Origin of the sequence: Celeribacter sp. (genome assembly GCF_048259695.1) — a bacterium.
In the GTDB taxonomy this organism is placed as follows: domain Bacteria; phylum Pseudomonadota; class Alphaproteobacteria; order Rhodobacterales; family Rhodobacteraceae; genus Celeribacter.
The window spans coordinates 1-55179 of sequence record NZ_JBLXHL010000001.1 but is presented as its reverse complement, the minus strand read 5'-3'; the positions used below and the strand labels follow the sequence as shown (position 1 = coordinate 55179).

Here is a 55179-nt window from a genome sequence, read left to right as displayed (position 1 = left end):
CGTGACGCCAAAAGAGGAAATTGACAAACTTGTCAAAGGCTTGTTGGATCATCCCCATGTCGCACTATTGTCCGACGAAATCTATTCACAGATGCTCTATGGCGGACGTGAACATGTCTCGCTCCTGCAATATCCCGAAATTCGCGACCGTCTCATCATGTTGGACGGGTGGTCCAAAACCTATGCGATGACGGGGTGGCGATTGGGCTATGCGGTGTGGCCCGATGCGGCGGTCGATCACGTGACGCGCCTGTGCATCAATGATCATTCCTGTGTCAATGCGTCGGCGCAATATGCGGGCCTTGCGGCTCTGACGGGGCCACAAGATGCGGTGACGTCGATGGTGGCCCAGTTCGACAAGCGGCGCGAGGCGATCGTCTCCATGCTCAACGCCCTTCCCGGTGTGCGGTGCGCCGATGCGGGCGGGGCGTTTTATGCCTTTCCCAATATCGAGGGGACGGGTCTGTCGGCGATGGAGGCGCAAAACAGGTTCCTCGACGAGGCGGGTGTCGCGACCGTGGCGGGAACCTCCTTTGGTGCATGGGGGGAGGGTTATTTGCGGTTCTCCTATGCCAACTCCCTCGACAATATCGAAGAGGCTATTTCACGCATCCGAAAGCTGCTTTGAGTGTGAATCCGGCCTTATAATTGTACAAATCGAACATCTTTTCCGAAAGGACGACTTATGACTGATACGCCTCTCCTGATCGTCGGCGCCCCCGTGACTGACGAGGAACGCGCCCGCCTAGAGGCCGCATACCCATCGGTTTACGCGGCTACAAATGCTGACATGGCCGCCCTTGATGCGGCGACCCGCGCGGGTATCAGGGTCATGGCCTATAAGGGGCACGACCCGCTTGGCAGCGCGCAGATGGACCTGTTCGAGAACCTTGGCGTGATTGCAAACTTTGGCGTTGGCTATGATGCCATCGACGTCGAGGCGGCCAGCGCGCGCGGTATCAAAGTCACCAATACCCCCGATGTCCTCAACGATGATGTGGCCGATTTGACCGTTGGCATGATGCTTGCCTATGCACGTGATTTGGTGCGTGGCGATGCGTGGGTGCGCGGCGGGACATGGGCCACGGGCAAGGCGCTTCCGCTGAACCGTAAAATGTCGGGTGCAAAGGTTGGCGTGGTCGGCATGGGCCGGATCGGGCGCGATATTGCCGACCGTTTGGCCGCGTTCAAAATGGATATCCACTATCACGCGCGGTCGGAAAAAGAGACGCCGGGCTGGACCTATCACGCCGATGTCGTAGAGATGGCCAAGGCGGTGGATTGGCTCGTGATTGCGATTGTGGGTGGCGAATCCACCCGTAATTATGTCTCCAAAGCGTGCCTTGAGGCGCTTGGCCCGCGTGGCGTTGTGGTCAACATCTCGCGCGGTACGACCGTGGACGAGGGGGCTCTTCTGGACGCTCTGGAACAAGGCACAATCGAGGGCGCGGCCTTGGATGTGTTCCTTGGGGAGCCTAAAATTGACGAGCGTTTTCTGGCACTTGATAATGTTCTTTTGCAACCGCACCAAGGTTCCGCCACGGTGGAAACCCGCCGTGCAATGGCCGAAGTCCAGTTGTCGAATGTGGTGGCCTACCTCGAAGGGCGTGACCTCGTTACGCCTGTAAATTAAGGAACGTTCCCATGTCGATGGATCTGATCGCCAACCCGTTCAAACGCGCTATTCTGGCGGGGCATCAACAGATCGGGATGTGGAACACAATCCGCGACCCCTATATCGGTGAGATGCTTGCGGGGACGGGGTATGATTGGATCCTGATCGACTGTGAACACACGCCGCGCGACCTCGATAACGTGCTGCAGATGATCCAGGCCATGGGGCGGCACGATGTCGCCCCTGTGGTCCGTGTGACCCATATGGATGCCGCCGAGATCAAGCGCGTGCTCGATATCGGGGCGCAAAATATCCTTGTGCCATACGTGCGTGATGTGGCGGAGGCCGAGGCGGCCGCACAGGCCGTGGCCTATCCGCCACGGGGCATTCGTGGCATGGGCGGGGCGACCCGCGCCAATATGTTCGGGGAAGTGGACGGCTATTTCGCCCGCGCCCGTGACGAGATTTGCCTCATGGTACAGGTTGAAACCAAAGGGGCGCTTGATGATTTGGAGGCGATCGCCGCCGTGGACGGCATCGATGCGATTTTCATCGGTCCGGCGGATCTGGCGGCCTCGCTTGGCTATCCCGGGCAGCTCGATCATCCTGTGGTGATCGAGGCGGTCACAAGCGGGTTGCGGCGCATCCGCGCGGCGGGGAAACCGGCGGGATTCTTGTCGGTGGATCAAGGGATGCTTGATCTCGCCGTGGAGGCGGGCAGCCTGTTTACCGCGATCGACATCGACAGCCTGTTGTTGAAACGGGCGGTGAAATCGCGCCTTTCAGATGTTCGAAAATGGCAAAAGGGCTAAGGCGTTTCCACCCTAGCCCTTTGAAATTCCATACGAATGATTGAGCAAAGCCGCGTGCGTCAGGACGCGGCTTTGTCGTCCTCGAGAAAGTAACGGATGTTGTCCTCAAAGCTCTCGTCGGCCTCAAGGCCAAGCGACAGTGCCTTGTCCGCGTGAATGTCGAACCGCCATCCTTTGACGATCTCCCAGACCTCTGGCTGCTCTTCGAACTTGATGCGCTTTTCCGCCTCCGGGCCGGTCACGGCGGTCATGGCGTCGATCATCTGGCCGATGGTCCATGTGCGACCGGGCATGGTCATGGCGCGGTTCTGGCCAAGACGTTCGGCGGGAATTTCCGCACCTTTGATCAGGTTCTCGATGCATTTGCGCGGGCTGAGGTAGTAATGGGGAAAGTCACGTGACACGGGACAGGTGGCCTCTTGTCCCTGTAACGGCTCGCGGAAAATCGACGACATGAACCCGCTTGCGGCGCGGTTCGGTTTACCGGGGCGCACCGAGATGGTGGGCAGGCGCAGCGCACGGCCATCGACAAAGCCTTTGCGCGAATAGTCGTTGATCATCAACTCGCCCGCGGCCTTTTGCCCGCCATAGGAGGTCTGCGGGTTGAGGTAGGAATTGTCGGTGATCGGGTCGGGGACATCACCGCCGAATACCGCGATGGAGGAGGTAAAGACCACGGTGGCTTTGGTGCCCAATTCGCGCACGCGCTCAAGCACGTTCATGGTGCCGAACATGTTGATGGCATAGCCGAGGTCGAACTCTTCTTCGGCCTGACCTGATACGATGGCGGCGAGCAGGTAAATCACATCGGTGTCGGCGTCGACCACGGTGGCGATGGAGGCGCGGTCGGTGATGTCGCAGGTGACGCGCTCGACGGTGAACGGCGCCTCGACGGGGGCGGGGTCAACCACATCGGCCAGGACGAGCGAGTCGATGCTCTGGCCTTTGAGGGTGCCGCGTTTGGCCAGAGCTTTGGCCAGTTTCTGGCCGACGAGACCGCCGCCGCCGATGATACAGATTTTCATGTGAATACTCCTTGGGTGTGCCGAATATGGGGGTGTTCCGGATATGGTGTCTCGGGGTGTGGGGGCGTGGCATGTCGCGCCACAGACCCGCGTGTTAAATGAGGCCGCGTGCCGCGAGGTTGCGCATCAGCGCACTGGCGCCAAAGGTCCATGGCGGACAGTCGGGCGACAGGCGCACGGTGTTGGTCAACGTGCCTAAATTCGGCTCTGAAATCTCGACGACATCGCCGATGTGGTGGGTGAACCCCTGTCCCTTTGCATCGCGGTCTTTGACGGGGGCAAAGAGGGTCCCGAGAAAGAGGAAAAACCCGTCGGGGTACTGGTGATGTGCGCCACAGGTTTGGGCCGCGAGATCCGCAGGGGCGCGCGAGATTTTGGTCATGGAGGAATGGCCATCAAGGACAAACCCGTCGGTCCCTGTCACCGTCAAGGTCAACTCGGCACTCTCGACGTCGGGCAATGCATATGTTTCGTCAAACAGGCGCACAAACGGGCCGATGGAGCAGGAGGCATTGTTGTCCTTTGCCTTGCCGAGCAACAGCGCCGAACGGCCCTCGACATCGCGCAGGTTCACATCATTGCCAAGGGTCGCGCCCTTGATCTGCCCGCGTGAATTGACGGCCAGAACGATCTCGGGTTCGGGGTTGTTCCACTTCGATACGGGGTGCAGGCCCACGGCGGCGCCATAGCCCACGGAGGAGAGCGGCTGTCCTTTGGTGAACACTTCGGCGTCGGGGCCGATGCCCACTTCGAGGTACTGCGACCACAGGCCCTCGGCCTGTAGCACCGCCTTGACCTCCATTGCCTTGTCCGAACCGGGAATAATGCCCGAAAGACTATCGCCGATCTTGTCCTTGACGCGGGCGCGAATGGCCTCGGCGGCGGCAAAATCACCGGCGGCCTGTTCTTCGATCACGCGTTCGACCATGCTTTCGGCAAAGGTCACGCCACAGGCTTTGACCGCTTGCAAATCGCACGGGGCCAACAGGCGCAGTGCATCGGCGGCGGCGTCGGGTGTGGAGTGGTGCGCAAGCTCGCCCAGTGTCCCGATCTGTGCGCCCTTGGCGGCTTTGACATAGCCCGCAGGATCGTCCATTTCCATCAGGTCGCGCAGGGTCGGCGCGTCTTTGGAGGTGATGTCGACAAGCGTGTCACCGCGCAGGGTGACAAGGCAAGGGCCGATGCCCTCGCGCCAGATACGACCGACAAAAGTGCCCTCGGGGGCGTGGTTGGAATGGGGAAGCATGAGCGGCTCCTATACCGTTTTAAAGGTCGCGATCACGGCCAAAACCACCACGGTGAGCATCGCGCCCGCCATAGCATAATTGATCCGCCGCTGTGCGACATGAGACAGGTTGAGTTTGTGCAAGGACGCGCCGGCATAGGCCCACCCGAGGTGGATCGGCAGCCAGATCACATACATGACGAGCAATTTTATCACGACCTCAAAGGTGTAGTTGTCGGGCGCAAAGGAAAAGCCCGAAAACAGGGCGGTGTTCACGGCGTAGGCCTTTGGGTTGATGACCTGAAGCAAAACGCCCGCGCCGACACCCGGCCCGCGTTTGCTTTCGACAAAGGCGATTTTGGCCCCCGCAAAGGCGATTTTGGCAGCCAGATAGACGAGATAGGCAAGCGAGGCGACCATGAGAATGGTGCGGATTGCGGGGTTGGCGAGGATGACGGCGGCCAGTCCCGAAATGACGGCGGCGCCGACGATGTTGGAACCGATGAACAGCCCGATCAGATAGCGCAGTGCCTGGCGAAAGCCAAAGGCAGAGCCGACCCCCGCCGCCGACAAAACGCCGGGACCGGGGGTGATGATCAAAAACAGGACGGCCGCCGCGTAGGTGAGCATTAGCCAAACACCAATTGGACTTTCATCGCCTTTTCGCGATCCGTGGCGGTGTCAAACGCCTCTTGGAACTGCGCAAGCGGGAAGCTGTGGGTGATGAGCGGGGTCACATCGATCAGCTTTTGCTGCATTAGGGAAATCGCGGTTGCAAATTCGGGGTGAAAGCGGAACGAGCCTTTGAGGTGCAGCTCTTTGACGGTGATTTGTTGCATCGGCAGGGTCATATCGCCGGACATGCCGACCTGAACGATGACGCCTTTGGGACGGATCGCGGGGATCGCACCGGCCAATGCCACCTGCGCGCCCGAACATTCGAACAGCGCATCAAGGGTGCCTTTTCCCGTGGCGTAGACGGCAAGCCCGTCCGTATTTGTGAGGGTGTTGATCGTGATGTTGGCACCGGCGTTGCGGGCAAACTCAAGCCCGCGATCAGAGATGTCGGTGGCGATAATGTCGGCGGCTCCAGCGCGGCGGGCGGCAAGGATGGTGAGCAACCCGATGGGGCCGCATCCCGTGACCAAAACACGCTTGCCCAACAGATCGCCCGCCTGATGCAGGGCGTGCAGGACAACGGCGAGCGGTTCGGCGGTGGCGGCCTCGGCGGGGGTCAGCCCCCCGGCTTTGACGCATTGGCTGTGCATCACGGTGAGTTCGTCGCGAAACGCGCCCTGAATATGGGGAAACGGCATGGCGGAGCCGTAGAATCGCATATTGGCGCAGTGGTTGGGATTGCCGCGTGCGCATTCGGGGCAATTGCCGCAGGGACGCGAGGGCGAGATGGCGACCAGATCGCCCACGGCCAATCCGTCGACACCCGCGCCCAGAGCGGTCACATACCCCGACACTTCATGTCCCAAAACCATCGGTTCGCGCAGGCGTACGGTGCCAAATCCGCCATGCAGGTAGTAGTGCAGGTCCGAGCCGCAGATGCCACCGCGTGCCATTTTGACGCGAACTTCGCCCGCCTGTGGGGCGAGGGTTTCGCAGTCGCCAAGTTGCAAATCGCGCGGTCCGTGGGCGTAAAGCGCCGTCATCGTGGTGTCCTCCAAGACAGTCCTCATCGTTGCTATTTGCAACGGGGCAAAAATGGTATACCAAAATTATGAACGCGATTTCGGCCCTGATTGTCAATGGCCGGCGCAGTGCATTTTTGGAGGACCCATGCAGCTATTCGATCTCACAGGCAAACGCGCACTCATCACAGGCTCATCGATGGGCATCGGCTATGCCCTCGCCAAAGGACTGGCCGAGGCAGGGGCGCATTTGGTGCTGAACGCACGCAATGCTGCGCGACTTGAAGAGGCCGCAGAGACGTTGCGCGGGGACGGGTTCAGTGTTGATACGCTCGCCTTTGACGTCACAGACGCCGATGCGGCATTGACCGCGGTGGATGCCTATGAGGCCGAACACGGTGCGATCGATATCCTTGTCAATAACGCAGGGATGCAGCACCGCGCCGCCCTTGAGGAATTCCCCGCCGAGGCCTTTGACACGCTGATGCGCACCAATGTGAATTCGGTGTTTTACGTGTCCAAAGCCGTGGCGCGTCACATGATCAAGCGCGGGACGGGGCGCATCATCAACATCGCCTCGGTGCAGTCCGCACTCGCACGTCCCTCCATCGCGCCCTACACCGCGTCCAAGGGCGCCGTGACCAACCTGACAAAGGGCATGGCGACCGATTGGGCCAAGCACGGGTTGAACTGTAACGCCATTGCGCCGGGCTATTTCGACACGCCGCTCAACGCCGCGCTCGTGGCGGATGCGGATTTCTCGGCATGGCTCGAAAAACGCACACCCGCTGGTCGCTGGGGACGGGTGGAGGAACTCGTCGGCGCTGCTATCTTCTTGTCGTCTGCGGCGTCGTCTTTTGTGAATGGCCATACGCTGTTCGTCGACGGTGGAATCACCGCAAGTCTTTAAATTCGTCTTTGGGAGGAGATCAAAATGACTACGAAACCAACCGTTGGTTTTATCGGCGTCGGCTTTATGGGCCACGGCATGGCCAAGAATATCTTGCAGGGCGGCTATCCGCTTTGGGTGAAGGGCAATCGCAACCGCACCCCTGTCGAGAGCCTTGTGGGCATGGGCGCGACCGAAGCCGCAACGCCGCGTGAGATGGCGGAAAACTGCGATGTGATCCACATCTGCCTGTCCAACTCGCCGCAGGTCGAGGCGGTGTTTCACGGTCCTGACGGCATCCTTGCGGGGATGCGTGAGGGCTTGATTGTGGTTGATACCACCACCGCCGATCCGACCTCCACCGAGGCGCTTGCAGCGGCTTTGGCTGAGAAGGGCGGTGTGATGGTTGACGCGCCTTTGGGGCGCACCCCGAAAGAGGCCGAAGCCGGCACGCTCGACGCGATGGTCGGTGCAGATGATGCTGTTTTCAAACAGGTTTTGCCGATTATCGAATGTTGGGCGGGGACCATCAATCACGTCGGTCCGACGGGTGCGGGCCACAAGATGAAGTTGCTGATGAACTTCACATCGATGGGCATGGCCTCCCTCTATGCCGAGGCGCTTGTCGTGGCGACCAAAGCGGGATTGACCCCACAGGTCTACGCCAAGGTGATCGGCGACAGCCGCCTGTCGAACGGGTTCTTTGACACGTTCATGGCCTATGCCATCGGGCGCGATGCGGAAATCCACAAATTCTCCATCACCAACGCGACCAAGGACCTGCGCTATTTCAACACGATGGCCTCAGAGGCCGGTGCGGTGAACGTCATGGCCTCGGCGTCCAAACACTATTTCACCCATGCCGAGGCGATTGGCAAAGGCGAGGATTTCATCATCACGCTGTCGGATATTGTGGGCGATCTCAACGGTCTCAATATGGCCGACGAAGTGGCCAAGGGCAAAGCGTAACCCCGTGTCACCGGCCAAAGTGGCCTGATCGGGTTTTGCGTTGAAATCATTGGAAAAAACCGCGTCTGCTCTGTGTCGGACATGTGTCGGACCCCTGTCGGGCAAAATCCGGTAGACGGACAGGCAGTACCGCCATCGCGATGGCCGCAAAAACGGGCCGCAGGATCATCTCCTTGCGGCCCGTTCTCTTGTCTGGAGAGGCCTGTTAGTCGGCAAAGACCGCGCGGCCATCCGCGAGCATGGCGTCAAGGTCGAGAAAGCTCGATTGCGCCCCTGATTGTACCTGCTCCTCAAATTCGGCCTCGGCGGCTTTGACCGCGTGGGCGGCCTCGGCCACGGCGTCGATTTTGTCAAACGGGACGACCACGACACCGTTGCTGTCACAGACCAAAAGATCGCCGGTTTCGATCCGCACACCACCCACAACAGCGCCCGCGCCCACGGTTCCGGGGCCATTGGCATAGGGCGAATTGGCGTTCAGGCCGGTGCAATAGGCGGGCAGACCCACGGCCACGATCCCCTCGTAATCGCGCATCGGCCCGTCCGTGACAAAGCCCGCAGCACCTGCGTTTTTCATCATCCCCATGACCAGATCCCCCGCCGCCGCGCAGCCTTGGTAGCCATCAAAGGCCGCCACCACGATGTCGCCTTTTTGAAGGATGTTGAGCGCCGCCCCCGTGGCGAGGAGATCGGCGGGGCTGTTGTCGGCCACAAGGGCGGGACCGACCACGTTGCACGGGTAATCGCGCCCGCCACCAATCGGGCCGATGGGGGTGGCAAGGCATCCGCGACCGGACATGGCATCCGCGACAAAGGCGCTTGGCAGATCCTTGAACCGTGCGATTTGCGCCGCTGTCGGGCGGCGGGTCTTGCGGTGGATGGTCAACAGGGCGGGGGCTTCGATCATGGTGTGATCCTTTGGGGTTGGGGGTGTTCCGGTCGCGGCTTTATGGCAATTGCCGCGAACGCCACGCCAGTTTGGTATAGGCAAGCCCGCTTGCGGTTGCGGTACAGGCGGTTTTCTGGCGCAGAATCTCCTCGGCGGTGGCCTCCTCGCGCAGGCCGTTCAGCTCCTCCATACGGTCGCATTGGACCAGTGCGGACAAGAGGTCGTATTTGACTTCGATGCCTGCGATTTTGGCGATTTGCGGTGGGGCGGTCGCGGTAATATCGTCCAGTTTTGCGCTGATCCCGTCCGTCCACATCTCGCGCGCTTGGGTAAAGCACAGCGCCGCGGAGGCCTGCATGTCCTCGGGAAATTCAAGGCACTCTTTGTGCGCGTTATCAACACAGGCGGTTGGGAGGGTGCCATTTTCGGCGGCGGTGTCCATACAGGCGTCGACGTCCGCAATGGTGGTTCCGGCCCAAAGGGGCAGGGCGGGCAGGGTGGTGGCCATTGCAAAGGCGATGCCTGTGGCGAGGCGCGTGATCTGTCTCATGACGGTCTCCAGTTGGCCGCGTTGTGCAGGCAAAACGGCGAAAATAATTTTGGTATACCAAAATCTGCTTGTCTTGGTATACCAAATCAGACCATCTTTAAGCGTGCAGGTAAATACAAGAATCGCCGCGCCTTGCACTCTGGAACTCTCATGCCTTCGGGGAGGAACGCATGTCTCACGATACCCGCGCCAACAAACAATTCCGCAGCCAGGAGTGGTTCGACAACCCCAACAACCCGGGCATGACCGCGCTCTATCTCGAGCGTTACCTCAATCAGGCGTTCACCCGCGAGGAGTTGCAGGCGGGCAAGCCGATCATCGGCATCGCCAACTCCGGCTCGGACCTCAGCCCGTGTAACAAGATCCACGTGTTCCTCATGGACCGGATCAAGGCGGGCATCCGTGACGCGGGCGGTATTCCGATGGAATTTCCCGTGCATCCGATCTTTGAGAATGCCAAGCGCCCCACGGCGGCACTTGATCGCAATCTGGCCTATCTGGGCCTTGTGGAATTGCTGTACGGCTATCCGATTGATGCGGTGGTGATGACCACGGGCTGTGACAAAACCACGCCCTCGCAACTGATGGCGGCCTGTACGATGGACATCCCCGCGATTGGTCTCAATGGCGGTCCGATGCTCGATGGCCATTGGAAGGGCAAGCTTGTCGGGTCTGGCACGGTGATCTGGGAAAGCCGCCGTTTGTTGGCGGATGGTAAAATCGGTTGGGACGAGTTTATGGACCGCGCCTGTGCCTCTGCGCCCTCGCTTGGCCATTGCAATTCGATGGGCACGGCCTCGACGATGAACGCGATGGCGGAGGCGTTGGGCATGACGCTTACGGGCAACTCCGCGATCCCTGCGCCGTTTCAGGAGCGCATGGGCATGGCCTACAAGACGGGTCAGCGCATTGTGGAAATGGCCTATGAGGATCTCAAGCCGTCGGACATTTTGACCCGCGAAAGCTTCGAGAACGCAATCCGCGTGTGTTCGGCCATCGGCGGGTCCACCAACGCGCCGCCGCACCTACAGGCGATTGCGCGTCACGCGGGTATCGAGTTCGACGTCAAAGACTGGGAAACCGTCGGCTACGACATTCCGTTGATCGTCAATATGCAGCCCGCGGGTGAATATCTGGGCGAGGCATTCTACCGTGCGGGCGGCGTGCCTGCGGTGATGGCGGAACTCAACGGTGCGGGCAAATTGCATAGCGGTGCCATGAGCGCCACGGGCAAAACCATGGGCGAGAACCTTGACGGTGTCGAGGTTACAGACCGCCGCGTGATCTTTGCCTATGACAAACCGATGCGCGAAAAGGCGGGGTTCCTTGTGCTTTCGGGCAACCTGTTCGACAGCGCCTTGATGAAATCCTCGGTGATCTCCGAGGACTTCCGCGAGCGATTTCTCAAGGACGGAATTTATGAGGCCCGCGCGATCGTGTTCGAGGGGCCGGAGGACTACCACGAGCGGATCAACGATCCCGCACTCGAGATCGACGAGACCTGTATGCTGTTCATCCGCAATGTCGGCTGTGTCGGATATCCCGGCTCTGCCGAGGTGGTCAACATGCAGCCGCCCGATGCGATGATCCGCGCCGGCATCAACCATATGCCAACCGTGGGCGATGGCCGCCAGTCCGGCACATCCGAAAGTCCCTCCGTGCTCAACGCCTCGCCCGAGGCGGTTGTGGGGGGCGGATTGGCCTATCTCAACACGGGCGACATGGTGCGGCTCGACATCAACACCTCGTCGATGAACGCGCTCGTGGACGAGGCCGAATGGGAGGCCCGCAAAGCCGCGTGGTCGCCCCCCGATATCGTAAGCCACACCCCGTGGCAGGAAATCTACCGCCAACATGTGGGTCAACTGGCCCAAGGCGGCTGTCTGGAACTCGCCACCGCCTATCAGCGTGTGGCCAAGACCCTACCGAGAGATAATCACTAATGACAAAATCAATCATCATCACCGGCGGTGCGCGTGGCATCGGCAAAGCCACGGCAAATGTGTTTCTGGACGCAGGGTGGCGCGTTGGCATCGTCGGGCGCACCGCCGCGTCCGTCCAAGAGATGGCCGACAGCCACGAAAATGCGCTCGCTATTCCTGCGGATGTGACCGACGAGGCACAGGTCGAGGCGGCGTTCGAGACCGCCTATCAGACATGGGGCCGTGTCGACGCGCTGTTCAATAACGCGGGCGTCTCGATGAAAGGCGGCATGATCGACGAGGCCGATGTGGATGCGATCCGCAATCTGATGAACATCAACGTTATCGGATCCTTCATCGCCGCACGCGCGGCCTTTGGCATCATGCGCCGTCAGGATCCGCAAGGCGGCCGTATCATCAACAACGGGTCGGTGTCGGCCTATGTGCCGCGCTGGGGCTCTGCGCCCTATACCGCGTCCAAACACGCGATCACGGGGCTGACGCGCTCTTTGTCGCTCGACGGGCGGGCGTTCAACATCGCCTGTGGCCAGATCGACATCGGCAACGCCATGTCCGACATGGCCGTTCAGATGACCGCGGGCGTGCCGCAGGCGGACGGGTCCATCGCGATCGAGCCGGTGATGGATGTGAACAATGTCGCCAATTCCGTGCTGCATATGGCGTCTCTGCCGCTTGAGGCCAACGTGCAATTCATGACGGTGATGGCGTCCAACATGCCCTACATCGGACGCGGCTAACGTCGCGCGCGTTCCCTCAGTTACCTCCCGAGAAAGGGGCGGGCCTTGCTGTCGGGTCCGTCCCTTTTTTGGTGGCGTGGTCTTGAATGCGGTGTTTTGCTCCGGCCGCGTTCGGGGAGGGGGGGCGCATCAGGTGGGCGTGACACCCTGTGTGACGCGCTCGCGGTTCCAGATATACAGACCCGAGCCGATGATGATGGTGGCCCCGATCAGGGTCCACCACGTCGGCAAGCTGCCAAACACGATATAGCCCACGATGGTGGCGGAAATCAGTTGGGTGTAGATCATCGGGGACAGCACCGAAGCATCGGCAAACCGGTTCGCCGTGGTCACAAAGACATGCCCCAACATCCCGAATGTGCCGATCAGCCCCATAACGATCCATCCCGCACTATCATGCGGCCAGACCCAGTTTTGCGCGGCCAACGGGAACAGGGCGAGGGTCGCCAGACCGCTTGACCAGAGCTGCATGGTCGAATTGGCTTCTTCGCCCGCAATCATCCGTGTCATCACGTAGTAAAACGAGGCAAAGACCAATGTGTGCAAGGACAGGATCACGGCCCAGTGAAAGCCCACGCCCCAGGGTTGAACCACGATCAACACGCCGACAAATCCGGTGATAACGGCCGCAATCCGGCGCAACCCGACCTTTTCCCCCAAGAGCGGGATCGCAAGCAAGGTCACGACCATGGGCGTGGCAAAGGCGATGGAGATGGTCAGCGACAAGGGCAGGTAGCTCAAGGCCCAAAAGTTCATAAACGTGCTCAACATCAGCGCCGCCGAGCGCAGCAACTGCTTTTTCGGGACGTTGGATCTGAACGCGGACAGGCCTTCGCGCGGAACAAAAAAGGCAACCGACAATGCGAAATGCATGGCATAGCGCACGAATACGATTTGCATCACGGGCAGGCCGTAGAGGGACAACCATTTGGCCGAGGTATCGATCCCTGTGAAACAGGTCACAGCGGCGATCATAATGAGCACACCTGCGGTCAGGCGCTCCTCTCTCGGACGAATGGTTCCCATGGTGCTGCGCCCCTTACATCACTGCGCCGACCTGCCATGGCACGAACTCGTAGTCGCCAAGGCCGATGGCTTCGGATTTGGTGGTCTCGCCCGAGGCAATGCGCAGCCACATCTCGTAGATTTCGCGACCGACCTCCTCGACGGATTTGCCGTCCGAAATGATCGTGCCGGCGTTGATGTCCATATCCTCGTGCAGGCGGGTGTACATCTCGGTGTTGGTGGCGACCTTCATCGACGGAGACGGCTTTGCACCGAATGCCGATCCGCGTCCGGTGGTGAAACACACAAGCGTGCAGCCCGAGGCGATTTGCCCCGTTACGGACGCCGGATCATAGCCGGGGCTGTCCATAAAGGTGAAGCCCTTGGCGGTGACTTGCTCGGCGTATTTGTACACGCCGTTGAGCGGTGTTGTGCCGCCCTTTGACGCCGCACCGAGTGATTTTTCGAGGATGGTGGTCAGCCCGCCCGCCTTGTTGCCCGGCGAGGGGTTGTTGTCCATCGAGCCACGGTTGCGGGCGGTGTAATCCTCCCACCATTTGATCAGGTCGATGAGTTTGTCGCCGATCTCGCGCGATGCGGCCCGTGCGGTCAACAGGTGCTCGGCGCCATAGATCTCGGGCGTTTCAGCCAGAACCCCTGTGCCGCCCTGCGCCACGAGCAGGTCACAGGCATAGCCCACGGCGGGGTTGGCGGTGATGCCCGACCACGCGTCCGAGCCGCCACATTGCAGTGCCACCATCAGTTCCGATGCGGGGGCCTCTTCGCGGGTGGCCTTGTTGACCTCGGGCAGCATGGCCTCGATCTTTTTGATGCCGAGCGCCACGGTTTTGCGCAAGCCGCCGACGTCCTGGATGTTCATGGTCTGGAATGTCGGGCCGGATTTGAGGCCATAGGCCTCGATCAGCCAGTCGATCTGCATCATCTCACAGCCCAGACCGGCCAGAAGCACACCGCCGACGTTGGGGTTTTTGGCATAGCCCCACAGGGTGCGTTGCAGGAATTCGAACCCCGTGCCGTCGCCGCCCATGGCACAGCCTGTGCCGTGGACAAAGGCCACAACGCCGTCGACGTTGGGGTAGGCGGCAAGGATCTCGGGGGTGAAGTGTTGTGCGATCATCCGCGCGGCGGTGGCCGAGCAGTTCACGGAGGTGAGCACGGCGATGTAGTTGCGGGTGCCGACGCGGCCGTTTTCGCGTTTGTAGCCCATGAATGTGTCGATGGTGGTGGCCGGCGCCGCAGGGCGCAGGTTGGTGCCGAATTCGTAGCCGGCGCCCTCGACGTTGCGAAATTCGAGGTTATGGGTGTGGATATGGGCGCCCTTGGCGATGTCGTCCGCCGCATAGCCGATGATTTGCGCGTATTTGAACACGGGCGCGCCCTTGGCGATGTCCACGGTGGCCATTTTGTGGCCGCGCGGGATGATGTCGATTGCGCCTTCGTCACCGATGGCGAGTTGGGTTTTGGCGGTAACAACGTTGTCGACGTCGGACAGGCGTACGGTGGTCATGGTGGTCCTCTAAATCTGGGCGCGTGAAGGTCAGCTGCGTTGAAGGTCGGGCGCCTGCAAGGTCAGGTGCGCGGTGTGTTTCGATCGCCGATACCGCGCAAGGGCGGGCGTGGCATGGGGGAGGGAAACGGCACGGTGTGCGGATGTGTGGTGGAGAACGAGGTGGGGCGGCGAAAGTTCCGCCGCCCCGATGTGTGTGGATGTCGCGATAATCCCTAGAGGAAGATCGAGACGATCGGAGGCCAGATCAGCAGAACCGACAGCGCGATCAACTGGATGGCGATAAAGGGCAGGAAGCCTTTAAAGATATCCGTGAGCGAGATGTGTGCCGGAGCAACCGATTTGAGGTAGAAGGCCGCAGGGCCAAAGGGCGGCGACAGGAACGAAACCTGCATGTTCATACAGAACACAACGCCGAACCAGACCGCAACGTGGCGTGGATCCAGTTCCCCGAGAAGGCCGATTTCCTCGACGGGCAAACGCAGAACGATGGGCAGGAACACAGGCATGATCAGCAACACGATGCCAACCCAGTCCATGAACATCCCCATGATCAGGAAGATGAACATCATCACAAGGATAATCCCCATCGTCGGCAGGTCCGCCGCCATGATCATGTTGGCCACATAGGTCGGACCACCCGCGAGGGTATAGGCTGCCGCAAGTGCGGCCGCACCGATGGTCACCCAGATGATCGTTCCGGTGGAGCGCAGGGTGCGCATAAGGCTGTCCCAAACGATGTCGAAGGTCATCTCGCCGCGGGCCAGACTGATGATGAACACGGCCACAACGCCCATGCCCGCCGCCTCGGTGATGCCCGTGATGCCGCCATAGATGGAGCCGAGAACAACGCCGATCACAACGGTCGGAGCGATCAGGCCCTTGCCCATTTCCCACCCTTTTGCGGTGCGCTCTTTCCCGACGACAAAGACCATCGTCACGGTAAACAGGATGAATGCACCGATGAGGTAGGGGATGTCCGCGACCATGCCGAGCATGATCGGCTCGACGCCTTCGACAATCCTGTTCATGCCAAACGCGGTCAGGAACAGGTTGCGCACCAGAAGCACGGCCACAACCCACATGCCGAAGCGCGACAGGAAGCCAAGGAACATCAGGCCCTTTTCGGAGCCGCGCGGATCATCGGGGTTCTCTTCGGGCAGCGGGGCCATTTCGGGGCTGATCCGTGTGCGGATGAAGATATAGACGATGAAAAACGACGCCAACATAAAGCCGGGCAGGAACGATGCCGTGAACAGCGCCTTGATCGAGGTCTCGGTCACGAGGCCGTAGAAAATCAGGACGATGGACGGCGGGATCATTGTGCCAAGCGAGCCGGAGGCACAGATCGTGCCGATCGCGAGGTTCTGGTTATAGCCGAGGCGCAACATCTGAGGCAGGGCGATAAGGCCCAAAAGAACCACTTCGCCGCCGATGATCCCCGACATCGCAGCCATGATAACGGCCATGATGGAGGTGACGAAAGCAATCCCGCCACGGGTGCGCGACAGCCACAGGTTGAGCGACGAATACATGTCTTTGGCGATGCCCGTCCTCTCCAGTAGAGAGGCCATAAATATGAAGAGGGGCACCGAGATGAGCACGTAGTTGACCATCTGTCGGTAGACGGCCTGACCCAACACGGCAAAGGGGCCGCGGCCAAAGGTGTTGAACAAAATGTCCACGTCGAATTTGAGGACAAGGGTGACAACGGCGAGAAAGGCCGAGGCAAAGCCCAAGGGCATACCGATTGCAAGCAGGGCAAACATCGCCAGCAAGAGGATGAGGGAAAGGGTGCCGATATCGACCATTTAGAGATCCTCCCCGAGTGTTTTACGCAGCATTGCAATTTCTTCTTCGTCGATTTCGTCCGCTGGCGAGTGATGTTCGGGGTCTTTGTGCCAATCTGCGATGAGGTTGGACAGCGACTGAACCGCGACGAGGACGATGATAAACAGGATGGCCGGCTTGATCGTGCCCGGAATGGGTGGATCCCACGCGGTGCCAAAGGTCTCCATGCGCAACATCCGTGTCCACGCATCATTGAACCCGCCCCACACGAGGGCAAAGCAGAACACCCAGATCAGGAAAACGGAGATCACGTCGGCGGTTTTTTTCATCCACCGCGGCATGAGGTCGTAGATCACATAGATGCGGATGTGGGAGCGTTGCTGCATGGCGTACTGGCCCGCGAGCAAGAACACAAAGGCCGCAATCCATAGCGACAGTTCGTTGGCCCACAAGGTGGGTTTGTTGAACGCATAGCGCGAGACAACTTCGTAGAACATCACGACCACGATCATCACGATTGCGATCATGGCAATGCGCGATGTGACCAACGACAGGTAGTCGAAAAAGCCGTGAGGTTTGTCTTCGATGGCGCCAATGGTGTCCGACAAATAGATCGAGGCGAACAGTATGGAGCCTGCGAGCGAGCCGAGCATCAGTTTGCCCCAAATGCCGCCGGTAGAGCGGATCAGTTCGTGCATACCGATTGCGTCAGCCGAGAATATTTTATTGATGGCGAGCCATGCGAAAACCGCGAGCGCAAGCGCGGTAAAGCCGATGGCCAATTTCTTGACCGGACCTCGCAAGGAGCCGAGCCAGACACTGTCGTTCGTCATCCTGGCCTCCCTTTTGGTGTTGTGGGGTTGGTGCCGTTTTACGACGGCCGCACTGTTGAAAAAGGCGGGCCCAACGTGGGCCCGCCGAGGCTATAAACCCCTGCGCAACTGCGCAGTTTCGCTTATTTGGAGATCAGGCCGAGTTTGCCCAGATACTCACGGTGCGATGCAACGAGTGCTGCTGCTTCGGGTGTTTTAGCGGCCCAACCGTCCCATGCTTTTTGAGCACCGGCGCGGAATTTCGCTTTGTCTTCGTCGGACCATGCGTAGAGGCTGACACCTTGCTCGCGCAGGGCTGCGGCCGCTTCGTTGTTGGCTTTCTCGTTGGAGATCGCGGTGTGCAGGGACAGTTTCTGCATTGCGGTGTCCATGATGCGCTGTTCTGCAGCGGTCAGGCCATCCCAAACGCCCTTGTTACACGCAAGGTGGTCGGATGGCATCGAGTGGAAGCCGGGGTAGTTGGCGTGCTTGGCAATGTCGTAAAGGCCAAGACCGACGTTGTTGGCGAGACCGGAGGCGTCGGCGCCGTCGATGATGCCGGTTTCGAGTGCGGTAAAGATCTCGGTGAAATCCATAACGATCGGGGTTGCGCCCAGTTCGGTGAAGATTTCGGTTTCAAGACCTGGAGGCGAACGGAATTTCCAGCCTTTGAGGTCCTCGAAGCCTGCGAGTGGCTTGGTCGAGGCAAAGGATTCCTGACCGTAGATCCACCACCCGACGAGCTGCATGCCGTACTCGTTATAGAGCGACTGTGCTGCTTCGTAGCCGCCGCCGTAATAGAGCCATGACAGCTGTTGGTAGGGGGTGTCGTAGCCGCCCATGATGTCGCCCACGAACTGGAACGCGGGGTTCTTACCGGTCTGGTATGCGCCGCCGGTCATGTCGCAATCGAGGATGCCGTTCACGGCTGCGTCCCATGTCTCGGTCGTGGCAACCACGGACGAGGAGTAGAACATTTCGATGTCGATCGAGCCGCCGGACATTGTTTCAACGTCGTCTGCGAATTGTGCGGCAAGTTTGCCCGAGGGGTGCTCGGTTGCGTAGTGTGTCTGAATGCGCAGGGTTGTTGTGTCCTGTGCGATCGCCGGAACGGCAATCACCGCACCAAGTGCTGCGGTTTTAAGAGCTGAAGTCAGTTTCATAAGTATCCTCCCTAGGATGGCTGCGTGACCGCAGCCGAAGACATGGTTGTCCTTCGTTTTAGATCCCGCATCACCCCTCCCGGGTGAAAACATTCCCTTACGGGAACGCCGCGAAACCAGATGGTATACCATCACAGTCACAACGCTAAACCGAACCCGTATCGACAATCAACAACTTTTGGTATACCAAATTGAAAAAGACGCTAAGGTCACTGCTGACGGGGGGAGAAAGTAGATGCCTTATGATGATGTGGAAGTGATAAAATGAATGAATTGAATGCTTTGGGGGAGGATTTTCACGGGGATAACCTGCCCGAGAAAATTGCATATTCATTGCGGCGGGACATCCTGCGCGGGCGGTTAAACCCCGGAGATGCGATCAAAGAACGCGATAACGCCGAGGAGCTCGGTGTGAGCCGCACACCTATGCGCGAAGCCATCCGAATCCTTGCCCAGGAGGGCTTGGTGATTCTCCGGCGCGCCCGCTCGCCCATCGTCGCCCAACCCAGCTTCAAGACCCTCGCAGATCAGGTCGAAGTGCTGTTGAATCTCGAAAAACTGTCTGCCGAAATTGCCTGTCGTGCCGCGACCGATGCCGAGATTGACGAGATCTGTGACCTGACCCGCCTGATGTCGGAGACCTTTGACGGCAGTGATCCGCTCGATATGTTCGAACTCGATATGAAGTTTCACGCGATGATCGCACGGATGTCGCACAATGAAACGCTCGCGGATATGCACACGGCGTTGTTGCAACGCCTGTGGCGGGCGCGGTATTTGACGGCAATGGAAAAACGCAATCGCGAACGGGTGATCACACAGCACACGGCGATTATCGACGCTCTGCGCGCCCGTGATCCACAACGGGCCGCCGCCGCGCTGCAAACCCATTTGGGCCATTTGGGCGAGGACCTCAAAGACGTGATGGAGCATGACGCCAGACTGGAGGCTCAGGCCAGATTGCGCGGCGATACGGCCGAATCGAGCGAGTGATCTGACCCCGTATGGCCCGCGGCAATAACCTCAACGCGATTTTACATTTCGAAGCGGTCGCGCGTCGCGGGTCGCTGACGGTTGCCGCCGAAGAATTGTCGGTGTCCCCCTCCGCCGTGAGCCAACAGGTCAAACTGTTGGAGCAGCAACTCGGCATCAAACTGTTTCGCCGCAAGGGGCGCAATCTGGTTTTGACCCTGGAGGGCGAGCAGTTGTTCCAAACCTCGGCCACTGCGCTGCGGATGCTGTCGGAGGCGCGCAAAAACCTTGGGAAAACCCGCGAAACCCGCCGCCTCAATCTGCGCGTGACGCCAAGCTTTGGCGTGCGGTGGCTTGGCCCGCGCCTGTCGGAGTTTATCGATAGATGTCCCGACTTTGATCTGCGCGTTGATGCCGCGCCCGATCCCACTGATTTCGAACGCGAATTGATGGATCTCGATATTCGCTACGGCTCTGGAAACTGGCCTGCATTCCACTGTGTGCCGGTGCTTGAGGATCAGGTGCTGCCCTTGGCCAGCCCTGAATATCTCGCCTCTCTTGGCGGGGATGAGGCGGGTCCGGCCACGCGGTTGAACGCGGCCCGTTTGATCGACAGTGCGCGCGCCATGTGCCAGTGGGATTTCTGGCTGTGGCGCAACGGGTTGGAGGTCACGTCAAACACCAAATCCGTTCTGATGGATCGCTCGTCCCTGGCGTTGCAACTGGCGCTCGACGGGCGGGGCGTGGTGTTGGAAAGTCTGGCCATCGCCGCACCCGAAGTGGCCTCGGGGCGGCTTGTCCCCGTGACGCCGGATCTGCCGGTGTTCACCTTTCCGGCCTATTGGCTTGTCTGTCCGCCGCGCCACCTCAACCGCCGCGCGGTGCGTCTGTTCACAGACTGGATTGCGGGCCACGCGGAGGATCACGTTGCCACGGTGGCGGCGCTCAAGGCACGGTTCGGGTTGCGTGATCTTGCTATCGATGCGGCGACCGAACTGGCCCATGGTGCGCCGGAGTGAGGGTGCGCCGGAGTGAGGGTGCGCCGGAGTGAGGGTGCGCCGGATTGAGGGTGCGCCGGAGTGAGGGTGCGCCGGAGTGAACCGAGAAATCCGCATTGAAAAAGGCACGACCCGTGGGGGGCGTGCCTTTCTTTTGTCCGGTGGTTGATGTCCTGTGCGAGGTGTGGACGGGAACGCGGGGCGGGATCAGTGGATGAGCGAGCCGCCGTTCACATCGACTTCCGATCCTGTGACATAGGCCGCAAGGTCCGAGGCCAGAAACAGCGCACAGCCCGCAACATCTGACGCTTCGCCCGCGCGGCCCATCGGGATGCCGGCGAGCACTTGCTCTTTCATCGCGGGGGTCAGTTTGCCTGCGGTGATGTCGGTGGCGATAAAGCCCGGGCAAATGGCGTTGGAGCGCACGCCATCGGGGGCCAGTTCGCGGGCCATCGCCTTGGTCAGGCCCAGAACGCCCGCCTTTGCCGCCGAATAATGCGGCCCGCCAAAAATGCCGCCGCCGCGCTGTGCCGACACCGATGACATATTGACGATGGAGCCGGATTTTTGCGCCCGCATGGCGGGGATGGCCGCCTGAGACATGTAAAGCGTACCGCGCAGGGAGACATCGGTGACGGCCTCGTAGTGTTCGGCCTCGATGTCCATCAGTTTGAGCGGTTGGGTTATGCCCGCATTGTTGACGAGGATGTCGATGCGGCCCAATGCGGCGATCACGGCCTCTGCGGCGGCGATGCAATCGTCCTTGTTGGTCACGTCACAGGCCAATCCGATGTGACCCGCGCCCAGATCGGCCGCGGCGGCCGCGGCCTGATCCGCGTCGAGGTCAAGAATGGCCACGGTTGCGCCATGTTCGGCAAACAGTCGGGCGGTGGCTTTGCCAAGGCCGCGCGGGGAGGCCGCGCCGGTGATGATCGCGATTTTTCCGTCGAGTAGTTTCATGGGGTGTCTCACATCCAGGATTTGATTTTGGCGACCACAGCATCAACGCTGAGGCCGTATTGATCGTGCAGCGTGGGCAGCGCGCCCGCGTCGAGAAATTCGTCGGGCAGGGCGATGGATTTGAACGGCACGAACACGCCCGCACGCATCAGTTCGGCCGCCACCGCCTCGCCCAATCCGCCCACAATGGTGTGGTTTTCTGCCGTTACAACGAGGCGGCCGGTTTTTGCCGCTTCCGCTGTGATCGTCGCCACGTCAAGCGGTTTGATGGTCGGGCAATGCAGCACGGCGCAATCGATCCCGTCCGCTTTGAGCCGTTTGGCGGCGTCGAGCGCGCGCATGGTCATCAGGCCCGTGGAGATGAACAGGACGTCATTGCCGCCATGGATCATCTGCGCTTTGCCGAGTTTGAATTTATAGCCGTAGTCGCCCAATACATTCGCCACATTGCCGCGCGGCAGGCGCATGTAAACGGGGCCGTTGTGATCGGCAATCGCATGGGTGGCCTGTGCCGTGTCCACCGCGTCGCACGGATCAACGATGGTCAGGTTCGGCAGTCCGCGAAAGATGGCGAGGTCTTCGGTGGCTTGGTGGCTCGGGCCGTACCCCGTGGTCAATCCGGGCAGGGCGCAGACGATTTTGACGGGGAGGTTTTCCTCGGCAATTGCCATGCAAATGAAATCATAGGCGCGGCGCGAGGCGAACACGGCGTAGGTGGTGGCAAAGGGGGTGAACCCCTCGCGTGCCAGACCCGCCGCCGCCGAGATCATCACCTGTTCGGCCATGCCCATCTGGTAAAAGCGATCGGGGTATTTTTCTGCAAAAACATGCATATCCGTGTATTTGCTCAGGTCCGCTGACAGGCCCACAATGTCGTCGCGTGTGGCGGCGAGATCGCAGAGCGCGTGACCAAAGGGGGCCGGTACCGTGTCGCGCCCCTCGGCGTCGAGGGAGGCAATCATGGCGGAGGTGGCGCGGCGCTCGGTCGGGGCCGTGCGGGGCGCATATTTGGAGACGCGGCGGGATGCGGCTCCGAACGGCACATCGCCGCAATGGGCGCGGATGTGGTCGGTCATGCGGGCATCTCCGTCTCCAGATGGGCGAGGGCCTTGGCCCATTCACCGGCTTCCACGCGGATGAAATGCGTGCTTTCGCGTTCTTCCAGAAACGGGATGCCCTTGCACATCCGGGTGTTGCAAATGATGACGCGGGGCTTGGCATCGGGCAGGGCGCGGGCGGTGTCGAACGCGGTGACAAGCGCGGTCAGGTCATTGCCGTCGACCTCTTGGGCGTGCCATCCGAACGCCTCCCATTTGGGGGCTTGCGTGTAGCGCGGGGTGGCCAGTGCCCTGGTGCTTGGCCCGTCCGCTTGTTGGTCGTTGAAATCGACGATGCAGATGAGGTTGTTCAACTGCCATTGGGCCGCCGACATCACCGCCTCCCATGTCGATCCTTCGCCCAATTCGCCGTCCGACATCAGGTTGTAGACAAAAGCGTCCGAGGATTTGCGTTTGAGGCCCAGACAGGCGCCAACGGCGATGCCAAGGCCGTGGCCGAGCGAGCCGCCCGTGATCTCCATCCCCGGTGTGTAGGAGGCCATGCCCGACATCGGCAGGCGGCTGTCGTCCATGCCGTAGGTGTCCAGTTCGGCCTCGGGCAGGATGCCCGCCTCGATCATCGCGGCATAGGCGGCAATCGCGTAGTGGCCGATCGAGAGATAGAACCTGTCGCGCCCCTCCCATTCGGGGTCGGCGGCGCGGTAGGTCATGGCGTGAAAATGGGTGACGGCAAGCACGTCCGCGACGCCAAGCGCCTGACCGATGTAGCCCTGTCCCTGTACCTCGCCCATGCGCAGTGCTGTGTGGCGGATGTTCCATGCGCGCCGCGCCAGTGAGGTGTTCGAGGGGGCATGTGTGCCGCCTGATATGTCGATGTGGGCCGGTGTCATCTTTGCCTTCCGCGCTTGGTGTGTGCAGGCAGGGTTTCATGTGCGGCAGGGATCAACAATTAAGTTCTACTAAGGGAATGTGAAGCGTTTATCTAAACATCTTCGGGGTGGGGGGTGACGTTTTGTCACTTACTAACTGACTGGTCACTTATTAGTATGGTGACGACTCGCAGACCGATCAGGGACATGTGCCAATGCCACAGGCCGAAACACAAACGGGTGCGCCCACAGACTGCGACGTGCCGAAATTCCGCCGCCGCAAGGACGAGCGCCCTGACGAGTTGCTCGACGCGGCGATTGACCTGTTCACCGAGAACGGGTTCGATCGCACGCGTGTGGCCGATATTGCCGCCCGCGCAGGCCTGTCCAAGGGGGCGGTGTATCTGTATTTTTCGTCCAAAACCGCCATCATAGAGGCACTTGTCGAGCGGGCCGTGGGCGGTATGGCCGACGAGATGGCCGCGACATTTGCCGCCTATCATGGTGATCCGCGTTCACTATTGGCGCGGGCGGCGACGCATATCGAGGCCAGACTCAGCGATCCGCGCACCTTGGCTGTTCCCAAACTGGTGATGCGCGAGGCCGCGACCCATCCGCAATTGGCCGCGCTCTACCGCGCCCGTGTTCTGGATCGTGTGTTGCCCGCCGCCACGGCGATGTTGGCCCGCGCGATGGATGCGGGGTTTATCCGGCGGACCGATCCGGAGATGTTGGTCCGTTGTGTGGCCGGGCCTGTTGTGATGCACATTCTGCTCGACGAGGTGTTCGCCGTTACGCCGCCGCAAGGGCGTGATTTGCGCGGCCTGATCGACACCCATCTGGCGTTGCTTGATGCGGGTCTTGCGCCTCATCCCTCCACAGACTTAACGCCTTCAAAGGAGCCGTTCCATGGCTGATTTTTCCACTTGGCTCGTCTCGGTCATTGCCACCGTGTATCCCGGGATCAATCCGCCGCCGCCCTATATTTATGACGGCTATGTCGAGGCCGATTTCGTCTATGCGGCGCCTGCTGCCACGGGGCGGATCGTGACAATGGAGGCGGTCGAGGGCGCACAGGTCGCCGCGGGGGCGTTGCTGTTTGCCCTTGATGACGGCAAGCAACAGGCAACCCTGCGCAGCGCTCGGGCGGGGCTGGCACAGGCGCGTGCCCAGTTGGAAAACCTCGCCACGGGGGCGCGCGAGGCCGAAGCCGAAGTGCTCCGCGCGGCCTTGGAACAAGCGCGGGTGGCGTTGGGGATCGCGCAGACCCGATTGGAGCGCTCCGAGGCGCTGCTCAAACGCGGCTCGGTCGCCGAGGCCACGGTGGAGGATCAACGCGCGACCGTGGATGAGGCGACGGCCAATGTGACCCGCCTTGAGGCCGAATTGCGCGTGGCGGAACTGCCCGCGCGTGAGGCCCAACGTCTTGCCGCCGAAGCGGCTGTGGATGCGGCCGCCGCACAGGTCGATCTGGCGCAATCCACCCTGGATGACCGTCGCGTGTATGCGCCCGTCAGCGGTCAGGTGGAGCGGGTCTATTATGATGCGGGCGAGGTCGCGGGGGCGGCGGCGCCTGTGGTGTCGGTGTTGCAGGTGGATGCGATGACGGCGCTGTTTTTCGTGCCCGAGGCCGACCGTGCGGACCTGTCGGCGGGCGACGTGGTCGCGGTGTCGTGCGAGGGCTGTGGGGCGGGGCTGACGGCCACCATCACGCGCCTTGCCTCCGATCCGCAGTACACGCCGCCGATCCTGTATACGGCCGAGCAACGCGGGCGGCTTGTCTACCGTGTCGAGGCGCGGATCGCCACGGGCGCGACCCTGCGCCCCGGTCAGCCGATTTCGGTGGATGCGACGCAGGCGGGAACAGGTGGGTAAGATGCCAAGCGATCCGGATATTGCCATTTCCGTCAAAGGCTTGACCAAGGTTTTCGGCAAGAGAACTGTGGTGGATGATTTTGATATGCAGGTCAAACGCGGCGCGATTTACGGGTTTCTCGGCCCCAACGGGTCGGGCAAAACCACCACCATCCGCATGATGTGCGGATTGCTCACCCCCGATGGCGGCACGGGGCAGTGCCTCGGCTTTGATATCCGCACCGAGGCCCGCGAGATCAAGAAACGCGTGGGCTATATGACGCAGAAATTCTCGCTCTACGGCGACCTGACCATTCGCGAAAACCTTGATTTCACCGCCCGTATGTTCGGGATGGCGGACCGTGAGGCGCGTGTGGCACAGGCGATTGCCGGTCTGGGCCTTGAGGGGCGCGGCGAACAATTGGCGGGAACGTTGTCGGGCGGGTGGAAGCAACGTTTGGCGCTTGCCGCCTGCATGATCCACGACCCTGATCTGTTGTTGCTCGACGAGCCGACCGCGGGGGTTGACCCAAAGGCGCGGCGCGAGTTTTGGGACGAGATCCGGCGGTTGTCGGCGCGGGGCGTCACGGTGCTTGTCTCGACCCACTACATGGACGAGGCGGTGCAATGCGACCACATCGCCTATATCGCCTATGGCAAAAAGTTGATCGACGGGGTGGCGGGGGCGATCCCGCGTGAAATCGGCCTGTCGACCTATGTGGTGACGGGGCCGGATCTGGCCGCCTTGGAGGATCGTCTCAAACATGACGACCGCGCGGGACAGGTGATCCGCTTCGGGGATAAATTGCACGTCTCGGGCACGGATGAGGCGGCTCTGGACGCGCTTGCGGGTGATGAAAGGCGTGCCGGGATCCACATCTGGACGGCCAAGGATGCGGGGTTGGAGGAGGCGTTTATCTATCTCATGGCGGGGGCCAGGGATAACTTTGGCGCCGCGCCACAGGAGGCCGCGCCATGAACCTGATCCGTGATGCGTTTTCATGGGCGCGGTTTCGCGCCATCCTGATCAAGGAATTCATCCAGATGAAGCGCGACCGCGTGACCTTTGGCATGATGATCGGCATCCCTGTGATGCAGCTTTTGCTGTTCGGCTATGCCATTGATACCGACCCGCATCACCTGCCGACACTGGTCGAGATGGGCGACGAAAGCCCGATGGCGCGGGCGGTTCTGGCCGGTATGGACACGTCCGAATATTTCGATTTCGTCGGGATTTCGACCTCTGAGGGGCAAAGCGATCTGGCGTTGCGCGATGGCACGGCAACGGTGATTCTGACCATCCCCACGGGGTTTCAACGCGATGCGATGCGCGGCCAGTCGCCCGAACTGTTGCTGACCGTCGACGCCTCTGATCCGGTGGCCGCCGCGGGGGCCATCGGTGCGATTGGCGGTGTGGTCGAGGTGGCGATGGCGCAAACGCTGACGGGGCCTTTGTCCTCGGCGGCCTCGGCCCCGCCGCCGTTTTCGGTTGCGGTCCACCGTGCGTTCAATCCCGAGGGGGAGACCTCGACCAATATCGTTCCGGGGCTGTTGGCGGTGATTTTGTCGATGACAATGGTGATGATCACGGCGGTGGCGATCGTGCGCGAGACCGAGCGCGGCACGATGGAGAGCCTGATGGCCAGTCCGGTGCGCCCCGCCGAGGTGATGTTGGGCAAAGTCTTGCCGTATGTCTTTGTCGGCTACGTGCAAACCATCGTGTTTCTGGTCTCTGCGCGGGCCTTGTTCGATGTGCCGTTTACGGGGTCGTTCCTGGCATTTTTCCTTGGTTTCAACCTCTATATCATCGTCAATCTGGCGCTCGGGTTTTTGGTGTCGACCCTGTCGCGCAGCCAGATGCAGGCCATGCAAATCTCGTTTTTCACGATCCTGCCGACGATTTTGTTGTCGGGGTTCATGTTCCCCTATGCCGCGATGCCCGCATGGGCGCAGGTGATCGGGACGGCGATCCCCGCCACGCATTTCTTGCGCCTCGTGCGCAAGGTGATGCTCAAGGGCGCGGGGGTGATGGAGGTGGCAGGCAACATGGGGGCGATTGCGATCATATTGGTGGTGATTACGGTGGTGGCATTGCGGCGGTACCGGCAGACGCTTGATTAAATGTCCGCTATTTTCGAGGGTTATCCCGCTTTTCATACCTTATTAAAAGAATAGGGATTGACCTACCCGAGTGAAATTGTCAGATAAGGGCCTGTATCACAGCCCCTCCAGTACGGGGTGCCATTCTGACACGTCACAGGGACAGACATTCATTATGAAACGCACATCTACCGCTTTTGCCGTCGCTTCGCTTGCCGCGCTCGCACCACTCACCGCCAACGCCGGCGCCGCCGAGGTTGTGGCGACCTATGCCGATATCGCCGAGGCCGCGTATGGCGACAGCCTGACCACCGCTCAGGCGCTCGGTGACGCTGTTGATGCGCTGATTGCCGCGCCTTCGGCCGAAACCCTTGCGGCGGCCAAGACCGCATGGATCCGCGCCCGCGTGCCGTATCAGCAGACCGAAGTCTACCGCTTTGGCAACCCGATCGTTGACGAATGGGAGGGCAAGGTGAACGCCTGGCCCCTCGACGAGGGTCTGATCGACTACGTTGCCGCCTCTTATGGCGGGGCAGGCGACGAGAATGAATTGCGCGCCCTGAACGTGATTGCCAACCCGAACTTCAGCCTGTCGGGCGAAGAGATCGACGCGACCGAGATCACGCCCGAGCTGATTGGCGAGACCCTGCACGAAGCTGACGAGATCGAGGCCAACGTGGCCTCCGGTTATCACGCGATCGAGTTCCTGCTTTGGGGTCAGGACCTGAACGGCACCGAGCATGGTGCGGGCAACCGTCCGTGGACCGATTATGCGCAGGGCGACGCCTGTACCAATGGCAACTGTGACCGCCGTGGCGACTACCTGTCGGCGGCCACCGCCCTTTTGGTGTCCGATCTGGAATACATCTCTGCGGCATGGGCCGAGGGTGGCGCGGCCCGCGCGGCTGTGACCGCCGATCCGGCTGCGGGCATCACCGCGATGCTGACGGGCATGGGGTCGCTGTCCTATGGCGAGCAGGCGGGCGAGCGGATGAAGCTTGGCCTGATGCTCAACGATCCCGAGGAAGAGCATGACTGCTTCTCCGACAACACCCACAACTCGCACTATTATGACGGTTTGGGCATTCGCAACGTCTACGTCGGTCAGTACGTGCGTGCCAATGGCGAGATCGTCAAGGGAGAGAGCCTGAACGATCTGTTGGCGGCAAGCGACCCTGCGGTGGCCGCCGATCTCGGTGCGGCGCTTGACCGTTCTGTGGCGCAACTGGGCACGCTCAAGGCGGCGGCAGAGGCGGGGTTCTCCTATGACCAGATGCTGGCGCGCGGCAATGTCGCGGGTGAGGCCCTGATCATGGGGGCGGTTGACGCCTTGGTCGCGCAGACCCGTGATATCGAACGCGCCGTGACCGTTCTCACCTCTGCGGCGATTGAGGTCGAGGGCTCCGACAGCCTCGACAACCCTGACGCCGTTTTCGAGTAAAGCACACTACGAGTTAGGGGCGGTGCGGGTCTTTCGGGCCGCTCCGCCCCGTCTTTCCGGCCGCCGGCGCCGCCCGTTCCTGTTTGAGGTCCGCCCATGATTGTCTGTTCTTGCAACGCTCTCACTGACCGCGACATCCATGCCGCGATCGACTGGATGCGGGCCGCTGACCCCGACACCGTCATTACGCCGGGCAAGGTCTACCGCGCCTTGGGCAAAGCGCCCGATTGCGGCGGCTGTATGTCGTTTTTCCTTTCAACTATGCGCAAGAATACTAACCTCAAGGTACCCGCCGTGTTGTGCGGGCTAAACGAGACACGCAAGAAAAGGACGACATCGACATGAAAGGCGACGCAAAAGTCATTGAGTATCTGAACGCAGCCCTGCGATCCGAGCTGACTGCAATTTCCCAATACTGGGTGCATTTCCGTCTGCAAGAGGATTGGGGTCTCGACAAGATGGCCCAGAAATCCCGTGCGGAAAGCATTGAGGAAATGAACCACGCCGATAAGTTGATCGCGCGTATTTTGTTTCTTGAGGGCCATCCGAACCTGCAAAAACTTGATCCGTTGCGGATCGGGGAAACCCCGAAAGAAACGCTTGAAGCCGACCTCGCCGGAGAGCATGACGCGATCACGCTTTACCGCGAAGCGCGCGAGCACTGTGAAAAAGTTGGTGATTACGTCTCCAAGAACCTCTTTGAGGGTTTGATCACCGACGAGGAAGGCCATGTTGATTTTCTCGAAACCCAACTCGATCTCTACAACCGTCTGGGGGAACAAGGCTACGCGTTGCTTAATGCGGCGCCGATGGACACGGCCGAGTAAACGCGCGGCTGTGGTCGCCTTGTCTCTCGTTATGGGGCAGGGCGCGTGTGCTGCGGATGATCTGGCGCAGGATTTGCATTTGCCCGCACTCGCCCGCACCGCCCAGGAGGCGGCGCGGGTGGCGCGTGTCACCGCACCTACCGATGAGTTTACCACCGCCGAGCCGTTCGAGACCAATCAGGGGGGGGCGGCAACGGTTGTGACCCGTGCCATATCCCGCGACATGTCCCGCGCGTTTTCGCACCCCTCGGCCTCGCTCACCGCCGGACAGGAGTTGCAGTTCTCGCTTGGCCGTGCGGTGTTCAAAAAGCTGTGGGTGTCCTCGCCGTCCTCCACCAAGGCGTCCGACGGTCTTGGCCCGCTTTACAATGCCCGCTCATGTTTGCGCTGCCACGACAACAACGGGCGTGGCCATCCGCCCGAACAGGCGGGGGATACCGCCGTGTCGATGGTGTTGCGTCTTTCGGTGCCGGCAGCACCCGATGCGCCTTTGAGCGCCATCGAGACCTATCTGGCCGCGCGTGACGGCTCTGGCGCGTCGCCTGTCACGCGCCCCGAGCCGGTCTATGGCGCACAGCTTCAGGATTTTGCCATTCAGGGCCACGCGGCCGAGGGGCAGATGACGGTCCACTATAACGAGACACCCGTGACGCTTGCGGATGGTGCGGTGGTGTCCTTGCGCGCGCCTGTTTATGGTCTGGCGAACATGGCATACGGCGCGGTGTCGCCCGATGTCATGGTGTCGCCGCGTGTGGCGAACCCGATGATCGGACTTGGCCTGTTGGATGCCATTCCCGCAGCGGATATTCTGGCCCATGCCGATCCCGGAGATGCGGACGGGGACGGGATTTCGGGGCGGCCTCAAATCGTCTGGTCGGCGGATCATGGCCAACCCGTTTTGGGCCGGTTTGGGTGGAAGGCGGGCAATCCGTCGGTCGCGGTGCAATCGGCGGCGGCGTTTTCCAGTGATATCGGCCTGTCCACACCGCATCTGTCCAATGCGGCGGGGGAGTGTACCGCCCGTCAGGCCGCGTGCGTGGCGGCGGAGCATGGCGATGGCGATGTGCGCGACACCGAAGTGGATCAAACGGGTCTGGATCTCGTGACGTTTTACGCCGCCAACCTCGGCGTGCCTGAGCGGCGCGCGGTGGATGATCCGCAGGTGCTGCGCGGCAAGGCGCTGTTTTACACCAGCGGATGTGCGGCCTGTCATGTGCCTAAATACGTCACCGCCCGTCTCGAGGGGGCGGATGCCGCGGCGCAGTCGTTCCAACTGATCTGGCCTTACTCCGACCTGTTGTTGCACGACATGGGCGAAGGACTTGCCGATGGACGTCCCGAGGGACGCGCCACAGGACGCGAATGGCGCACACCCCCTTTGTGGGGGATCGGTTTGACGGCGCAGGTCTCGGGGCATACCTACTTTTTGCATGACGGACGCGCCCGCTCTTTGCTAGAGGCTGTGGTGTGGCATGGCGGTGAGGCCCAAGCCGCCCGTGACACTGTCGTCCAGATGACCCAAGCCGACCGCGAGGCCCTTTTGCGGTTTCTCGAAAGCCTTTGAATAACAGGATTTTACATGCGTAATCTCACCTTTGCCCTGGCCCTTGTCAGCAGTGCCACCTGCGCATTGCCCGTTGCCGCCGATCCGCTACAGGATGCGGTGAGCCGTGTGGTGGTGACGTATATCGACCCTGCGATGACGGCGTTTTCGGACACCGCACATGCCTTGGCCGATGCCGCGCATGACGATTGCACTGCGCCCCGTCTGCGCGGGGCCTATCACGACACCTTTGATGCGTGGCTGCGGGTTGAGCCCTTTGCGCTATCGTCCTTTGATGCGGGCGGTCACGCCACGGCGATCTCGTTCTGGCCTGACAAAAAGGGCATGATCCCGCCCGCGCTTTCCGCCCTGATTGCCGCCGAGGACCCCGTGGTGTTCACGCCTGTGGATTTTGCGGATGTGTCGATTGCGGCACGGGGCCTGTTTGCGCTTGAGTACATGCTGTTTGATCCCGCCTTCGCGCAGTACCCGCAAGGCAGCTACTCTTGCGCTTTGGTTCAGGCCCAGACGGCGGATCTGGCCGCTATGGCCGATGATGTCGACCATGCATGGTTTGGCCCGACGGGTTTTGCGCGGATGTTGGAGACCGCAGGCGAGGACGGAAATCCGCGCTATTTCACCCCGCGCGAGGCGGTTCAGGCGCTCTACACCACTGTCACGGCAAGTCTGGAGCATAATCGCGGCACCCGCCTTGGCCGTCCGATGGGCTCGTTTGAAAAACCGCGCCCGACCCGTGCCGAGGCCCGCCGGTCCGAACGTTCGGCCCGCAATCTGATCGGGTCGCTTCGCGGCGTGGGGGATCTGGCCGACACTCTGGCCCCCGATGGCGCACCCGATACCGTGGCCGCCCTTGACGCGGCGATTGCGCAGATCACCGCACTGGAGGATCCGGGCTTTGCGCGGGCCGATGATCTTGGCGTGCGGTTCAAAATGGAAGTGATCCAACAGCGGATCGAGGCGGCGGCACATGCCTCTGCCAATGAAATCGGTGCGGCCCTCGGGGTTGCTGCGGGCTTTAACGCGGGCGATGGGGATTGATATGGCCACCCGGCGCAGGTTTCTGGCGGGGTTGACCGCCGCCACCCTTATTCCACGTGTGACATGGGCCGATGCGGGCAGTCCGGCCTTTTTAGGTGCGGCCAAAGACAGCCAGGGGGCCTATGGCCTCTACGGGTTGGACGAAAATGCCCGGATTATATTCCGCGTGCCGTTGCCCGCGCGCGGTCATGCCGCCGCTGCCCATCCCACCGCACCCGAGGCCGTTGGGTTCGCCCGTCGCCCCGGCACTTTTGCGGTGGTGATCAACTGTGTGGATGGCACGGTATTGCACCGCCTCGAGGCGCCGCAGGGCCGACATTTTATGGGCCACGGCGTGTTTGTGAACGGCGGCGATATGCTTTTGACGCCCGAAAACAACTATGCCGGACGCAAGGGGGTGCTTGGCCTTTGGGATCGCGGCCGTGGCTACGCCCGTGTGGGCGAGGTCGAGACGGGTGGCATCGGACCGCATGATATCAAACGCCTTGCCGATGGGTCGCTCGTGGTGGCCAATGGCGGCATTTTCACCCATCCCGACCACGGCGAGGGGCGTGACAAGCTGAACCTCGACACGATGCAGCCCTCGCTCGCCTATCTGTCACGCGATTTTGAGATTACCGAGCAGGTCACGCTCGATGCGGATCTGCACCACAACTCGATCCGTCACTTGTCGGTGGGGCCGGACGGTCAGGTGGCCTTTGCGATGCAGTGGGAGGGGGAGGCAGATGCGGTTGTGCCGCTCCTCGGCCTGCACCGTCGCGGGGAGGCGCCCGTGTTGGCGATGGCCGCCGGTGCGGATCAGTCCCGCATGAAAAACTACGCCGGATCGGTGGCCTTTTCGGGCGACGGGGGCGCGGTGGCGATCACCTCGCCCAGGGGCGGATTGATGCAACGCTATGCCACGGACGGGGCCTATCTGGGCGCTGTGGCGCGCACGGATATTTGCGGATTGGCCCCGCGCGGGTCGGGGTGGATCGGGTCGGACGGGCTTGGCGGATTGATGGCGATCGACACGGGGGTGCGCCCGCTTTTGGTTGCCGACGGGTTAATGTGGGACAATCACCTTGTATCTCTCGCCGCCATGGTGTGAGATCGTCGCCATGACAAATTTCCTTGATGTTCGCACCCGCTTCATGTTGCCGCTCTGGCGGCGTATCCTGTTTTCCGGCCTGACGCTCTTTTGGGGCGCGATGGAATTTTTTTCCGGCTCTGCGGGGTTCGGAATGTTGTTTCTGGCGGCGGGGGGCTATCTCGCTCACCAGTTCTTTATCGTTTACGATGCGGATGCATGGATGGCCTTTTTCGAGGAACAAGATGCCGCCGAAGCCGCCAAGCGCGGCGAGACGGTGGCCGTTAAACCAACAAAATCAGACGGCGGTGAATAAATTTTTAATAGAATTGTGTGAAGCTGGCCTCCGCACCTTGCAGGTCCCCAGTTCCGAAACTAAGATTCGAGTAATAATTCAGCGCTAATCATCCATAAGAGTTCCAGAGGCAGGCCGAAGATGAAAGATCCGATTGATACCTACATGAACACGCTCGTCCCCATGGTCGTTGAGCAAACGAGCCGTGGCGAACGTGCCTATGATATTTTCTCGCGTCTGCTCAAAGAGCGGATCATTTTCCTCAACGGTCCCGTGCATGACGGCATGTCGAGCCTCATCTGTGCGCAGTTGTTGTTCCTCGAAGCCGAAAACCCGACCAAGGAAATCGCGATGTACATCAACAGCCCCGGTGGTGTCGTCACCTCCGGCCTGTCGATCTACGATACGATGCAATACATCCGTCCCAAGGTGTCGACCCTTGTGATGGGTCAAGCCGCCTCGATGGGCTCTTTGCTGTTGACCGCCGGTGAAAAAGGGATGCGCTTCTCGCTGCCCAATTCCCGCGTCATGGTGCACCAACCCTCCGGTGGCTATCAGGGGCAGGCGACGGATATCATGATCCACGCCCAGGAAACCCAAAAGCTGAAGGACCGTTTGAACGGCATCTACGTCAAACATACGGGCCGCAAAATGAAAGAGGTTGTGGACGCGCTCGAGCGGGACAACTTCATGTCGGCAGACGAGGCCAAAGAATTCGGTCTGATCGACGAGATCGTCGAAAGCCGCGGCGATATCGAAGGGTAACGCGAGCGGGGCGCCCGCGCAGGCGTCAAAACCGACATGGGTTTTCTCATGGGTTTTGGCATTGTACCTGCGAATTGGCTGTCCTACACTCGCATGTAACACAATATTCAGGCGGCAGGTTCGCGCCGCCTGATCGACCAAACAAAGGCCAGTTGGCCTTAGGGGAATGCAATGTCGAATTCGTCCGGTGGTGACAGCAAGAACACGCTCTACTGTTCCTTTTGCGGCAAGAGCCAGCACGAGGTGCGCAAGCTGATCGCGGGTCCAACCGTTTTCATCTGTGATGAATGTGTTGAGCTTTGCATGGACATCATCCGCGAGGAAACCAAATCCTCCGGTCTGAAATCCTCCGAAGGGGTGCCTGCACCCAGAGAAATCTGTGCCGTCCTCGATGATTACGTGATCGGTCAGGCGACCGCCAAACGCGTACTGTCGGTGGCCGTCCACAACCACTACAAACGTCTCAACCACGCCTCGAGCGGGGCGGGCGACATCGAACTGGCGAAATCCAACATCTTGCTCGTCGGCCCCACGGGGTGCGGTAAAACGCTGTTGGCTCAGACACTTGCCCGTATTCTCGATGTGCCGTTCACGATGGCGGATGCGACCACATTGACCGAAGCCGGCTATGTCGGTGAGGACGTGGAAAACATCATCCTCAAACTGCTTCAGGCGTCCGAGTACAACGTCGAGCGCGCACAACGCGGCATCGTTTACATCGACGAGGTCGACAAGATTACGCGCAAATCCGACAACCCGTCCATTACCCGTGACGTGTCGGGCGAGGGCGTCCAACAGGCGCTTTTGAAAATCATGGAAGGCACCGTGGCCTCCGTTCCGCCGCAGGGCGGGCGCAAGCATCCACAGCAGGAATTCCTGCAAGTCGATACGACGAACATCCTGTTCGTGTGCGGCGGTGCATTTGCGGGCCTTGACCGGATTATCGCACAGCGCGGCAAAGGTTCTGCCATCGGCTTTGGCGCCGATGTGAAAGAGGAAAATGCCAAGGGGATCGGTGAGCTGTTCTCCGAACTTGAGCCCGAAGATCTGTTGAAATTCGGCCTTATCCCTGAATTCGTTGGCCGTCTGCCCGTGCTCGCCACGCTCGAAGATCTCGACGAAGACGCGCTTGTCACCATCCTGTCGGCGCCGAAAAACGCATTGGTCAAACAATACCAACGCCTGTTCGAACTCGAAGATGTGGTGCTGACCTTTACCGACGAGGCCCTCACGGCGATTGCCAAGCGGGCGATCAAACGTAAAACGGGGGCGCGCGGTTTGCGCTCTATCCTTGAGGACATCCTGCTCGATACCATGTTCGAGCTGCCGGGTACGGAAAATGTCACCGAAGTTGTGGTCAACGAAGAGGCCGTCAACTCCGACGCCAAGCCATTGATCATCTACGGTGAAGCCGAAAAAGAGGCGACTGTCGGCTAAATGCCTGTCGCATCGACCGCTGTGCAAGCGCCGCCCTTCGGGGCGGCGTTTCGCGTTCGGGACAGGCGGGTTTCATGGGTTCGGGCGGCGGGCAAAATGGCCTTGCATGCGCTGCGGGCTTGCGTAAATGATCGCGCAGCCGCCCCGTGGCGGAGTTTCAATCCTATGTCCTCGAAAGGCACCCGCATGTCACGTACACTCATCTCCTCCGGTTCTCCTTTTGAGGAAAAAATCGCCTATTCCCGCGCGGTTGTTGTCGATGGTTGGGTCTTTGTCTCCGGCACCACGGGGTATGATTACGCCACGATGAGCATGCCCGAAGGTGTCGCGGACCAGTGCCGCAATACGCTTGGCACCATTGCCAAAGCCTTGGCCGAGGCCGGGGCCTCGATGGCCGATGTCGCCCGCGTGCGTTATATTCTGCCCGATGGCGCGGACTTCGAGGCCTGTTGGCCCGTCCTGCAAGAGGTGTTCGGCGCTGTGCGTCCCGCCGCCACGATGATTGAGGCCCGTCTGCTTGATCCCGCAATGAAAATCGAGATTGAAGTGACCGCAAAATTGCCCGCATCCTGCGCGTAGGGCAGGGGTATAAACGACCGCGCACAGGGGCGAGTGGGGCTTGTCAGGCCGTCATCGGGCGGCGGACACCTGCCATTCGCCCTGATTTGACCATGAATAGCGCACGGAAACTCTGGACCTTGCGCCCGCATTAGGTCATATCAGGAACCAACATTTTCGGAGGTTGTCCCATGGGTATTTTGAACACGGCATTGCGCGCACTTGTGTGGTGGAAAGGCCAGACGATTGGCACACAGCTTTTCACATGGCGCCACGGCGTCAAGCTCGGCGAAGATAGTCAGGGCAATATCTTTTACCGCAACGAAGACGACTCGCGCCGTTGGGTGATCTACAATGGTGAGGTCGAAGCCTCGCGCGTTGATCCCGCATGGCACGGTTGGTTGCACCGCACCTTTGACAACCACCCCGGACATCTCCCGCTTGAGCATAAAGAGTGGGAAAAACCGCATGTGGAAAACATGACCGGCACCGCCGCGGCCTATGCCCCCGCGGGGTCACTTCGTCAGGCAAAGCCCGTTGCGCGCACCGATTACGAGGCGTGGCAGCCCGAATAATGCCGCCCGAAAGGGCGCGCACCAAACGGGTCTGGGGGTAAGAGTATGGCAGAAAATACAACAGAAGTTGCCGTTGGTGCGGGCGTTCTGGCGCTTGCATTGGGCTTTCTCGTTTACGCGGGCCAGGCGACGGGTTTCGCGGGTGGCGCCTCCGATACCTATCATCTCACCGCGTCGTTCCGCTCCGCCGAGGGCGTGAGCGTGGGCAGCGATGTGCGCCTTGCCGGTGTGAAAATCGGCACCGTGACCGACCTGACCCTGAACAAGGAGAGCTTTCGCGCCGAGGCCAAACTGGCGCTTGAAGGCGATGTGGCGCTTCCCGACGACACCGCCGCTTTGGTCGCGTCCGAGGGGCTCCTGGGCGGAAATTTCATCGAATTGGTGCCTGGTGGATCCATGTTCGAATTTGAAGACGGGCAGGTGATCGCCGACACCCAAAGCGCCGTGAGCCTCATCAACCTGATGCTTAAATTCGTCACCGGCGGTGACGGGGGCGCGGAATGATCCGGCGTGGTTTGAGCATTGCGGCCTTGCTCGCAGTTGGTTCGGGCGCGGGATTTGCACAGGACACGGGGTTCTCCGACGACCTGCAAACGGGGATCGGGTCGATCATTGAAACGCCGCTGGATGACACTGGCATCGGCGGGTTGTCATTGGAGGAGTTGCAATCACTCCCCGATGAGGGGTTTCAGCGCGAACTGTTTGATATCACGACCGAAACACAAGAAAGCGTGGCCAGTGGCACCGGTGCGTTAATCCGTGTTCTGGACAAGCTCACCGGCCGTGTCGAAGACATCCAGATCGCTCGCGGACAGGCCGCGACATGGGGCTATCTCACCGCGCAACTCGCCGATTGCCGCTACCCCGTTGGCAACCCGTCAGGGGACGCCTATGCCTATCTGGTGATTTCCGTCGATGGCACCGCCGAACCTGAGTTCCAAGGGTGGATGGTGGAAACCAGTCCCGCGCTGAACGCGATGGACCACCCGCGTTACGATGTCTGGGTTCTCAACTGTAGCACGTCCTGAGCCGTTGGCGGCGCGAGCCCCCTGAAATCCGCATCGAGGCCCAAGGCCGCATCAAGGCGTGTGTGATACTGCGTCCGCGCAATTTCGATGGCGCCGAGCGAGGCCAGATGCGGCGTAATGAACTGGGTGTCCAAAAGGGTGAAGCCGGTGCGGTTCAGATGCGCGATAAGGTACGAGAGTGCCACTTTGGAGGCATCGGTTTCATACGAGAACATGCTCTCTCCGAAAAAGGCCGCCCCGAGTGTGATGCCGTAAAGCCCGCCGACCATGTGGTCCCCGTTCCAGATCTCGACGGATTGTGCATATCCGAGCGTGTGGACCTGCGCGTAAAGGTTGATAATTGTCGCGTTGATCCATGTCTCGTCACGGTTGGCGCAGTGTGTCATCACCTGTGCAAAGGCGTGGTTAAAGGTCACGCGAAACCGGCCGCGCCGGATCACACGGGCCAGAGAGGTCGAGATGTGAAATGCCTCTAGCGGGAAAATGCCGCGCCGCTCGGGATCAACCCAGAATACCTCATCATCCTCGGCGCTCTCTGACATCGGAAAGACCCCGTTGGCATAGGCGTTGAGCAACAATTCAGGCGTGAGGGGCGGATGGTCCATGCGGGTAAAATGGCGCGTTTCGCGGCAAAAGAAAAGGCCCGCTCTGTGACAAGCGGGCCTTTGAATTCAATGCGTTGTGCCTGCGTTCAGGATGGCAGGTTGGCGGCGAGCCATTTTTCGAGCCAGTGGATGTTGTAGTCCCCTGACAAGACGTCCGGTTCGTTCAACAGCATATGAAACAGCGGCACGGTGGTGTCGACGCCGTCGACGATCAACTCGCCAAGAGCCCGTTTCAGACGCGCCAAGGCCTCTGGACGGTCGCGCCCGTGGACGATCAGTTTGCCGATCAAGCTGTCGTAATAGGGCGGGATCGAATAGCCGTCATAAAGTGCGCTATCCATGCGCACCCCAAGGCCGCCCGGGGCGTGATACTGGGTGATCTTGCCGGGGCAGGGGGCAAAGTTCGGCAGCCGCTCGGCGTTGATGCGCACCTCGATGGCGTGACCGTCGAGCACCAGATCCTCTTGGGTGAAGGAGAGCTTCTCGCCCGCGGCAACGCGGATTTGTTCGCGCACGAGGTCTTGGCGGAAAATCGCCTCCGTTACAGGGTGTTCCACCTGCAAGCGGGTGTTCATCTCGATGAAAAAGAACTGGCCATCCTCGTAGAGGAATTCGATTGTTCCTGCGCCGCGGTAGCCCATTTTGGCAATGGCGTTGGCACAGATACCGCCGATATGGGCGCGTTCTTCGGGGCTGATCGAGGGGCCGGGGGCTTCCTCGAACACCTTTTGGTGGCGCCGTTGCAATGAGCAATCCCGTTCGCCCAAATGGACGCCGCCGCCCTGTCCGTCGCCGAACACCTGCACTTCGATATGGCGCGGTTTCTGGAGATATTTCTCCATATAAACCTCGTCATTGCCAAAGGCGGCTTTGGATTCGGAGCGGGCGGTGCGGAAGGCGGTTTCGAGCACCGCTTCGTTTTCGGCCACTTTCATCCCGCGTCCACCGCCACCTGCGGTGGCTTTGATGATGACGGGATAGCCCATTTCAGCCGCAAGTTTCTTGGCTGTTTCTACGTCAGGCACGCCACCCGGAGAGCCGGGCACCACGGGAATCCCGAGGATTTTAGCGGTCTCTTTGGCGGTGATTTTATCGCCCATCTGGCGGATGTGCTCAGCCGACGGGCCGATAAAGGCCAGATCGTGATCCTCGACGATTTGCACAAAGGCGGCGTTTTCGGACAAAAATCCGTATCCGGGGTGGATTGCCTGTGCGCCTGTGATCTCGCAGGCCGCGATGATCGCAGGGAAGGAGAGATAGGACAGCGTCGAGGAATTGGGACCGATGCATACAGCTTCGTCGGCCATGCGCACGTGCATCGCGTCGGCGTCTGCCTCGGAATGGACCGCCACGGAGGCGATGCCCATTTCGCGGCACGCGCGGATCACGCGAAGCGCAATTTCGCCACGGTTGGCAATGAGGATTTTGTCGAACATGGAAACCTGTCCTTATTCGATGATCATCAGCGGCGCGCCGAATTCGACGGGGGTGCCGTCATCGACCAGAATGCGTTTGATGGTGCCGGATTTGGGCGAGGGGATGTGGTTCATCGTTTTCATCGCCTCGATAATCATCAGGGTCTGGCCCTCTTCGACACTGTCGCCGATTTTTACAAAGGCGGCGGCACCCGGTTCTGCGGACAGATAGGCGGTCCCGACCATGGGCGATGGCACCGCGTTCGGATCATTGCGCGGATCGGCGGGGGCCGCAGCCACCGCAGCGGGTGCGGCGGGGGTTGCTGCCGCAGGGGCCGCAGCGGCCGCAGCCGGCGCGGTATATGCGGCGGGCGCTGCAACGGTTTGTACGATTTCTTGTGCTTTGGACACACGCACATTCAGGCGATCATTCTCGCCGTACTCGCGTTTGACTTCCACCTCGGTGAGGTCATTGGTGTTGAGCAACTCGGCAAGCGCCTGAATGAAGGCCACATCGGCGTCATTTTGTTTTGTCATGTTTTCCAACTTGTTCTGCCACCCGTCTGATGCGGGCTCATGTCAATCAGCTTTCCCGCTTATACGTCACGTCAGGGTCCGTGAAAACCCGCGAAAATCGCGATCGGGGGTGGCGACCCGTCGGGAATGCACATGAATTAGGCGAGCGCGACGCAAAATTTGCCTGCTTGGGGCTAAAAAGAGAGAAAATTACGCCCTGATTAAAATTTACCACTTGATCAAAAATAGGTTTCTCGTCCACGCTGTCCCCAAGACCCACAACACGCCCCGCCCGAAATGGGACGCAGCAAAGCAGGACGAGGACAAATGCCCAACACAGCCTTTACATCAGGGATCGCCGCAGGGCGACTTGCCCCCGACGCCTATGACGAAAATTTCTCCGACCTTCATCCGGCGCTTGACGACCACGAAGCATTGGTCGCGGCGGATCGGTGTTATTTTTGCCATGACGCGCCGTGCATGACGGCCTGTCCCACCTCGATCGACGTGCCGTTGTTTATCCGCCAGATCGCCACGGGGACGCCCGAAGCGGCGGCGAAAACCATCTTTGACGCCAATATCCTTGGCGGGATGTGCGCGCGGGTCTGTCCCACGGAAACCCTGTGCGAAGAGGTTTGTGTGCGCGAAGTGGCCGAGGGCAAGCCCGTCGAAATCGGACGGCTACAGCGCTATGCCACGGATACTGTCATGGCCAAAGGCACGCATCCGTTCACCCGCGCCGCCGACACGGGCAAGCGCGTTGCGGTGATCGGCGCGGGACCTGCGGGTCTGTCGGCGGCGCACCGTTTGGCGCGTTATGGCCATGCGGTCACAATCTATGACGGGCGGGCCAAAGCGGGCGGCCTGAACGAATTTGGTATCGCATCCTATAAATCCCCCGATAATTTTGCACAGGCCGAGGTGGACTGGCTGATGAAAATCGGTGGAATCACTGTCGAAACCGGCAAGGCGCTCGGGGCGGGTCTGACGTTGGACGGTCTGTCGTCGCAGTTCGATGCGGTGTTCCTTGCCATCGGTTTGGGTGGCGTGAACGCGCTCAAGGCGGACGGGGTGGACAAATCCGGCGTGCTTGACGCGGTCGATTTCATTTCAGAGCTGCGTCAATCCACCGACCTGTCGACGTTGCCCATCGGGCGCAACGTGGTGGTGATCGGTGGCGGTATGACGGCGGTCGATGCCGCTGTGCAGTCCAAACTGTTGGGAGCGCAGAACGTCACCATCGCCTATCGCCGTGGTCGCGACCGCATGAGTGCGTCGGAGTTTGAACAAGACCTCGCGACCTCCAAAGGGGTGCAGATTTTGTACAACGTGCAACCGGTGGCCGTGCATGGCAATGGCGCCTGTGCCGAGGTGGAATTCGAATACACCGCCGAGAGTGACAGTGGTCTGTCAGGAACGGGCGAGACGGTGCGCATTGCGGCGGATCAGGTCTTTATGGCCATCGGTCAGACGCTTGGCGGGGCGCCCGATGGCATCGCATTGGAACGCGGCAAGATTGCGGTCGATACGTTTGGCCGCACGTCTGTGGCGGGCGTCTGGGCGGGGGGCGATTGTGCGCTCGGCGGTGAGGATCTCACCGTCACGGCCGTGGCCGAAGGACGTGACAGCGCTGAAAACATGCATAAATTCTTGATGGGCGAGGACTAAGATATGGCTGACCTAACAACAACATTTTGTGGCATTACCTCCCCTAATCCGTTCTGGCTCGCCTCGGCGCCGCCGACGGACAAAGAGTACAATGTGCGCCGCGCCTTTGAGGCGGGGTGGGGCGGTGTCGTGTGGAAAACTCTGGGCGAGGAAGGCCCGCCCGTGGTCAACGTCAACGGGCCACGTTATGGCGCGATCTTTGGTGCGGACCGCCGTTTGTTGGGCCTCAACAACATCGAATTGATCACCGACCGTGCGTTGGAGGTGAATTTGGAGGAAATGACCCGCGTCAAAAAGGACTATCCGGACCGCGCCCTGATTGCCTCTGTGATGGTCCCGTGTGACGCGGAAAGTTGGAAATCGATCATCCCGCGCATTGCCGAAACGGGGTGTGACGGGTTCGAGCTGAACTTTGGCTGTCCGCATGGCATGGCCGAGCGGGGTATGGGTGCGGCTGTCGGACAGGTGCCTGAATATATCGAGATGGTGACGCGGTGGTGCAAGGAATCCACGGGCCTGCCGGTGATTGTCAAATTGACGCCGAACATCACCAATATCCTCGCACCCGCCGAGGCCGCGTTGCGCGGCGGGGCCGATGCGGTGTCGCTGATCAACACGATCAACTCCATAACATCGGTGAACCTGGATGCGTTTTCGCCCGAGCCGATGATTGACGGCAAAGGCACCCACGGCGGCTATTGCGGCCCCGCGGTCAAACCGATTGCGCTCAACATGGTCGCCGAAATCGCCCGCAATCCCGCCACGGCGGCGTTGCCGATTTCGGGCATTGGCGGCGTGACCACATGGCGCGATGCGGCTGAATTCATGGCGCTTGGCGCGGGCAATGTGCAGGTCTGCACGGCGGTGATGACCTATGGGTTCAAGATTGTCGAAGAGATGATTTCGGGGCTTAGCCAGTACCTTGACGAGAAAGAAATGAGCGTGTCCGACCTGATCGGCAAGGCCACGCCCAACGTCACCGATTGGCAGTACCTCAACCTCAACCACGTGACCAAAGCGGTCATCAACCAGGACGATTGTATCAGCTGTGGACGGTGTTATGCCGCCTGCGAGGATACCTCGCACCAAGCCATCGAGATGTCCGCCGACCGCGTGTTTACCGTCAAGGACGACGAATGCGTGGCCTGCAATCTTTGTGTGAATGTCTGTCCGGTTGAAAACTGCATCACCATGAAAACGCTCGATAAAGGTGCCGTGGACGAGCGCACGGGCAAGGTGGTCGGGGACTACGCCAACTGGACAACGCATCCCAATAATGTGGCTGCGGTCGCGGGCGAATAACGCGACTTCCCCGCGTGCGACGCGGTGCGCAAACCTGTGCGCCAGACCGCACGCCAACCGGCCCCACTCGCGCAGGTCGCGGTGGGGGGGACACGAGGATGAACACACCTTTCCCGATCCCCCGTGTCCTGTTCGGGCGCGGGGGGTTGCAGAGCGGGGTCGTGACGCAAACGCCGTGTGATGTGCGTTGCGGTGACCTGTTTGAACCTGTTTTGAAACCCGCGCCATCCTGACACGGGGGGGATACGATCCGCGCGTTAGGTTTGCGGATCGTATGGCGTCTCTTGCGTTGCCGCAGGTCCGCTACGCGCGACCTCCGGATCCACCGTTTCTGTCGGGGCTGTGGCCGCCTGTGGTGCAGATGGCGCATGGTCCTGTGCGGGTGGCTCATCGTCCGTCCCGGTCGGGGCCAGTGGCGATGCGGTTGTGGCCTGATCCGTGTCGGGTGTTTGGTCCGTCTGGTCAGGTTCGGCCACAGAGGATGCCCGGGGCGCAATCGCGGCCTCGTCGGCCTGTTGCGTCCGTTTGGCCTCCACCCGTGCAATCACATTGCGCAGATCTTTCTCGACCTCGAGAATACTGGCCTGGAACGAGGGTGTCGGGCCGCTCAGGACAATGTCGTCGCGCACGGCATCGCGTCGCTTTTGATCGGCGTCGTTGCTGTCGCGTTTGGATTGATAGTCCGCGCCATTCTGGCCGCGCAGGGTTTCCCCCTGCGAATTTGTCGCCGAGCCGTCCGCTGCAGGTTTCGCAACTTCTTGCACGACAGGCTTTGGAGTTTCAGGGAGTTGGCGTGACGCAAACCCTCCACCTCCGAAAGCAGGCACACCGGTGATATCGGTCATGCTCATGCTCCTTCTTCAAAAGGAGCCCCCACCACCAAATGTTTATAAAGGGTTACCCTTGCCAACGGGTTAATATCCCCGACTTTCTAAGGAGATGGTTAACGCCCGCATATGTCGCAACGGCCCCGCGCGGACCTCATAGCGCCAACATGCGGCGGTACATCGTGTCGAGAAACTTGCGGGCATCGTCGAAATGGTGATCCTCGACGGGTGTGATAATACCGCGAATTTGTGCATCAAAATCAGCGTAGTGCTGTGTGGTGGCCCAGATCGAAAAGATCAGGTGATAGGGGTCAATCTCACGCACATGTCCCGTTTCGACCCAGTGGCCAATGATGGCGGCCTTTTCGTCCACGAGGGTTTTCAACTCGCCCTCGATTTTATCCATGATGTTCGGGGCGCCTTGGACGATCTCATTGGCGAACAGGCGGCTTTCGCGCGGAAAGGCGCGGGCCATATCCAATTTGCGCAAAACATAGGCGACGATTTCCTCGACGGGATCACCATCCGCATCCATTTCGCGCAGCGGATCGAGCCAGTTGGCCATCAGCGCGTCGATCAGCGCGCGGTGGATGGCCTCCTTGGACGGGAAATAATATAGCAGATTCGGCTTGGACAATCCGGCGTCCTTGGCGATCTGGTCGAGGGTCGCCCCGCGAAACCCGTTGCGTGAAAAGACGTCCAATGCGGCATCCAGAATGGTCTCCGAGTTTCGCTTTTGAATTCTCGTACGCGGTTTGGTGCCTGGCATGGGAGCTATGATTCCTTCACTGAATACGGTGCGGTTTATCGCCTTTCGTCCATAGTTGCCAAAAAATGCGTCAAATCGAAGAGAGAATCGCCTTAAATCCTATCTTATCTGCATAGCGCACAGATTTTTGGCACCTGTCGCGGCCATGTTTGTCCGCTCAATGACATGAGGGTGTTACGGTTCTCTTGACCAAATGGTCAAACCCGTCGCAGGGTGATGCAGGGGCAGACACAGAATTGCCCGAACACATAGGGATAAGAGGAAATCATGGCGATGGATGGAGACACACGTCCGAACGATCTTTCAGCGTTCTGGATGCCGTTTACGGCAAACCGTCAGTTTAAAAAAGAGCCACGGATGTTCGTGTCTGCCGACCGGATGCATTACCGCACCTCGGACGGGCGCGAGGTTCTGGACGGCACGGCGGGGCTTTGGTGTTGCAACGCGGGGCATAACCGTCCCAAAATTGTCGAAGCGATCCAGAAACAGGTCGCCGAACTGGATTACGCCCCTGCGTTCCAGATGGGCCATCCCAAGGCGTTTGAACTGGCCACCAAGCTGGTCGATATGGCGCCTGAGCCGTTCGAACATGTGTTTTTCACCAACTCCGGTTCGGAAAGTGTCGAGACCGCGCTCAAACTCGCGCTCGCCTATCACCGCGCCAAAGGTCAGGGCGAGCGCACGCGTCTGATCGGGCGTGAGCGGGGCTATCACGGCGTGAACTTTGGCGGGATTTCCGTGGGCGGTATTGTCACCAACCGCAAGATGTTCGGCACGCTTTTGAACGGCGTCGATCACCTGCCACACACCCATTTGCCCGACCGCAACCGCTTTGTGCGCGGACAACCCGAGCATGGCGCGGAGCTGGCCGACGAGTTGGAGCGTATCGTGGCGCTGCATGGCGGCGAAACGATTGCGGCCGTCATTGTCGAGCCGATGGCGGGGTCCACCGGCGTGCTTTTGCCGCCCAAGGGCTACCTCCAACGTCTGCGCGATATCTGTACCAAACACGGTATTTTGTTGATCTTTGACGAGGTTATCACCGGTTTTGGCCGTTTGGGATCGTCGTTTGCCGCCGCGCATTACGGTGTCATGCCCGACCTGATCACTTGCGCCAAAGGTCTCACCAACGGTGTGATCCCGATGGGCGCGGTTCTGGCGACCAAAGAGATCCACGATGCCTTTATGCAAGGTCCCGAGCATGTGATCGAGCTGTTCCACGGCTACACCTATTCGGGCAACCCGATTGCCGCCGCCGCCGGTCTGGCCACCCTCGACACCTATGCCGAGGAGGGGTTGTTCGAGCGCGCTGCGGGGCTGTCGGACTACTGGCAGGATGCGATCCATAGCCTCAAAGGCTTGCCGCATGTGCTCGACATCCGCGGTGAGGGGTTGATCGGCGCTGTTGAACTGGAGCCAATCGCAGGGGCGCCGACCAAACGCGCGTTCTCGGCCTTCCTCAAGGCCTACGACAAGGGCGTTCTGGTGCGCACCACGGGCGATATCATCGCCATGTCGCCGCCATTGATCATTGAAAAGGACCACATCGACACCTTGATCGGCACCTTGGCCGATGTGCTCAAAACACTGGATTAAAAGACAAAACGGGCCGTATGTCGCCCGCATACACATAAGATGACGAAAGGACTGCCTATGGCCTCTGCCACATCCGCACCCGGGGAAAACCTCAAAATCAACGCTGCCCGACTTTGGGACAGTCTCATGGAGATGGCCAAAATCGGGCCGGGTGTGGCGGGGGGTAACAACCGTCAAACCGTGACGGATGCCGACGCGGAGGGGCGTGCCTTGTTCCAGACGTGGTGCGAGGCGGCGGGCCTGAGCATGGGCGTCGACACCATGGGCAATATGTTCGCCACCCGCGCGGGCGAAGATCCCGATGCGCTACCCGTTTACATGGGCAGCCACCTTGATACACAGCCCACAGGTGGGAAATACGATGGGGTGTTGGGTGTGCTTGGCGGGCTTGAGGCCATTCGCACCATGAATGACCTCGGGATCAAAACCAAACACCCGATCGTGGTCACCAACTGGACCAACGAGGAGGGGACGCGCTTTGCCCCCGCCATGCTCGCCTCTGGCGTATTCACGGGGCGCCACACCCAAGAGTGGGCCTATGATCTCAAGGACGCCGAGGGCAAATCCTTTGGCGATGAATTGAAACGGATTGGATGGGTCGGCACCGAACAGGTTGGCGCACGCAAAATGCACGCCATGTTCGAGCTGCACATTGAACAGGGTCCGATTTTGGAGGCCGAGGGCCGTGATATCGGCGTTGTGACCCACGGTCAGGGGCTGCGGTGGATCGAATGCACGGTGACGGGCAAGGAAAGCCACACGGGGTCCACGCCGATGAATATGCGCAAGAACGCAGGACGCGGTTTGGCGCGGATCACCGAATTGGTCCACGAGATCGCCATGGCCAACCAACCCGGTGCCGTGGGCGCGATTGGCCACATTGACGTCTACCCGAATTCGCGCAATGTGATCCCCGGAAAGGTTGTGTTCACCGTCGATATCCGGTCTCATCTGCCTGAGAAACTGCACGCGATGGAGGCGGAACTGTTGGAGCGCGCGCCTAAGCTGTGCGAAGAGATCGGTGTCACGTTCGAGGCCAAAATCTCGGGCCAATTCGAGCCACCTGCGTTTGATGAAACTCTCGTGGGCGCGGTGCGCTCCGCCGCTGAGCGGTTGGGGTATTCACACATGGACATCATTTCGGGCGCGGGTCACGATGCGTGTTGGATCAATGATGTGGCCCCCACGGCGATGATCATGTGTCCTTGCGTGGATGGGTTGAGCCATAACGAGGCCGAGGACATCAGCCCCGAATGGGCCGCCGCAGGGACCAACGTGTTGTTGCACGCGGTGTTGGAGACTGCTCAAATCGTTGAATGATATCAAATGATAAAAGCGGCAGGGGCGCATGAGACGCACCGCCGAACCGGACAAGGAGAGATGAAATGACCAAGGTAATCAAGGGCGGCACGGTCGTCACGGCGGACCTGACCTATAAAGCGGACGTGAAAATCGACGGGGGTGTGATCGTCGAGATCGGTCCTGATCTGACGGGCGACGAGGTGTTGGACGCAACGGGTTGTTATGTCATGCCCGGCGGGATCGACCCGCACACGCACCTTGAGATGCCGTTTATGGGAACCTATTCGGCGGATGATTTCGCCTCCGGCACCCGTGCCGCCCTCGCGGGGGGGACCACGATGGTTGTTGATTTTTGTCTCCCCGCGCCCGGGGAGAGCCTGTTGGACGCGCTCAAGGTTTGGGACAACAAATCCGCCCGGGCCGCCTGCGATTACTCGTTTCACATGGCGATCACATGGTGGGGCGAACAGGTGTTCGACGAGATGAAAATCGTCACCGAGGAAAAAGGTATCAACAGCTTCAAACACTTCCTCGCCTATAAGGGCGCGTTGATGGTGAATGACGACGAACTTTATGCTTCGTTCAAACGCTGTGCGGAACTCGGTGCGACGCCTTTGGTCCATGCCGAGAACGGCGATGTGATTGCCGAATTGACGGCGCAATTGATCGCCGACGGCAACACCGGCCCCGAGGCCCACGCCTATTCGCGCCCGCCCCAAGTGGAAGGCGAGGCCACCAACCGCGCCATTATGATTGCCGACATGGCGGGGGCGCCGCTTTATGTTGTGCATACGTCTTGCGAGGAAAGCCACGAGGCCATTCGTCGGGCCAAAATGAACGGCAAACGGGTGTGGGGCGAGCCGTTGATCCAACACCTCGTGCTTGATGAGAGCGAGTATTCCAATCCGGATTGGGATCATGCCGCGCGGCGTGTGATGTCGCCACCGTTCCGCAATAAACACCATCAGGACAGCCTTTGGGCGGGTCTCGCGTCGGGCACATTGTCCTGTGTGGCGACCGATCACTGTGCCTTTACGACCGAGCAAAAACGCTTTGGCGTGGGTGACTTTTCCAAGATCCCGAATGGCACCGGCGGCCTTGAGGATCGTTTGCCCGTATTGTGGACCAAGGGGGTTGAAACGGGGCGGATCACCATGAACGAATTTGTCGCCGTGACCTCGACAAATATCGCCAAGATATTGAATTGTTACCCGAAAAAGGGTGCCATCCTTGTCGGGGCCGATGCCGATATTCTCGTGCTTGATCCCAATAAGACCAAGGTGATCAGCGCCGAAACCCAAGCCTCCGCCATTGATTACAATGTGTTCGAGGGGATCGAGGTCAAAGGGTTGCCACGCTACGTGTTGTCCCGTGGCTATGTCGCCGTGACGGATGGTGAATTGACCACCAAAGAGGGCCATGGCGCATTCGTTGCCCGCGATCCGAACGCGACCGTCAACACGGCGCTGTCGAAATGGAAAGAGTTGACCGCACCGCAGCCGGTACTGCGTTCGGGCATTCCGGCGACAGGCGTTTAAGATCAAACGGGGCGGCGGTGTGGGCGCATCCCATGCCGCCTGAGGGGACGACAGAACTTATGAAAAAACCAGTGATTGACGCGCAGAATGTGGACCTGACGTTCGAGACGAATGACGGTCCGATCCATGCGCTAAAGGGTGTGAACCTCCAGATTGAAAAGGGCGATTTTGTTTCTTTTATCGGCCCGTCGGGCTGTGGCAAGACGACGTTTTTGCGCTGTATTGCGGGGCTGGAGACGCCCACGGGGGGGGCGTTGACGGTCAACGGCATGTCGCCGGAGGAGGCGCGGCGTGCGCGGGCCTATGGTTATGTGTTTCAGGCTGCGGGATTGTACCCGTGGCGGACAATTGCAGGAAATGTGAAACTTCCGCTCGAAATTATGGGGTATTCCAAGGCAGATCAGGCCGAACATGTTCGAAAAGTGCTAGAACTTGTGGACCTCGCTGGCTTTGAGAAAAAGTTCCCGTGGCAGCTTTCGGGCGGGATGCAACAACGCGCGTCGATTGCCCGCGCCCTTGCCTTTGATGCCGAAATCCTGTTGATGGACGAGCCGTTCGGGGCGCTTGACGAGATTGTGCGTGACCACCTCAACGAGCAACTTCTGGCGCTTTGGGCGCGCACCGAAAAGACCATCGGGTTCGTGACCCACTCGATCCCCGAAGCGGTCTATCTGTCGACCAAAATCGTCGTCATGTCCCCACGCCCGGGCCGGATTACCGACATCATCGAAAGCCCTCTCCCGAAAGAACGCCCCCTCGATATTCGCGACAGCAAAGAGTTCATCGAGATTGCGCACCGCGTGCGCGAGGGCTTGCGTGCGGGGCATGATCAATGACCTCTCTCGCAACCGCTGATGTTCGACCCGCCACCCGAGAGGACATTCCTGCCTTGGCGGACATTGTCTGGGCGTGGGAGCAGGAGGTCGCGTGGAAACCCGCGGGCCCGAGTGCCGCCGAGATTGCCCGTATGATCAATGAGGCGTTCGATGCGCGCAACATTTACGTCGCAGGCAATCCACCACAGGGCTATCTTTCATTCGATCCGCAGACGCTCAAAATCGGCGGATTATATGTTCGCTCGCGCGGGCAGGGCGCGGGAAAGGCGTTGATGGATGCCGTGAAATCGGGGCGTGATTTCATCTGGCTTCACACCCATGTGCCCAACGCCGATGCGCAACGGTTTTACGCCCGCGAGGGGTTCGTGGCGTGTGGCGTGGTGCCCTGTGATGGCGATGCGCCCGATGAGTTACGGATGGAGTGGCGGGCATGAAAAACATCGTTCCAATCCTCACAGTCATCGCCGTGCTGCTCATCGTGTGGTACGCCGCAGCGATCAAAATGAATTCCACGTGGACCTATGACCAGGCCGAGCGGGCGGGGACAACCCCGGGTTTTTCCGAGGTGGTTCGTGACACGATGCAGCAAGCCCGGCCCTTGTTGCCCGTCCCGCATCAGGTGGCCGCCGAGTTGTGGAAAACCACCGCGCTCAAAAAAGTCACATCGAAACGCTCGATGGTCTACCAAGGCACAATCACTTTGAAAACAACGCTTTGGGGATTTGTTCTGGGCATTGTCGTTGGCGTTTCATTGGCCGCGATTATTGTGTTGAGCCGCATCGGACGGCTTAGTTTGATGCCGTGGGCGATCATTTCACAGACCATTCCCATCGTGGCCTTGGCGCCGATGATTGTGGTGTTGAGCAATGCGATAGGCGCGGGGTCGCTGTTGGTCCCCAAGGCGATTATCGCGGCGTACTTAAGCTTTTTCCCCGTGATGGTCAGCATGGTCAAAGGGCTGTCGAGCCCCGACAATATGCAGTTGGATTTGCTGCGCACCTATGGCGCCAAGCCCGCAGCGGTGTTTTGGAAACTGCGCGTTCCGGCCTCGATGCCGTATTTCTTTGCCTCGCTCAAGGTGAGCGTGGCGGCCGCGTTTGTCGGCGCGGTTGTGGGCGAGTTGTCGACCAGTGCAATCGCGGGCCTGGGCGCGCGTATGTTGATCGGATCGCAGTTCGGTGAACCGATGATCATGTGGGCGGCGTTGTTTGCCGCGGCAATTTTGGCCGCAGTTTTGATATTCACAGTGGGCGCGATCGAGAAAATCCTGCGCCGCACCATGGGAGGGCGACCCGTATGAGACGGTCCGATACGCAGTTCGAACGCATTGCCTACCCTGCGGGATTTGGCCTTTTGGTGTTGCTCCTTTGGGAAGGTGTGGTGCGGATGTTCCACATTTCCCCGGCGCTCTTGCCGCCGCCATCGGCCATCGGGGCGGCCATCATGGGGTCTTTGCCGATCTTGTGGGAGGACTGGGTGCAAACCGTGGTCAAAGGCGCGTTGAACGGGCTCTGGATGGGCAGTGCCGCCGGGATCGCCGTTGCTTTGGTCATTGATCGCTATGATTTTCTCAAACGGGGTCTTTTACCGGTGGCGAATTTTATGGCGGCCCTGCCGATTGTCGGATTGGCCCCGATCATGGTCATGTGGTTCGGGTTCGATTGGCATTCCAAAGCGGCCGTGGTGGCCATCATGGTGTTTTTCCCGATGCTGGTGAACACGCTTGGCGGGTTGGCCTCGACAGATACGATGCAGCGTGATCTGATGCGGACCTATGCGGCGGGGCATGTGGCGACACTTGTCAAATTGCGGGTGCCTGCGGCGCTGCCGTTTGTGTTCAACGGTCTTAAGATTGCGACCACTTTGGCCCTCATCGGGGCAATTGTTGCCGAATATTTCGGCTCTCCTATTCGCGGTATGGGATTTCGGATCACAACCGAGATGGGGCGCTTGGCAACGGACATGGTTTGGGCCGAGATTGCGATATCGGCGCTTACAGGCACCGCACTATACGGGCTTGTGGCGCTTGTCGAAAAGAGGGTGACGTTTTGGCATCCCTCGCAACGCGGGTAACCGCATATAAACTGCACGAGGAAAACCTCGGCATTCACAACTTGGAGGTTGTTACCAATGAAAAAGCTACTCACAAGCGCGATCGCGCTGGCAGCGATGACGGCGGGGGCGCAGGCCGCCGACGAACTGACGTTGCAACTCAAATGGGTCACGCAAGCACAATTCGGCGGCTACTATGTGGCGCTTGAAAAGGGCTTTTACGAGGCGGCCGGCCTCGACGTGACGATCAAACCGGGTGGTCCCGATGTGGCCCCCGTTCAGGTGTTGCTCGGTGGCGGCGCGGATGTGATGGTCGACTGGATGCCATCGGCTTTGGCGGCCCGCGAAAATGGCGCGCCCGTGGTCAATATCGCGCAACCGTTCAAGGCGTCGGGCATGATGCTGACCTGTCTCAAGGAAAGCGGCATCACCGGCCCCGAGGATTTCGCGGGCAAGACGCTTGGTGTTTGGTTTTACGGCAACGAATATCCGTTCCTGTCGTGGATGAGCCAGTTGGGCCTGTCCACCGAGGGCGGTGAGGATGGTGTCGAGGTCCTCAAACAGGGCTTTAACGTTGATCCGCTGCTGCAAAAACAGGCCTCCTGTATTTCGACCATGACCTACAACGAATACTGGCAGGTCATCGATGCGGGCATTTCCGCCGATGATCTGGTCACGTTCAAATACGAGGATCAGGGCGTAGCGACGCTTGAGGATGGCCTTTACGTGCTCGAATCCACACTCGAAGATGACGCGATGAAAGACAAACTGGCCCGGTTCGTCGCCGCGTCGATGGAAGGGTGGAAATGGGCCGAACAGAACGCCGAAGAGGCCGCGATGATCGTGCTTGAGTACGATGAAACCGGCGCCCAAACCGAAGGCCACCAAATCCGTATGATGAGCGAAGTGGCCAAGCTGACCGCAGGCTCCGACGGGTCGCTTGATCCCGCGGATTACGCGCGCACTGTGGCCTCGTTGATGTCGGGCGGCTCGGATCCCGTGATTACCGTCGAGCCATCCGGTGCGTTCACGACCGAAATCACTGACATGGCGATGAAGTAAGCTATTTCAAAGCGTTACAGGAAAGCCCCGCCCAATGTGGCGGGGCTTTTCGTTTGTGCCATGCAAAGGTGCCGGATCAGGTCCGATAGGTGAGAGCGCGGCGGATCATCAGCCGCAACGGCGCGACCGGTAGCGCATGGTCGGGGGCCAGATGGACCGCCCGTGCCCCGTCATAGTCGAGCTCGGGTGCAATCTCGCGCAACTCGGGAATGATGCGACTTTGGCAATGGGCAAAGATCGCGGCGCCGCCGGTTTTGGGGTGGCCAAGCCGCAGTGGCGTGCCATTGGGTGTGACGTAGGAGGGCTGACCCCACTTGAGGTTTTCGGTGACAGGAACGCCAAGATGTGCGGCCTCCGCATAGATCATTGTCCGCAGCGCCAGAAGGGTCGCGCGGACAGGGGCGGGACAGGCGTCAAAAACGCGGGCGATCTCGGGGGAGGCAAAGGCGGGGTGATCCATCGTGCAACGGTAGGGCGTGCGGTGCCTCTTGTGCAACAGACAATTCGGTGCGCTTTGCGCGGCGCAAAGGGGCGATTCACAGCAATTGCGCGGGCGCCCAGACCACCTGTGCGCCGCCCGTGCGCATTTTGAACCGCGCCAGATCGGGGGCCTTCACCGCATCAAAGGTGCCAAGGTCCAACCGCTCGACCCCCTCGGCCTTGAGCCGCATCATCGCCTCCCACAAAATGAGATTATGGGCATTGGCGGCGCGTCCATCCGGTCCGGCGTAGCCCATCTGATAGGTTGCGGTATTGCCGTGACGTAGGAACAGCATTTGCGCGTCTGCGGCCTCGAACAGGCGAAAGGCCCGCGGGGCTGCGGCCAAAAGCGCGAGGGTGAACTCGGGTGGCAACGCGCGGTAGTGTCCTTGGGACTGGCGGGCTTTTTCGGACTGCAAGAGCGGGATCAGCGCAGCCTCGGTGGCGGTGATCCATGCCACCTTGAGACGTTTACTTTCTGCGTTTTTCAATGCGTTACGCCATTTTCCGTTCAATCCGGACCGCAGATGGCCGGTGTCTTGGGTCAGGTCGAGAACAAGCGTCGGCGTGGCCGCCGAAAGCGACCATCGGCGCATATGGGTGCTTGGTGTCATGACGGTGAGGCGGGGCAGGGCGCGGTGGAGCGTTTTGAGGACGCGGCGCGGATCGCATGGCGCGATAAACAACGGCCCTTGGGTGACAAGTCCGAACGAGACCCCGCCCACTTTGCGGCACACCGATTGCGCCACGGCCACGGGGCGGTCGCCATCCATGACCAAGACACGCCGCGCCTCGCGGCCCACGGCCTGTGCCGCAGCGCCATAAAGCCACCGTTGCGCCAGAGGGGCATGGGCGCGGTTGGTCAGGGCGCGCCAGTCTGCTTTGTCCGTGATCTGTTCTACCTGCATCGCTCCACCGTGCCGATAGATGGTTAAGGTGTGTTAAACATAGCGCCTGATTGATAAAATTAGGGTGATATCCCAAAAGAAACCCGCCCCGAAGGGCGGTTTTTGACGTGGATTTGGGGTGGGATCAGCCTTTGTTGTACAGGCTGTTCGCAATCAATTCGTCGACGACGGATGGGTCGGCGAGGGTTGATGTGTCTCCGAGGGCGCCGGTGTCGTTTTCGGCGATTTTGCGCAGGATGCGGCGCATGATTTTGCCGGAGCGGGTTTTGGGCAGGCCGGGGGCCCACTGGATGAAGTCGGGT

At 60.3% G+C, this 55179-nt stretch carries 57 protein-coding genes (1 of these 57 only partly in view); 36 read left to right on the top strand and 21 right to left on the bottom strand.

What is annotated here, in order from left to right; all coding sequences use genetic code 11:
• The 3 genes in view from ACN0Q0_RS00285 to ACN0Q0_RS00275 are tightly spaced (at most 57 nt apart) and all read left to right on the top strand, a layout consistent with a single transcriptional unit that may run on beyond the window.
• Positions 1–628 carry the 3' portion of a pyridoxal phosphate-dependent aminotransferase gene (locus ACN0Q0_RS00285; protein ID WP_417241347.1) on the top strand. Its footprint begins 542 nt before the window's first position, so the window shows 628 of its 1170 coding nt (coding positions 543–1170); its start codon lies off the left edge, out of view; its stop codon occupies positions 626–628.
• A 57-nt stretch (positions 629–685) separates the two neighbouring features.
• Positions 686–1633, top strand: a complete 948-nt coding sequence (locus ACN0Q0_RS00280) for a 2-hydroxyacid dehydrogenase (protein WP_417241346.1) — start codon at positions 686–688, stop codon at positions 1631–1633.
• A gap of 11 nt (positions 1634–1644) precedes the next feature.
• The gene (locus tag ACN0Q0_RS00275) at positions 1645–2427 is read left to right on the top strand and encodes an HpcH/HpaI aldolase family protein (protein ID WP_417241345.1); all 783 of its coding nucleotides are present in this window, start codon (positions 1645–1647) and stop codon (positions 2425–2427) included.
• Between the two features lie 59 nt (positions 2428–2486).
• Here the strand turns inward: ACN0Q0_RS00275 and denD are convergent, their stop codons facing one another.
• The 4 genes from denD to ACN0Q0_RS00255 form a co-directional block, all read right to left on the bottom strand.
• Positions 2487–3452: a D-erythronate dehydrogenase gene (gene denD / locus ACN0Q0_RS00270; RefSeq protein ID WP_417241344.1), complete on the bottom strand. Its 966-nt coding sequence runs from the start codon at positions 3450–3452 to the stop codon at positions 2487–2489.
• A 94-nt stretch (positions 3453–3546) separates the two neighbouring features.
• Complete coding sequence (locus ACN0Q0_RS00265) at positions 3547–4698, bottom strand: fumarylacetoacetate hydrolase family protein (protein WP_417241343.1); 1152 nt, start codon at positions 4696–4698, stop codon at positions 3547–3549.
• A gap of 9 nt (positions 4699–4707) precedes the next feature.
• Positions 4708–5307 carry a LysE family translocator gene (locus tag ACN0Q0_RS00260; RefSeq protein WP_417241342.1) on the bottom strand — a complete coding sequence of 200 codons (600 nt, stop codon included), beginning with the start codon at positions 5305–5307 and terminating at the stop codon, positions 4708–4710.
• The gene (locus ACN0Q0_RS00255; RefSeq protein WP_417241958.1) at positions 5307–6338 is read right to left on the bottom strand and encodes an L-idonate 5-dehydrogenase; all 1032 of its coding nucleotides are present in this window, start codon (positions 6336–6338) and stop codon (positions 5307–5309) included. The genes ACN0Q0_RS00260 and ACN0Q0_RS00255 overlap by 1 nt, the downstream gene beginning before the upstream one ends.
• Positions 6339–6465: 127 nt before the next feature.
• On the opposite strand from ACN0Q0_RS00255, the gene ACN0Q0_RS00250 reads away from it, so the two are divergent.
• Both ACN0Q0_RS00250 and ACN0Q0_RS00245 read left to right on the top strand, forming a co-directional pair.
• Positions 6466–7227 carry an SDR family oxidoreductase gene (locus tag ACN0Q0_RS00250; protein ID WP_417241341.1) on the top strand — a complete coding sequence of 254 codons (762 nt, stop codon included), beginning with the start codon at positions 6466–6468 and terminating at the stop codon, positions 7225–7227.
• 24 nt (positions 7228–7251) lie between these two features.
• A complete protein-coding gene (locus ACN0Q0_RS00245; protein WP_417241340.1) occupies positions 7252–8175 on the top strand; it encodes an NAD(P)-dependent oxidoreductase in 924 nt (307 codons plus the stop codon).
• A 205-nt stretch (positions 8176–8380) separates the two neighbouring features.
• On the opposite strand, the gene ACN0Q0_RS00240 is transcribed toward ACN0Q0_RS00245, so the two are convergent.
• Entirely contained in the window at positions 8381–9082 is a 702-nt protein-coding gene (locus ACN0Q0_RS00240; RefSeq protein ID WP_417241339.1) for an RraA family protein, read from the bottom strand.
• Between the two features lie 40 nt (positions 9083–9122).
• The gene (locus tag ACN0Q0_RS00235) at positions 9123–9614 is read right to left on the bottom strand and encodes a hypothetical protein (RefSeq protein ID WP_417241338.1); all 492 of its coding nucleotides are present in this window, start codon (positions 9612–9614) and stop codon (positions 9123–9125) included.
• 170 nt (positions 9615–9784) lie between these two features.
• Here ACN0Q0_RS00235 and ACN0Q0_RS00230 point away from each other — a divergent pair, with 170 nt between their 5' ends.
• Both ACN0Q0_RS00230 and ACN0Q0_RS00225 read left to right on the top strand, forming a co-directional pair.
• The gene (locus tag ACN0Q0_RS00230; RefSeq protein ID WP_417241337.1) at positions 9785–11557 is read left to right on the top strand and encodes an IlvD/Edd family dehydratase; all 1773 of its coding nucleotides are present in this window, start codon (positions 9785–9787) and stop codon (positions 11555–11557) included.
• Positions 11557–12294 (top strand): SDR family oxidoreductase, encoded by a 738-nt coding sequence (locus ACN0Q0_RS00225; protein WP_417241336.1) that lies wholly within the window; start codon positions 11557–11559, stop codon positions 12292–12294. The genes ACN0Q0_RS00230 and ACN0Q0_RS00225 overlap by 1 nt, the downstream gene beginning before the upstream one ends.
• Before the next feature lie 129 nt (positions 12295–12423).
• On the opposite strand, the gene ACN0Q0_RS00220 is transcribed toward ACN0Q0_RS00225, so the two are convergent.
• The 5 genes from ACN0Q0_RS00220 to ACN0Q0_RS00200 form a co-directional block, all read right to left on the bottom strand.
• Positions 12424–13320, bottom strand: coding sequence for a DMT family transporter (locus ACN0Q0_RS00220; protein ID WP_417241335.1), 897 nt, complete (start codon positions 13318–13320; stop codon positions 12424–12426).
• Between the two features lie 13 nt (positions 13321–13333).
• Positions 13334–14827, bottom strand: a complete 1494-nt coding sequence (locus ACN0Q0_RS00215; protein ID WP_417241334.1) for a UxaA family hydrolase — start codon at positions 14825–14827, stop codon at positions 13334–13336.
• Positions 14828–15042: 215 nt separating this feature from the next.
• Positions 15043–16638 carry a TRAP transporter large permease gene (locus tag ACN0Q0_RS00210; protein ID WP_417241333.1) on the bottom strand — a complete coding sequence of 532 codons (1596 nt, stop codon included), beginning with the start codon at positions 16636–16638 and terminating at the stop codon, positions 15043–15045.
• Positions 16639–17451 (bottom strand): TRAP transporter small permease subunit, encoded by an 813-nt coding sequence (locus ACN0Q0_RS00205; protein WP_417241332.1) that lies wholly within the window; start codon positions 17449–17451, stop codon positions 16639–16641.
• Between the two features lie 122 nt (positions 17452–17573).
• Positions 17574–18593, bottom strand: coding sequence for a TRAP transporter substrate-binding protein (locus tag ACN0Q0_RS00200; RefSeq protein WP_417241331.1), 1020 nt, complete (start codon positions 18591–18593; stop codon positions 17574–17576).
• Positions 18594–18857: 264 nt separating this feature from the next.
• Here ACN0Q0_RS00200 and ACN0Q0_RS00195 point away from each other — a divergent pair, with 264 nt between their 5' ends.
• Complete coding sequence (locus ACN0Q0_RS00195; protein ID WP_417241330.1) at positions 18858–19586, top strand: GntR family transcriptional regulator; 729 nt, start codon at positions 18858–18860, stop codon at positions 19584–19586.
• Positions 19587–19597: 11 nt separating this feature from the next.
• Positions 19598–20584 carry a LysR substrate-binding domain-containing protein gene (locus ACN0Q0_RS00190; RefSeq protein ID WP_417241329.1) on the top strand — a complete coding sequence of 329 codons (987 nt, stop codon included), beginning with the start codon at positions 19598–19600 and terminating at the stop codon, positions 20582–20584.
• Positions 20585–20770: 186 nt separating this feature from the next.
• Here ACN0Q0_RS00190 and ACN0Q0_RS00185 read toward each other — a convergent pair whose 3' ends face one another.
• Genes ACN0Q0_RS00185 through ACN0Q0_RS00175 form a run of 3 tightly spaced genes read right to left on the bottom strand, consistent with a single transcriptional unit; the run spans position 20771 to position 23471 of the window.
• Complete coding sequence (locus ACN0Q0_RS00185) at positions 20771–21523, bottom strand: SDR family NAD(P)-dependent oxidoreductase (protein WP_417241328.1); 753 nt, start codon at positions 21521–21523, stop codon at positions 20771–20773.
• 8 nt (positions 21524–21531) lie between these two features.
• Positions 21532–22599 (bottom strand): transketolase family protein, encoded by a 1068-nt coding sequence (locus tag ACN0Q0_RS00180; protein ID WP_417241327.1) that lies wholly within the window; start codon positions 22597–22599, stop codon positions 21532–21534.
• The gene (locus tag ACN0Q0_RS00175; protein WP_417241326.1) at positions 22596–23471 is read right to left on the bottom strand and encodes a transketolase; all 876 of its coding nucleotides are present in this window, start codon (positions 23469–23471) and stop codon (positions 22596–22598) included. The genes ACN0Q0_RS00180 and ACN0Q0_RS00175 overlap by 4 nt, the downstream gene beginning before the upstream one ends.
• Positions 23472–23665: 194 nt before the next feature.
• Here ACN0Q0_RS00175 and ACN0Q0_RS00170 point away from each other — a divergent pair, with 194 nt between their 5' ends.
• The 17 genes from ACN0Q0_RS00170 to ACN0Q0_RS00090 all read left to right on the top strand — a co-directional run bounded on the left by ACN0Q0_RS00170 (position 23666) and on the right by ACN0Q0_RS00090 (position 38001).
• On the top strand, positions 23666–24367 hold the full coding sequence (locus ACN0Q0_RS00170) for a TetR/AcrR family transcriptional regulator (protein WP_417241325.1): 702 nt from the start codon (positions 23666–23668) through the stop codon (positions 24365–24367).
• Positions 24360–25325 (top strand): HlyD family secretion protein, encoded by a 966-nt coding sequence (locus tag ACN0Q0_RS00165; RefSeq protein ID WP_417241324.1) that lies wholly within the window; start codon positions 24360–24362, stop codon positions 25323–25325. Before ACN0Q0_RS00170 ends, ACN0Q0_RS00165 begins: the two co-directional genes overlap by 8 nt.
• Before the next feature lies 1 nt (position 25326).
• Positions 25327–26283 (top strand): ABC transporter ATP-binding protein, encoded by a 957-nt coding sequence (locus ACN0Q0_RS00160; RefSeq protein ID WP_417241957.1) that lies wholly within the window; start codon positions 25327–25329, stop codon positions 26281–26283.
• Positions 26280–27425 carry an ABC transporter permease gene (locus tag ACN0Q0_RS00155; protein ID WP_417241323.1) on the top strand — a complete coding sequence of 382 codons (1146 nt, stop codon included), beginning with the start codon at positions 26280–26282 and terminating at the stop codon, positions 27423–27425. Before ACN0Q0_RS00160 ends, ACN0Q0_RS00155 begins: the two co-directional genes overlap by 4 nt.
• Positions 27426–27579: 154 nt before the next feature.
• Positions 27580–28845 carry an imelysin family protein gene (locus ACN0Q0_RS00150; protein WP_417241322.1) on the top strand — a complete coding sequence of 422 codons (1266 nt, stop codon included), beginning with the start codon at positions 27580–27582 and terminating at the stop codon, positions 28843–28845.
• A gap of 96 nt (positions 28846–28941) precedes the next feature.
• Positions 28942–29190 (top strand): (2Fe-2S)-binding protein, encoded by a 249-nt coding sequence (locus ACN0Q0_RS00145; protein ID WP_417241321.1) that lies wholly within the window; start codon positions 28942–28944, stop codon positions 29188–29190.
• Positions 29187–29672, top strand: a complete 486-nt coding sequence (gene bfr / locus ACN0Q0_RS00140; RefSeq protein WP_417241320.1) for a bacterioferritin — start codon at positions 29187–29189, stop codon at positions 29670–29672. The genes ACN0Q0_RS00145 and bfr overlap by 4 nt, the downstream gene beginning before the upstream one ends.
• Before the next feature lie 31 nt (positions 29673–29703).
• A complete protein-coding gene (locus ACN0Q0_RS00135; RefSeq protein ID WP_417241956.1) occupies positions 29704–31236 on the top strand; it encodes a di-heme oxidoredictase family protein in 1533 nt (510 codons plus the stop codon).
• A gap of 15 nt (positions 31237–31251) precedes the next feature.
• Positions 31252–32274 (top strand): imelysin family protein, encoded by a 1023-nt coding sequence (locus ACN0Q0_RS00130; protein WP_417241319.1) that lies wholly within the window; start codon positions 31252–31254, stop codon positions 32272–32274.
• Positions 32204–33364 (top strand): DUF1513 domain-containing protein, encoded by a 1161-nt coding sequence (locus ACN0Q0_RS00125; protein WP_417241318.1) that lies wholly within the window; start codon positions 32204–32206, stop codon positions 33362–33364. Before ACN0Q0_RS00130 ends, ACN0Q0_RS00125 begins: the two co-directional genes overlap by 71 nt.
• Positions 33365–33374: 10 nt before the next feature.
• Positions 33375–33659, top strand: a complete 285-nt coding sequence (locus tag ACN0Q0_RS00120) for a hypothetical protein (protein ID WP_417241317.1) — start codon at positions 33375–33377, stop codon at positions 33657–33659.
• Between the two features lie 120 nt (positions 33660–33779).
• A complete protein-coding gene (locus tag ACN0Q0_RS00115) occupies positions 33780–34403 on the top strand; it encodes an ATP-dependent Clp protease proteolytic subunit (protein ID WP_417241316.1) in 624 nt (207 codons plus the stop codon).
• 171 nt (positions 34404–34574) lie between these two features.
• A complete protein-coding gene (gene clpX / locus ACN0Q0_RS00110; RefSeq protein ID WP_417241315.1) occupies positions 34575–35840 on the top strand; it encodes an ATP-dependent Clp protease ATP-binding subunit ClpX in 1266 nt (421 codons plus the stop codon).
• A gap of 186 nt (positions 35841–36026) precedes the next feature.
• On the top strand, positions 36027–36419 hold the full coding sequence (locus ACN0Q0_RS00105) for a RidA family protein (RefSeq protein WP_417241314.1): 393 nt from the start codon (positions 36027–36029) through the stop codon (positions 36417–36419).
• A 170-nt stretch (positions 36420–36589) separates the two neighbouring features.
• The gene (locus tag ACN0Q0_RS00100) at positions 36590–36973 is read left to right on the top strand and encodes an NADH:ubiquinone oxidoreductase subunit NDUFA12 (protein ID WP_417241313.1); all 384 of its coding nucleotides are present in this window, start codon (positions 36590–36592) and stop codon (positions 36971–36973) included.
• A 45-nt stretch (positions 36974–37018) separates the two neighbouring features.
• Positions 37019–37477, top strand: a complete 459-nt coding sequence (gene mlaD, locus ACN0Q0_RS00095; RefSeq protein WP_417241312.1) for an outer membrane lipid asymmetry maintenance protein MlaD — start codon at positions 37019–37021, stop codon at positions 37475–37477.
• Positions 37474–38001, top strand: a complete 528-nt coding sequence (locus ACN0Q0_RS00090; protein WP_417241311.1) for a DUF2155 domain-containing protein — start codon at positions 37474–37476, stop codon at positions 37999–38001. Before mlaD ends, ACN0Q0_RS00090 begins: the two co-directional genes overlap by 4 nt.
• On the opposite strand, the gene aat is transcribed toward ACN0Q0_RS00090, so the two are convergent.
• The 3 genes from aat to accB form a co-directional block, all read right to left on the bottom strand.
• On the bottom strand, positions 37965–38606 hold the full coding sequence (gene aat, locus ACN0Q0_RS00085; RefSeq protein WP_417241310.1) for a leucyl/phenylalanyl-tRNA--protein transferase: 642 nt from the start codon (positions 38604–38606) through the stop codon (positions 37965–37967). The genes ACN0Q0_RS00090 and aat overlap by 37 nt on opposite strands.
• Positions 38607–38692: 86 nt before the next feature.
• Positions 38693–40042 (bottom strand): acetyl-CoA carboxylase biotin carboxylase subunit, encoded by a 1350-nt coding sequence (gene accC / locus ACN0Q0_RS00080; RefSeq protein ID WP_417241309.1) that lies wholly within the window; start codon positions 40040–40042, stop codon positions 38693–38695.
• 12 nt (positions 40043–40054) lie between these two features.
• On the bottom strand, positions 40055–40558 hold the full coding sequence (accB, locus tag ACN0Q0_RS00075; protein WP_417241308.1) for an acetyl-CoA carboxylase biotin carboxyl carrier protein: 504 nt from the start codon (positions 40556–40558) through the stop codon (positions 40055–40057).
• Positions 40559–40864: 306 nt separating this feature from the next.
• Between accB and ACN0Q0_RS00070 the strand changes: the two genes are divergently transcribed.
• Entirely contained in the window at positions 40865–42205 is a 1341-nt protein-coding gene (locus ACN0Q0_RS00070; RefSeq protein WP_417241307.1) for an NAD(P)-dependent oxidoreductase, read from the top strand.
• Positions 42206–42208: 3 nt separating this feature from the next.
• Complete coding sequence (preA, locus tag ACN0Q0_RS00065) at positions 42209–43507, top strand: NAD-dependent dihydropyrimidine dehydrogenase subunit PreA (RefSeq protein ID WP_417241306.1); 1299 nt, start codon at positions 42209–42211, stop codon at positions 43505–43507.
• A 257-nt stretch (positions 43508–43764) separates the two neighbouring features.
• On the opposite strand, the gene ACN0Q0_RS00060 is transcribed toward preA, so the two are convergent.
• Positions 43765–44352, bottom strand: a complete 588-nt coding sequence (locus tag ACN0Q0_RS00060) for a hypothetical protein (RefSeq protein WP_417241305.1) — start codon at positions 44350–44352, stop codon at positions 43765–43767.
• A gap of 136 nt (positions 44353–44488) precedes the next feature.
• Positions 44489–45103, bottom strand: a complete 615-nt coding sequence (locus ACN0Q0_RS00055) for a TetR family transcriptional regulator C-terminal domain-containing protein (RefSeq protein WP_417241304.1) — start codon at positions 45101–45103, stop codon at positions 44489–44491.
• Positions 45104–45370: 267 nt separating this feature from the next.
• Between ACN0Q0_RS00055 and ACN0Q0_RS00050 the strand changes: the two genes are divergently transcribed.
• The 8 genes from ACN0Q0_RS00050 to ACN0Q0_RS00015 all read left to right on the top strand — a co-directional run bounded on the left by ACN0Q0_RS00050 (position 45371) and on the right by ACN0Q0_RS00015 (position 53489).
• Complete coding sequence (locus tag ACN0Q0_RS00050; protein WP_417241303.1) at positions 45371–46699, top strand: aspartate aminotransferase family protein; 1329 nt, start codon at positions 45371–45373, stop codon at positions 46697–46699.
• Between the two features lie 57 nt (positions 46700–46756).
• Positions 46757–48019, top strand: coding sequence for a Zn-dependent hydrolase (locus ACN0Q0_RS00045; RefSeq protein WP_417241302.1), 1263 nt, complete (start codon positions 46757–46759; stop codon positions 48017–48019).
• Between the two features lie 65 nt (positions 48020–48084).
• On the top strand, positions 48085–49539 hold the full coding sequence (hydA, locus tag ACN0Q0_RS00040; RefSeq protein WP_417241301.1) for a dihydropyrimidinase: 1455 nt from the start codon (positions 48085–48087) through the stop codon (positions 49537–49539).
• A gap of 59 nt (positions 49540–49598) precedes the next feature.
• Complete coding sequence (locus ACN0Q0_RS00035) at positions 49599–50375, top strand: ABC transporter ATP-binding protein (RefSeq protein WP_417241300.1); 777 nt, start codon at positions 49599–49601, stop codon at positions 50373–50375.
• A complete protein-coding gene (locus tag ACN0Q0_RS00030) occupies positions 50372–50809 on the top strand; it encodes a GNAT family N-acetyltransferase (protein WP_417241299.1) in 438 nt (145 codons plus the stop codon). The genes ACN0Q0_RS00035 and ACN0Q0_RS00030 overlap by 4 nt, the downstream gene beginning before the upstream one ends.
• Positions 50806–51675, top strand: a complete 870-nt coding sequence (locus ACN0Q0_RS00025) for an ABC transporter permease (protein ID WP_417241298.1) — start codon at positions 50806–50808, stop codon at positions 51673–51675. The genes ACN0Q0_RS00030 and ACN0Q0_RS00025 overlap by 4 nt, the downstream gene beginning before the upstream one ends.
• The gene (locus ACN0Q0_RS00020; protein WP_417241297.1) at positions 51672–52448 is read left to right on the top strand and encodes an ABC transporter permease; all 777 of its coding nucleotides are present in this window, start codon (positions 51672–51674) and stop codon (positions 52446–52448) included. Before ACN0Q0_RS00025 ends, ACN0Q0_RS00020 begins: the two co-directional genes overlap by 4 nt.
• 57 nt (positions 52449–52505) lie before the next feature.
• Positions 52506–53489, top strand: coding sequence for an ABC transporter substrate-binding protein (locus ACN0Q0_RS00015; protein WP_417241296.1), 984 nt, complete (start codon positions 52506–52508; stop codon positions 53487–53489).
• Between the two features lie 76 nt (positions 53490–53565).
• On the opposite strand, the gene ACN0Q0_RS00010 is transcribed toward ACN0Q0_RS00015, so the two are convergent.
• A complete protein-coding gene (locus tag ACN0Q0_RS00010) occupies positions 53566–53985 on the bottom strand; it encodes a DUF1801 domain-containing protein (RefSeq protein ID WP_417241295.1) in 420 nt (139 codons plus the stop codon).
• A 40-nt stretch (positions 53986–54025) separates the two neighbouring features.
• The gene (locus tag ACN0Q0_RS00005; RefSeq protein ID WP_417241294.1) at positions 54026–54877 is read right to left on the bottom strand and encodes a GNAT family N-acetyltransferase; all 852 of its coding nucleotides are present in this window, start codon (positions 54875–54877) and stop codon (positions 54026–54028) included.
• Positions 54878–55179 lie beyond the last annotated feature (302 nt).

Coding starts and splice junctions, on each gene's coding strand:
- ACN0Q0_RS00125 (WP_417241318.1), top strand. CDS start 32,204: ATGCCTCTGCCAATGAAATCGGTGCGGCCCTCGGGGTTGCTGCGGGCT.
- ACN0Q0_RS00135 (WP_417241956.1), top strand. CDS start 29,704: ATGGGGCAGGGCGCGTGTGCTGCGGATGATCTGGCGCAGGATTTGCAT.
- ACN0Q0_RS00055 (WP_417241304.1), bottom strand. CDS start 45,103: ATGCCAGGCACCAAACCGCGTACGAGAATTCAAAAGCGAAACTCGGAG.
- ACN0Q0_RS00190 (WP_417241329.1), top strand. CDS start 19,598: ATGGCCCGCGGCAATAACCTCAACGCGATTTTACATTTCGAAGCGGTC.
- ACN0Q0_RS00175 (WP_417241326.1), bottom strand. CDS start 23,471: ATGACACCGGCCCACATCGACATATCAGGCGGCACACATGCCCCCTCG.
- ACN0Q0_RS00005 (WP_417241294.1), bottom strand. CDS start 54,877: ATGCAGGTAGAACAGATCACGGACAAAGCAGACTGGCGCGCCCTGACC.
- ACN0Q0_RS00250 (WP_417241341.1), top strand. CDS start 6,466: ATGCAGCTATTCGATCTCACAGGCAAACGCGCACTCATCACAGGCTCA.
- ACN0Q0_RS00035 (WP_417241300.1), top strand. CDS start 49,599: ATGAAAAAACCAGTGATTGACGCGCAGAATGTGGACCTGACGTTCGAG.
- mlaD (WP_417241312.1), top strand. CDS start 37,019: ATGGCAGAAAATACAACAGAAGTTGCCGTTGGTGCGGGCGTTCTGGCG.
- preA (WP_417241306.1), top strand. CDS start 42,209: ATGGCTGACCTAACAACAACATTTTGTGGCATTACCTCCCCTAATCCG.
- ACN0Q0_RS00160 (WP_417241957.1), top strand. CDS start 25,327: ATGCCAAGCGATCCGGATATTGCCATTTCCGTCAAAGGCTTGACCAAG.
- ACN0Q0_RS00130 (WP_417241319.1), top strand. CDS start 31,252: ATGCGTAATCTCACCTTTGCCCTGGCCCTTGTCAGCAGTGCCACCTGC.
- accB (WP_417241308.1), bottom strand. CDS start 40,558: ATGACAAAACAAAATGACGCCGATGTGGCCTTCATTCAGGCGCTTGCC.
- ACN0Q0_RS00120 (WP_417241317.1), top strand. CDS start 33,375: ATGACAAATTTCCTTGATGTTCGCACCCGCTTCATGTTGCCGCTCTGG.
- ACN0Q0_RS00070 (WP_417241307.1), top strand. CDS start 40,865: ATGCCCAACACAGCCTTTACATCAGGGATCGCCGCAGGGCGACTTGCC.
- ACN0Q0_RS00200 (WP_417241331.1), bottom strand. CDS start 18,593: ATGAAACTGACTTCAGCTCTTAAAACCGCAGCACTTGGTGCGGTGATT.
- ACN0Q0_RS00090 (WP_417241311.1), top strand. CDS start 37,474: ATGATCCGGCGTGGTTTGAGCATTGCGGCCTTGCTCGCAGTTGGTTCG.
- ACN0Q0_RS00115 (WP_417241316.1), top strand. CDS start 33,780: ATGAAAGATCCGATTGATACCTACATGAACACGCTCGTCCCCATGGTC.
- ACN0Q0_RS00280 (WP_417241346.1), top strand. CDS start 686: ATGACTGATACGCCTCTCCTGATCGTCGGCGCCCCCGTGACTGACGAG.
- ACN0Q0_RS00030 (WP_417241299.1), top strand. CDS start 50,372: ATGACCTCTCTCGCAACCGCTGATGTTCGACCCGCCACCCGAGAGGAC.
- ACN0Q0_RS00050 (WP_417241303.1), top strand. CDS start 45,371: ATGGCGATGGATGGAGACACACGTCCGAACGATCTTTCAGCGTTCTGG.
- ACN0Q0_RS00255 (WP_417241958.1), bottom strand. CDS start 6,338: ATGACGGCGCTTTACGCCCACGGACCGCGCGATTTGCAACTTGGCGAC.
- ACN0Q0_RS00105 (WP_417241314.1), top strand. CDS start 36,027: ATGTCACGTACACTCATCTCCTCCGGTTCTCCTTTTGAGGAAAAAATC.
- ACN0Q0_RS00045 (WP_417241302.1), top strand. CDS start 46,757: ATGGCCTCTGCCACATCCGCACCCGGGGAAAACCTCAAAATCAACGCT.
- denD (WP_417241344.1), bottom strand. CDS start 3,452: ATGAAAATCTGTATCATCGGCGGCGGCGGTCTCGTCGGCCAGAAACTG.
- ACN0Q0_RS00230 (WP_417241337.1), top strand. CDS start 9,785: ATGTCTCACGATACCCGCGCCAACAAACAATTCCGCAGCCAGGAGTGG.
- ACN0Q0_RS00240 (WP_417241339.1), bottom strand. CDS start 9,082: ATGATCGAAGCCCCCGCCCTGTTGACCATCCACCGCAAGACCCGCCGC.
- ACN0Q0_RS00275 (WP_417241345.1), top strand. CDS start 1,645: ATGTCGATGGATCTGATCGCCAACCCGTTCAAACGCGCTATTCTGGCG.
- bfr (WP_417241320.1), top strand. CDS start 29,187: ATGAAAGGCGACGCAAAAGTCATTGAGTATCTGAACGCAGCCCTGCGA.
- ACN0Q0_RS00060 (WP_417241305.1), bottom strand. CDS start 44,352: ATGACCGATATCACCGGTGTGCCTGCTTTCGGAGGTGGAGGGTTTGCG.
- hydA (WP_417241301.1), top strand. CDS start 48,085: ATGACCAAGGTAATCAAGGGCGGCACGGTCGTCACGGCGGACCTGACC.
- ACN0Q0_RS00205 (WP_417241332.1), bottom strand. CDS start 17,451: ATGACGAACGACAGTGTCTGGCTCGGCTCCTTGCGAGGTCCGGTCAAG.
- ACN0Q0_RS00215 (WP_417241334.1), bottom strand. CDS start 14,827: ATGACCACCGTACGCCTGTCCGACGTCGACAACGTTGTTACCGCCAAA.
- ACN0Q0_RS00015 (WP_417241296.1), top strand. CDS start 52,506: ATGAAAAAGCTACTCACAAGCGCGATCGCGCTGGCAGCGATGACGGCG.
- clpX (WP_417241315.1), top strand. CDS start 34,575: ATGTCGAATTCGTCCGGTGGTGACAGCAAGAACACGCTCTACTGTTCC.
- ACN0Q0_RS00020 (WP_417241297.1), top strand. CDS start 51,672: ATGAGACGGTCCGATACGCAGTTCGAACGCATTGCCTACCCTGCGGGA.
- ACN0Q0_RS00195 (WP_417241330.1), top strand. CDS start 18,858: ATGAATGAATTGAATGCTTTGGGGGAGGATTTTCACGGGGATAACCTG.
- ACN0Q0_RS00185 (WP_417241328.1), bottom strand. CDS start 21,523: ATGAAACTACTCGACGGAAAAATCGCGATCATCACCGGCGCGGCCTCC.
- ACN0Q0_RS00245 (WP_417241340.1), top strand. CDS start 7,252: ATGACTACGAAACCAACCGTTGGTTTTATCGGCGTCGGCTTTATGGGC.
- ACN0Q0_RS00210 (WP_417241333.1), bottom strand. CDS start 16,638: ATGGTCGATATCGGCACCCTTTCCCTCATCCTCTTGCTGGCGATGTTT.
- ACN0Q0_RS00225 (WP_417241336.1), top strand. CDS start 11,557: ATGACAAAATCAATCATCATCACCGGCGGTGCGCGTGGCATCGGCAAA.
- ACN0Q0_RS00155 (WP_417241323.1), top strand. CDS start 26,280: ATGAACCTGATCCGTGATGCGTTTTCATGGGCGCGGTTTCGCGCCATC.
- ACN0Q0_RS00150 (WP_417241322.1), top strand. CDS start 27,580: ATGAAACGCACATCTACCGCTTTTGCCGTCGCTTCGCTTGCCGCGCTC.
- ACN0Q0_RS00180 (WP_417241327.1), bottom strand. CDS start 22,599: ATGACCGACCACATCCGCGCCCATTGCGGCGATGTGCCGTTCGGAGCC.
- ACN0Q0_RS00100 (WP_417241313.1), top strand. CDS start 36,590: ATGGGTATTTTGAACACGGCATTGCGCGCACTTGTGTGGTGGAAAGGC.
- accC (WP_417241309.1), bottom strand. CDS start 40,042: ATGTTCGACAAAATCCTCATTGCCAACCGTGGCGAAATTGCGCTTCGC.
- ACN0Q0_RS00170 (WP_417241325.1), top strand. CDS start 23,666: ATGCCACAGGCCGAAACACAAACGGGTGCGCCCACAGACTGCGACGTG.
- ACN0Q0_RS00145 (WP_417241321.1), top strand. CDS start 28,942: ATGATTGTCTGTTCTTGCAACGCTCTCACTGACCGCGACATCCATGCC.
- aat (WP_417241310.1), bottom strand. CDS start 38,606: ATGGACCATCCGCCCCTCACGCCTGAATTGTTGCTCAACGCCTATGCC.
- ACN0Q0_RS00265 (WP_417241343.1), bottom strand. CDS start 4,698: ATGCTTCCCCATTCCAACCACGCCCCCGAGGGCACTTTTGTCGGTCGT.
- ACN0Q0_RS00235 (WP_417241338.1), bottom strand. CDS start 9,614: ATGAGACAGATCACGCGCCTCGCCACAGGCATCGCCTTTGCAATGGCC.
- ACN0Q0_RS00025 (WP_417241298.1), top strand. CDS start 50,806: ATGAAAAACATCGTTCCAATCCTCACAGTCATCGCCGTGCTGCTCATC.
- ACN0Q0_RS00220 (WP_417241335.1), bottom strand. CDS start 13,320: ATGGGAACCATTCGTCCGAGAGAGGAGCGCCTGACCGCAGGTGTGCTC.
- ACN0Q0_RS00260 (WP_417241342.1), bottom strand. CDS start 5,307: ATGCTCACCTACGCGGCGGCCGTCCTGTTTTTGATCATCACCCCCGGT.
- ACN0Q0_RS00165 (WP_417241324.1), top strand. CDS start 24,360: ATGGCTGATTTTTCCACTTGGCTCGTCTCGGTCATTGCCACCGTGTAT.